This is a genomic window from Curtobacterium sp. MWU13-2055, assembly GCF_023242305.1.
In the GTDB taxonomy this organism is placed as follows: Bacteria; Actinomycetota; Actinomycetes; order Actinomycetales; family Microbacteriaceae; genus Curtobacterium.
This window is the reverse complement of the sequence record NZ_JALLIO010000001.1, coordinates 1-57671: the sequence shown is the minus strand read 5'-3', so window position 1 is coordinate 57671 and position 57671 is coordinate 1. Positions and strand designations below refer to the sequence as shown.

The 57671-nt window shown below is 70.6% G+C and carries 51 protein-coding genes and 1 other RNA gene (1 of these 52 running past the window's edge); 12 read left to right on the top strand and 40 right to left on the bottom strand.

Features of this window, described 5'->3' with window-relative positions:
- Positions 1-583: the 5' portion of an amidohydrolase family protein gene (locus M4960_RS00260; RefSeq protein ID WP_248703192.1), read on the bottom strand. Its footprint begins 728 nt before the window's first position; 583 of the gene's 1311 nt are visible here — the first part of the coding sequence; the start codon lies at positions 581-583; its stop codon lies beyond the left edge, outside the window.
- A 135-nt stretch (positions 584-718) separates the two neighbouring features.
- Here M4960_RS00260 and M4960_RS00255 point away from each other — a divergent pair, with 135 nt between their 5' ends.
- Positions 719-2116: an O-acetylhomoserine aminocarboxypropyltransferase/cysteine synthase family protein gene (locus M4960_RS00255; protein WP_111086437.1), complete on the top strand. Its 1398-nt coding sequence runs from the start codon at positions 719-721 to the stop codon at positions 2114-2116.
- Between the two features lie 3 nt (positions 2117-2119).
- Positions 2120-3424 carry an LLM class flavin-dependent oxidoreductase gene (locus M4960_RS00250; RefSeq protein ID WP_248703191.1) on the top strand — a complete coding sequence of 435 codons (1305 nt, stop codon included), beginning with the start codon at positions 2120-2122 and terminating at the stop codon, positions 3422-3424.
- Between the two features lie 36 nt (positions 3425-3460).
- Here M4960_RS00250 and M4960_RS00245 read toward each other — a convergent pair whose 3' ends face one another.
- The 8 genes from M4960_RS00245 to M4960_RS00210 form a co-directional block, all read right to left on the bottom strand.
- Positions 3461-5128 carry an APC family permease gene (locus tag M4960_RS00245; RefSeq protein ID WP_248703190.1) on the bottom strand — a complete coding sequence of 556 codons (1668 nt, stop codon included), beginning with the start codon at positions 5126-5128 and terminating at the stop codon, positions 3461-3463.
- Positions 5129-5257: 129 nt separating this feature from the next.
- A complete protein-coding gene (locus M4960_RS00240) occupies positions 5258-6073 on the bottom strand; it encodes a hypothetical protein (protein ID WP_248703189.1) in 816 nt (271 codons plus the stop codon).
- A 160-nt stretch (positions 6074-6233) separates the two neighbouring features.
- Positions 6234-6610, bottom strand: a transfer-messenger RNA (tmRNA) gene (gene ssrA / locus M4960_RS00235).
- Positions 6611-6711: 101 nt separating this feature from the next.
- On the bottom strand, positions 6712-7188 hold the full coding sequence (gene smpB / locus M4960_RS00230; protein ID WP_123294782.1) for an SsrA-binding protein SmpB: 477 nt from the start codon (positions 7186-7188) through the stop codon (positions 6712-6714).
- Between the two features lie 89 nt (positions 7189-7277).
- Positions 7278-8192 carry a permease-like cell division protein FtsX gene (gene ftsX / locus M4960_RS00225; protein ID WP_111086440.1) on the bottom strand — a complete coding sequence of 305 codons (915 nt, stop codon included), beginning with the start codon at positions 8190-8192 and terminating at the stop codon, positions 7278-7280.
- Positions 8189-8944, bottom strand: coding sequence for a cell division ATP-binding protein FtsE (gene ftsE / locus M4960_RS00220; protein WP_111086441.1), 756 nt, complete (start codon positions 8942-8944; stop codon positions 8189-8191). The genes ftsX and ftsE overlap by 4 nt, the downstream gene beginning before the upstream one ends.
- A 61-nt stretch (positions 8945-9005) precedes the next feature.
- Positions 9006-10115 carry a peptide chain release factor 2 gene (gene prfB / locus M4960_RS00215; RefSeq protein ID WP_111086442.1) on the bottom strand — a complete coding sequence of 370 codons (1110 nt, stop codon included), beginning with the start codon at positions 10113-10115 and terminating at the stop codon, positions 9006-9008.
- A gap of 60 nt (positions 10116-10175) precedes the next feature.
- Positions 10176-11357, bottom strand: a complete 1182-nt coding sequence (locus M4960_RS00210; RefSeq protein ID WP_248703188.1) for a cysteine desulfurase family protein — start codon at positions 11355-11357, stop codon at positions 10176-10178.
- Positions 11358-11416: 59 nt separating this feature from the next.
- Here M4960_RS00210 and M4960_RS00205 point away from each other — a divergent pair, with 59 nt between their 5' ends.
- The 3 genes from M4960_RS00205 to glgB all read left to right on the top strand — a co-directional run bounded on the left by M4960_RS00205 (position 11417) and on the right by glgB (position 18204).
- Positions 11417-13480, top strand: a complete 2064-nt coding sequence (locus M4960_RS00205) for a glycogen-debranching protein (RefSeq protein ID WP_248703187.1) — start codon at positions 11417-11419, stop codon at positions 13478-13480.
- Between the two features lie 171 nt (positions 13481-13651).
- On the top strand, positions 13652-15652 hold the full coding sequence (locus M4960_RS00200; RefSeq protein WP_248703186.1) for a maltotransferase domain-containing protein: 2001 nt from the start codon (positions 13652-13654) through the stop codon (positions 15650-15652).
- Positions 15649-18204, top strand: coding sequence for a 1,4-alpha-glucan branching protein GlgB (glgB, locus tag M4960_RS00195; protein WP_248703185.1), 2556 nt, complete (start codon positions 15649-15651; stop codon positions 18202-18204). Before M4960_RS00200 ends, glgB begins: the two co-directional genes overlap by 4 nt.
- Before the next feature lie 89 nt (positions 18205-18293).
- On the opposite strand, the gene M4960_RS00190 is transcribed toward glgB, so the two are convergent.
- Together M4960_RS00190 and M4960_RS00185 are read right to left on the bottom strand one after the other, a co-directional pair.
- The gene (locus M4960_RS00190) at positions 18294-19301 is read right to left on the bottom strand and encodes a tetratricopeptide repeat protein (protein ID WP_248703184.1); all 1008 of its coding nucleotides are present in this window, start codon (positions 19299-19301) and stop codon (positions 18294-18296) included.
- Positions 19298-21040, bottom strand: coding sequence for a hypothetical protein (locus M4960_RS00185; RefSeq protein WP_248703183.1), 1743 nt, complete (start codon positions 21038-21040; stop codon positions 19298-19300). The genes M4960_RS00190 and M4960_RS00185 overlap by 4 nt, the downstream gene beginning before the upstream one ends.
- A gap of 184 nt (positions 21041-21224) precedes the next feature.
- Here M4960_RS00185 and M4960_RS00180 point away from each other — a divergent pair, with 184 nt between their 5' ends.
- Positions 21225-23063: a hypothetical protein gene (locus M4960_RS00180; RefSeq protein ID WP_123294786.1), complete on the top strand. Its 1839-nt coding sequence runs from the start codon at positions 21225-21227 to the stop codon at positions 23061-23063.
- Positions 23064-23154: 91 nt separating this feature from the next.
- Here the strand turns inward: M4960_RS00180 and M4960_RS00175 are convergent, their stop codons facing one another.
- The 10 genes from M4960_RS00175 to M4960_RS00130 form a co-directional block, all read right to left on the bottom strand.
- Complete coding sequence (locus M4960_RS00175; protein WP_123294787.1) at positions 23155-23901, bottom strand: alpha/beta hydrolase; 747 nt, start codon at positions 23899-23901, stop codon at positions 23155-23157.
- The gene (locus M4960_RS00170; protein WP_235035894.1) at positions 23898-24200 is read right to left on the bottom strand and encodes a hypothetical protein; all 303 of its coding nucleotides are present in this window, start codon (positions 24198-24200) and stop codon (positions 23898-23900) included. Before M4960_RS00170 ends, M4960_RS00175 begins: the two co-directional genes overlap by 4 nt.
- 12 nt (positions 24201-24212) lie before the next feature.
- The gene (locus M4960_RS00165) at positions 24213-25190 is read right to left on the bottom strand and encodes a lytic transglycosylase domain-containing protein (RefSeq protein ID WP_248703182.1); all 978 of its coding nucleotides are present in this window, start codon (positions 25188-25190) and stop codon (positions 24213-24215) included.
- 60 nt (positions 25191-25250) lie between these two features.
- On the bottom strand, positions 25251-25799 hold the full coding sequence (locus M4960_RS00160) for a DivIVA domain-containing protein (RefSeq protein ID WP_111086090.1): 549 nt from the start codon (positions 25797-25799) through the stop codon (positions 25251-25253).
- A 90-nt stretch (positions 25800-25889) separates the two neighbouring features.
- On the bottom strand, positions 25890-26834 hold the full coding sequence (locus tag M4960_RS00155) for a phosphatidate cytidylyltransferase (protein WP_131919913.1): 945 nt from the start codon (positions 26832-26834) through the stop codon (positions 25890-25892).
- 65 nt (positions 26835-26899) lie between these two features.
- Complete coding sequence (gene frr / locus M4960_RS00150; RefSeq protein WP_111086089.1) at positions 26900-27454, bottom strand: ribosome recycling factor; 555 nt, start codon at positions 27452-27454, stop codon at positions 26900-26902.
- Positions 27455-27501: 47 nt separating this feature from the next.
- Entirely contained in the window at positions 27502-28221 is a 720-nt protein-coding gene (gene pyrH / locus M4960_RS00145) for a UMP kinase (RefSeq protein ID WP_111086088.1), read from the bottom strand.
- Positions 28222-28347: 126 nt separating this feature from the next.
- Positions 28348-29175 (bottom strand): translation elongation factor Ts, encoded by an 828-nt coding sequence (gene tsf / locus M4960_RS00140; RefSeq protein WP_111086087.1) that lies wholly within the window; start codon positions 29173-29175, stop codon positions 28348-28350.
- Positions 29176-29257: 82 nt separating this feature from the next.
- Positions 29258-30184, bottom strand: a complete 927-nt coding sequence (gene rpsB / locus M4960_RS00135; RefSeq protein ID WP_111086086.1) for a 30S ribosomal protein S2 — start codon at positions 30182-30184, stop codon at positions 29258-29260.
- Positions 30185-30496: 312 nt separating this feature from the next.
- On the bottom strand, positions 30497-31939 hold the full coding sequence (locus M4960_RS00130; protein ID WP_235035896.1) for a sugar porter family MFS transporter: 1443 nt from the start codon (positions 31937-31939) through the stop codon (positions 30497-30499).
- Positions 31940-32293: 354 nt separating this feature from the next.
- Here M4960_RS00130 and M4960_RS00125 point away from each other — a divergent pair, with 354 nt between their 5' ends.
- Positions 32294-32884: a M23 family metallopeptidase gene (locus M4960_RS00125; protein WP_248703181.1), complete on the top strand. Its 591-nt coding sequence runs from the start codon at positions 32294-32296 to the stop codon at positions 32882-32884.
- A 99-nt stretch (positions 32885-32983) separates the two neighbouring features.
- Here the strand turns inward: M4960_RS00125 and M4960_RS00120 are convergent, their stop codons facing one another.
- The 9 genes from M4960_RS00120 to rplS all read right to left on the bottom strand — a co-directional run bounded on the left by M4960_RS00120 (position 32984) and on the right by rplS (position 40221).
- Positions 32984-33922 (bottom strand): tyrosine recombinase XerC, encoded by a 939-nt coding sequence (locus M4960_RS00120; RefSeq protein ID WP_123294790.1) that lies wholly within the window; start codon positions 33920-33922, stop codon positions 32984-32986.
- Positions 33923-33947: 25 nt separating this feature from the next.
- Positions 33948-35195 carry a DNA-processing protein DprA gene (gene dprA / locus M4960_RS00115; RefSeq protein WP_248703180.1) on the bottom strand — a complete coding sequence of 416 codons (1248 nt, stop codon included), beginning with the start codon at positions 35193-35195 and terminating at the stop codon, positions 33948-33950.
- Entirely contained in the window at positions 35192-36715 is a 1524-nt protein-coding gene (locus M4960_RS00110) for a YifB family Mg chelatase-like AAA ATPase (protein ID WP_133937141.1), read from the bottom strand. The genes dprA and M4960_RS00110 overlap by 4 nt, the downstream gene beginning before the upstream one ends.
- A complete protein-coding gene (locus M4960_RS00105; RefSeq protein ID WP_123294793.1) occupies positions 36712-37101 on the bottom strand; it encodes a YraN family protein in 390 nt (129 codons plus the stop codon). The genes M4960_RS00110 and M4960_RS00105 overlap by 4 nt, the downstream gene beginning before the upstream one ends.
- Positions 37102-37253: 152 nt before the next feature.
- A complete protein-coding gene (locus M4960_RS00100; RefSeq protein WP_111086073.1) occupies positions 37254-37601 on the bottom strand; it encodes an Lsr2 family protein in 348 nt (115 codons plus the stop codon).
- Positions 37602-37706: 105 nt separating this feature from the next.
- On the bottom strand, positions 37707-38030 hold the full coding sequence (locus tag M4960_RS00095; RefSeq protein ID WP_111086072.1) for a DUF2469 family protein: 324 nt from the start codon (positions 38028-38030) through the stop codon (positions 37707-37709).
- Between the two features lie 262 nt (positions 38031-38292).
- Positions 38293-38991 (bottom strand): ribonuclease HII, encoded by a 699-nt coding sequence (locus M4960_RS00090; protein WP_123937691.1) that lies wholly within the window; start codon positions 38989-38991, stop codon positions 38293-38295.
- The gene (gene lepB, locus M4960_RS00085; protein WP_111086070.1) at positions 38988-39731 is read right to left on the bottom strand and encodes a signal peptidase I; all 744 of its coding nucleotides are present in this window, start codon (positions 39729-39731) and stop codon (positions 38988-38990) included. Before lepB ends, M4960_RS00090 begins: the two co-directional genes overlap by 4 nt.
- 133 nt (positions 39732-39864) lie before the next feature.
- Entirely contained in the window at positions 39865-40221 is a 357-nt protein-coding gene (gene rplS / locus M4960_RS00080) for a 50S ribosomal protein L19 (protein WP_123339832.1), read from the bottom strand.
- 167 nt (positions 40222-40388) lie between these two features.
- Here rplS and map point away from each other — a divergent pair, with 167 nt between their 5' ends.
- A complete protein-coding gene (gene map, locus M4960_RS00075) occupies positions 40389-41180 on the top strand; it encodes a type I methionyl aminopeptidase (RefSeq protein ID WP_248703179.1) in 792 nt (263 codons plus the stop codon).
- A 143-nt stretch (positions 41181-41323) separates the two neighbouring features.
- Here map and trmD read toward each other — a convergent pair whose 3' ends face one another.
- From trmD to aroA, 8 genes are all read right to left on the bottom strand, one after another.
- Positions 41324-42016 carry a tRNA (guanosine(37)-N1)-methyltransferase TrmD gene (gene trmD / locus M4960_RS00070; RefSeq protein WP_248703178.1) on the bottom strand — a complete coding sequence of 231 codons (693 nt, stop codon included), beginning with the start codon at positions 42014-42016 and terminating at the stop codon, positions 41324-41326.
- 5 nt (positions 42017-42021) lie between these two features.
- Positions 42022-42567, bottom strand: a complete 546-nt coding sequence (rimM, locus tag M4960_RS00065) for a ribosome maturation factor RimM (RefSeq protein ID WP_123294799.1) — start codon at positions 42565-42567, stop codon at positions 42022-42024.
- Positions 42568-42586: 19 nt separating this feature from the next.
- A complete protein-coding gene (locus M4960_RS00060) occupies positions 42587-42823 on the bottom strand; it encodes an RNA-binding protein (protein ID WP_111086067.1) in 237 nt (78 codons plus the stop codon).
- 3 nt (positions 42824-42826) lie between these two features.
- Positions 42827-43240 (bottom strand): 30S ribosomal protein S16, encoded by a 414-nt coding sequence (gene rpsP / locus M4960_RS00055; protein ID WP_111086066.1) that lies wholly within the window; start codon positions 43238-43240, stop codon positions 42827-42829.
- 164 nt (positions 43241-43404) lie between these two features.
- Entirely contained in the window at positions 43405-45525 is a 2121-nt protein-coding gene (locus tag M4960_RS00050; RefSeq protein WP_248703177.1) for an FAD-dependent oxidoreductase, read from the bottom strand.
- Between the two features lie 4 nt (positions 45526-45529).
- Positions 45530-46354: an SDR family oxidoreductase gene (locus tag M4960_RS00045; RefSeq protein WP_205462609.1), complete on the bottom strand. Its 825-nt coding sequence runs from the start codon at positions 46352-46354 to the stop codon at positions 45530-45532.
- An 83-nt stretch (positions 46355-46437) separates the two neighbouring features.
- The gene (locus M4960_RS00040; RefSeq protein WP_248703176.1) at positions 46438-47595 is read right to left on the bottom strand and encodes an acyl-CoA dehydrogenase family protein; all 1158 of its coding nucleotides are present in this window, start codon (positions 47593-47595) and stop codon (positions 46438-46440) included.
- Positions 47596-47603: 8 nt separating this feature from the next.
- Entirely contained in the window at positions 47604-50909 is a 3306-nt protein-coding gene (gene aroA, locus M4960_RS00035; RefSeq protein ID WP_248703175.1) for a 3-phosphoshikimate 1-carboxyvinyltransferase, read from the bottom strand.
- A gap of 119 nt (positions 50910-51028) precedes the next feature.
- Between aroA and M4960_RS00030 the strand changes: the two genes are divergently transcribed.
- Entirely contained in the window at positions 51029-52168 is a 1140-nt protein-coding gene (locus M4960_RS00030; RefSeq protein WP_200849175.1) for a glutamate--cysteine ligase, read from the top strand.
- A gap of 471 nt (positions 52169-52639) precedes the next feature.
- Here M4960_RS00030 and ffh read toward each other — a convergent pair whose 3' ends face one another.
- A complete protein-coding gene (gene ffh / locus M4960_RS00025) occupies positions 52640-54193 on the bottom strand; it encodes a signal recognition particle protein (protein WP_248703174.1) in 1554 nt (517 codons plus the stop codon).
- 70 nt (positions 54194-54263) lie between these two features.
- Between ffh and M4960_RS00020 the strand changes: the two genes are divergently transcribed.
- The gene (locus M4960_RS00020; protein ID WP_248703173.1) at positions 54264-55058 is read left to right on the top strand and encodes a nucleotidyltransferase domain-containing protein; all 795 of its coding nucleotides are present in this window, start codon (positions 54264-54266) and stop codon (positions 55056-55058) included.
- 53 nt (positions 55059-55111) lie between these two features.
- Here M4960_RS00020 and M4960_RS00015 read toward each other — a convergent pair whose 3' ends face one another.
- The gene (locus M4960_RS00015) at positions 55112-55762 is read right to left on the bottom strand and encodes a hypothetical protein (protein WP_248703172.1); all 651 of its coding nucleotides are present in this window, start codon (positions 55760-55762) and stop codon (positions 55112-55114) included.
- Between the two features lie 89 nt (positions 55763-55851).
- On the opposite strand from M4960_RS00015, the gene lipB reads away from it, so the two are divergent.
- Both lipB and lipA read left to right on the top strand, forming a co-directional pair.
- Positions 55852-56643, top strand: coding sequence for a lipoyl(octanoyl) transferase LipB (lipB, locus tag M4960_RS00010; protein WP_248703171.1), 792 nt, complete (start codon positions 55852-55854; stop codon positions 56641-56643).
- Complete coding sequence (lipA, locus tag M4960_RS00005; protein ID WP_111086058.1) at positions 56640-57623, top strand: lipoyl synthase; 984 nt, start codon at positions 56640-56642, stop codon at positions 57621-57623. The genes lipB and lipA overlap by 4 nt, the downstream gene beginning before the upstream one ends.
- Positions 57624-57671 lie beyond the last annotated feature (48 nt).

Here is a 57671-nt window from a genome sequence, read left to right as displayed (position 1 = left end):
GCAGCACGCCGTCCTGCGGGAAGGCGACGATCGACACCTCGACCGCACCGTCGAGCGCGTCGGCCGCCGCATGCACGGCCTCGATCCCCCGCAGCCCGACGCCGAGGTCGACGTCGACGTGTGTGCGGACCCGGGTGGTGCCGGTGCGCAGCCCCTCGCGCAGCACCCGCGTGGCGACGGGTTCGCTCGGGATCCCGAGGGCGTCACGCCGAGCCCGTTCGTGCGCGATGCGCCCCTGCGTGCCGGGCTCGCCGCCGTACGACTCCCACTCGTGCCCCCACCAGCTCTTGTCGACGTGGGCGTGCGTGTTGACGAGCCCCGGCAGCGCGAGCTGGCCGCGCCCGTCGACGACCCGAGCACCAGCACCGGCACCGGCACCGGCACCGGCACCGGCACCGGCACCGGCACCGGCACCGCCACTGGCACTGGCACTGGCACTGGCACTGGCACCGCCCGCGACGCCGTCGCCCGCTCCGGTCGCGGTGACCGAGACGATGCGGCCGTCCGCCACCCGGATGTCCGACCGTGCACCACCCCACGGACGGACATCGCGGATGATCAGGGTCGCTTCGTCGGTCGCCATGCTCCCATCGTGGCAGCCGCCAGGGCCCCGCCGCGACCCCACCGCACCCCGGTTCCGCGTAACGGAACGCCGCAATCGCCTGTCCACGCAGCGAAGGCTGCGAGGCTACCGCCAGACGACTCCCGGAGGTGTCCCATGGCGAACGACGATCACGGTTTCTCGACCGAACAGGTGCACGGCGGCTTCGTGCCCGACGCAGGGCACGGCGCACGGATCCCGGCCATCCACATGTCCTCCGGCTTCCTCTTCGACGACTTCGACCAGGCGCGCGACCGCTTCGCCGGCACCGAGGACGGCTACACCTACACCCGCCTCGGCAACCCGACGAACGCCGACGTCGAGCGCCGCGTCGCCCTGCTCGAGCGGGGCGTCGAGGCGATCCTCGTCGGCAGTGGCCAGGCAGCCGCCACCATCGCGTTCCTCGGGCTCCTGCAGGCGGGCGACCACGTCGTCGCCGCCCGCAGCATCTACGAGGGCACCAAGGGGCTGCTCGTGCAGAACCTCGGCCGCCTCGGCATCGAGGTCGACTTCGTCGCCGACCAGCGCGACCTCGACGAGTGGGCACGGCTCGTCCGCCCGAACACGAAGGCGTTCTTCGCCGAGACGATCCCGAACCCGAAGAACGACGTCCTCGACATCACCGGCGTCGCCGACACCGCGCACCGTGCCGGGGTCCCCTTGATCGTGGACAACACCCTGGCGACGCCGTACCTGGTCCGCCCGGTCGAGCACGGTGCCGACATCGTCATCCACTCGGCATCGAAGTTCCTGTCCGGCCACGGCGCGGGCCTCGGCGGCGTGGTCGTCGACGGCGGTACGTTCGACTGGTCCGCCTCCCCCGAGCGCTGGCAGCACCTCACCAGCCCGGAGCGGTCGCTCGGTGGCGACAGCTACGTCGAGCGCTACGGCAACCGGGCGTTCGTCGTCTTCGCGCGTGACGTCGTCGCCTCGCGCATCGGGCCCACCCCGTCGCCGTTCAACGCGTTCCTGATCCGCCAGGGCATCGAGACGCTGAGCCTGCGCGTGGAACGCCACAGCGCGAACGCGCTGGCGGTGGCGCAGTGGTTGGAAGCACAGCCGGAGGTGACGAGCGTCGACCACGCGGGTCTGGCCTCCAGTCCGTTCCACGACCTCGCCCAGCGCTACCTGCCGCGCGGAGCCGGCTCCGTCTTCGCGTTCACGCTGGCGGGCGGCGAAGCCGCCGCGCACACCTTCATCGACAGCGTCCAGCTGTTCAGCCGGATGACCCACCTGGGCGACGTCCGCTCGCTGATCCTGCACCCCGCGACGACGACGCACGCCGGCAAGACCGCCGCGGAGCGCGCCGACCAGGGCATCGACGACGGCCTGATCCGACTGTCGGTCGGCATCGAGGACGTCGCGGACCTGCTCCGCGACCTGGAACGCGGGTTCGCCGCGTTGCGTTCTGCAGACGGCAGAGTCGGTCTGGAGGCCCGTGGCGCGTCCGACGCGGAGCGCGCGTCCCTGGAACACTCGGTCCCGGGCACGCACGTGATCTCGGAGGAGCTCTAGACGATGGCACGACCGCAACACTTCGGGTACTTCTTCTCACGCGGGTTCGGCCCGCAGGCGTGGGGGCGCTCGGACTGGGACTGGGGCCACGACTGGACCAAGCCCGACCTGTACCAGCAGTCCGTCCGCACGCTCGAGCAGGCCGGCATGGACCTGGTGATCGCGGAGGACGCCATCTCGCTCGGCAACCCGTCGACGCTCGACCTGCGCATCCGCCAGGCGTACGGCGGCCCGAAGCACGACCCGTTGCTGCTCGCGCCGTACCTGTTCGCGGCGACCTCGCACATCGGCATCGCGCCGACCGTGAACGCCGGGTTCACGCCGCCGTACCTGGCTGCACGACAGTTCGCCACGCTGGCGCACCTGTCCTCCGAGCGGCTCGGCATCAACGTCGTGACCGACGTCGGCAGTGCCCGGCACGCCGGTCTGCCGCCGCTGCCGCACGACCAGGCGTACGACCGGGCCGAGGAGTGGATCACGCTGCTCCGCCGGCTCTGGGGGTCGTGGGGGTCCGGGTTCATCGGGAACCGATCGGACTGGAGTTTCGCCGACGGGGACGCGCTCGACGCCTTCCACCACGAGGGCGCGTACTTCACCGCCGACGGCCCGCTCAACGCGCTGCCCCTCGACTCGGACCCGGTGGTCGTCTCCCCCGGTGGCTCCGGTCGGGGCCTCGCGTTCGCCGGCACCCACTCGGACGTGCAACTCGCGCTCGCGCCGCTGTCGGCCGCCGCGGTGGCGGACTACCGCGGTCGCGTGATCGCCGCAGCGCAGGCCGCCGGACGCACGGCCGCCGACCTGCGCATCCTGTTCGTCCTCAAGCCCGAGATCGTCTCGTCGTCCGACGAGGCCGACCGGATCGTCGAGGCGTCCCGGCACCCGTCCGACGACGACCTGCGGACCGCGGCGATCGCGTGGTCGAGCGACTCCGAGACGGACCTGCTCGCGCTCGACCTCGACGCGCCCGTGCCGGACGGGACCTTCGGCGACCACGTCTCCGCCGGCACGATCCGCGGGCTGCTCGGCGACACCCCGGACGCTCCCCTGCGCGCGCTCCTGGAGCGCAAGGCCCGCAAGGGGCGGGTGTCCTCGCGCGAGGGCTTCGTCGGCACCGCCGACGAGTTCGCGGACTTCATCGAGGAGCTCGGGTCGGACGCGGACAACGACGGCATCATCTTCTCGGGCGACCTGCACCCGGCGCAGATCCACCGGATGTTCGGCGACCTGGTGCCGGTGCTCCGGCGCCGTGGGCTCCTGCGGCGGGAGTACGGCGCCGGGGGCATCCGGGCGAACCTGTTCGACTTCTAGTGGTGGACCGGCTCGACTAGTGGTGGACCGGCTCGACTAGTGGTGGACCGGCTCGACCACGCCTGATTCCTCGACGTCACGGACGTCGTCGGCCGTGCGGAGGATCTCCGCACGGTCCGAGGCGGAGTTGATCGCCCAGTAGTAGATCACCAGCGAGAACACCGCGACGACGACGATGTCGATCCACAACGGGAACACCGGGTGCTCCAGCGGACCGAAGTCGCTGAGGAACACGATGAGCCCCATGCCGATCAGGTAGGGCAGCAGCCACTGCGCCGCCTTCCAGTCCCAGCGCGGCCGGACGCTCGAGGCACCGCGGAACACGTTGTTCAGGATGATCACCACGGCACCGATGAGGATCGCGACGCCGAGCTTCCAGTCGGTGTCCCACCCGGTCCACAGGATGATGAGGTTCGCGACGATGAACGCGATCGGCGACAGCACCGCGGCGGCGGGCATCCGGTAGGGGCGCTCGATCTCCGGGATCCGCTTCCGGAACGCACCGAGCGCCAACGGGGCACCGGCGTACATCAGGACCGACGCGCTCGTGATGAGGCTCACCAGCCCCTGCCACGAGGGGAACGGTGCGAAGCACGCGCAACCGACGACGAACGCCGTGACGAGCCCGACCCACGGCACACCCTGCTTCGTCGTCCACTCGAACGCCTTCGGGAAGTACCCGTTGCGACTGAGTCCGTAGGAGATGCGGCTCGTCGCCGTCACGTAGATCAGCCCGGTCCCCGCGGGCGAGATGATCGCGTCGATGAAGATGACCACCGCCAGCCACGTGATGCCGGCGGCCATCGCGATGTCGGCGAACGGCCCCGTGTACTTCGTGAAGTCGGCGGTGGCCCAGGACCCCTGGATCGCATCCGACCGGAGCACCCCGAGGAACACGACCTGCAGCAGCAGGTAGATCACCAGCCCGATGAGCACCGAGCCGATGACGGCGCGCGGGATGTCCCGCCGCGGGTTCTTCGCTTCACCCGCGAGCTGGTCGGCCTGCTCGAAGCCCAGGAAGGCGAAGATGATGCCGGAGGTGGACACCGCCGCCAGGACCCCCTTGGCACCCTCGGGCATGAAGCCGTCAGCCGCCGTGAAGTTCGAGCCGTGGAACCCGCTGAACGCCAGCACGACGATGACCAGCAGCGGGATGGCGACCTTCCACCACGTCGCCGCCGAGTTCGTGTTCGCGAGGATCCGGACGCTGAGCAGGTTGATCACGGTGACCACCGCCATGAGGACGACGGCGACCGCGATGCCCGCGCCGGTGAGCAGCTGCTGCGTCTCCCCGTCCACCGTCGTCGTGTGCAGCCACGGGTGCGCGAACTGCCAGTGCTGCGCGTACTTGATCATCGCCTCGACCTCGATCGGGGCGACGGTCACGGACTGCAACCAGGAGAACCAGCCGAACGACGCGCCGGCGATGCCGCCGAACGCGATGTGCGGGAACCGTGCCGTCCCGCCCGCGATCGGGAACATGCCGCCGAGTTCGGCGTGCACGAGGGCGAGGACGAGGATCGCCACACCGCCGATGAGCCACGAGATGATCGCGGCCGGGCCGGCGGTCTTCAGGGCCTCCTGCGACCCGAAGAGCCAACCGGAGCCGATGATCGACCCCGTCGAGGCCCAGATGAGCCCGATGAAGCCCACGTTCCGCTTGAGGCCGGAGTCCGGCAACGCCGTCGTCGTCGTTGTAGCCACTGCTGCTCCCGTCGAGTGAGCGGGCCCCACGAACTGGGGTCGCGCTCATCGACTCTGGCACCGGGACAGCGGCTTGGTCGGATTCTTTAACATGCCGGAAACAATTGTGCTGTATAAGCACTCAGGCTGCTACTTCTTGGACTTCTTCTTCTTGCCGTCGTCCTTCTTGTCCGACTTCTTCTTGTCGGACTTCTTCTTGCCGTCGTCCTTCTTCTTGGACGGCTTCTTGGCGTCCTTCTTCTGCTTCTTGCCGTCGTCCTGCTTCTTGGACGGTTTCTCGTCCGACTTCTTCGGCTTCGCTCCCCCCGAGGGCAACGGGAGGACCGGGGTCAGCTCCGGCGACTCGACCCCGTCGATCGGCTCGACGACCACGGCGGAACCCGTGTCCAGCGCGACGTCGACCGCGTGTTCCTCGAGCACGGGCGCGAGCGCGTCCGTCACCCGCTCCACGGTGAGCACCGCGTCATCCTCGGCGAGCCGCAACAGCGCCTGCGCGGTCCGCACCCGGGTCGTGGTCTTGCGTGCCAGGACGTCGGCGCGCGCACCCTCGAGGAACGTGCGGAGCGTGCGCTCGACGACCGACCGTCCACGCGGTGCAGCGCGGTCCAGGCGGTCCAGCTCACCGGCGACCCCGGTCACGTCATCGGCGACGTGCTCGTGCCGCACCGACTCGATCAGCGCCGCGATCGCTGCTGCACCCCGTTCGACAGCAGCCGAACGCTGGTCGAGCACGACGAGCATCTCGACGACCGAGCCGTAGGTGACGGTCTCGAGGCGGACGGGTTCGGCACCCCGGCCGCGGACGACCAGGCGGGCGTCGGGCGTGGGCAGCCAGGCGGCGAGGGCAGCGACGGTCGCGACGGACCCCACGATCCGCTCGTAGTCGGCGAGCACCACTCGCTCCTGCTCGCGCAGACGGACTCGGATCGCGATCTCCTGCACCACGTGGGGGCCTTCCGTTCGGGGTCGGCGCGGGCGTTTCCCTGCGCCTCCTCCGGAGCGTAGTCCCCGGACGTGGCGAGACAGCGAACGCCCCGGCATCGTCCAGGGACGGTGACGGGGCGTTCGTGCAACACGTGGTGACAGCGGCTCGACGACCGGCGAATGGTGGAGATGGGGGGAATCGAACCCCCGTCCATCGCTGCAATTCGACGTCTTCTACGGGCGTATCCGGATAGTTCGTTCTGCTCGGCCCCGTCCTTTGCTACCGGCTTCTAGGACGACGGGCCCAGTCTCAGTGCAAGTCCCGCACGGCCCTGAGGCGCAACCGTGCAGCAAGTCCTCTGGATGACGCCGGGATCAGGTTAGGGGACGGTCACCTGGCCGACGGACTTCATGTGCTGGGCTGCTTACGCAGCGAGAGCGAAGTCAGTGCGCTTGGAATTGGCACTTGTTGTTTTCCACGGATCGTTCACGAGATAACCGTGGGTCCTCGGCCCGCTTCCCGTCGGCACACAGGCAATGTCGAAACCGATCATCCCCATGCGGGCCGGACGTGCGAGCCGCTGTCACGCTGTTGAGTTGTGTTGCGACTGCTCCGATCGGAGCAGTCCCTCAGTCTAGCTGACCGAGGTACGAGGCCGCTACTCGCCGACGCGGTTCTTCGTGCGCATGGCCCGCTCGGCCTCACGCTTGTCGGTCTTCTCCCGCATGGCCTGACGCTTGTCGAACTCGCGCTTGCCCTTGGCGACCGCGATCTCGATCTTGGCCCGACCGTCGTGGAAGTAGATCTGCAGCGGCACGAGGGTGTAGCCGCCCTGGGCCGTCTTGTGCGAGATCTTCACGATCTGCTGCTTGTGGAGGAGCAGCTTGCGCTTGCGCCGAGGTGCGTGGTTGTTCCACGTGCCCTCGGTGTACTCGGGGATGTGCACCGCATCGATCCAGGCTTCGCCCCGGTCGATGTAGGCGTACCCGTCGACCAACGAGGCACGTCCCATGCGCAGGGACTTCACCTCGGTGCCGGACAGGACCATGCCGGCCTCGTACGTGTCCTCGATGAGGTAGTCGTGTCGGGCGCGACGGTTCGTCGCGACGATCTTCTCACCGCGTTCCTTCGCCATGACGACTCCTCTCGTTCCGGGCACTGCGCTGCGCAGCCCTACAGACTACCCAACAGCAGGCGCCTCACGCACCTTCCCGGCGCGGCGGATCAGACCTTGAGGTAGCGGCGGATGGCGATCGACGCCGACACCGCGGCGAGCAACACCCCGATGACGATCACCGACGGCACCACGATGGCCGCATCCCCCATGCCGATGAACGCCGTGCCGGTGAAGCGCTCGGCCAGGAAGTTCCGGACGAAGAACCACACCACCGCGGTGATGGCGCCACCCGCCAGGACGGCTCCGATGGCGGCGGCGATCACCCCCTCGAGCACGAACGGCGTCTGGATGAACCGGTTCGACGCACCGACCAGCCGCATGATGCCGAGTTCTCGCCTGCGACTGAAGGCGGACAACCGGATCGTGGTCGCGATGAGGAGCACGGCGGCGACGAGCATCAGCGCCGCGATGCCGATCGCCGTGTACGACGACGCGTTGAGCAGGTTGAAGATCGGTTGCAGGTAGCCGCGTTGGTCGACGACGCTCTGCACACCGGCGACCTTCGACAGGCTCTCGACGAGGACGTCGGCCTGCGACGGGTTCTTCAGGTTCACCCAGAACGTCTCGTTCAGGTACTCGGGCTTGACGAACTCGGTCGCCGCGGAGTCCTTGAACTGCTCCTTGAAGCGGGTGAACGCCTGGTCCTGGTCCTCGTAGTACGTCTTCTCGATGTACGGCTTGAGGGTGGACGACTCGAGCTGGGCCTGGACCTGCTTCCGCTGGTCCTCGGTGGCCTTGGCACCCGTGCAGTTGCCGGTGGTGTCGGTGTCGGTGCACAGGTAGACGGCGACCTGCGCCCGGTCGTACCAGTACCCCTTCATCTGGTTGATCTGCATCTGGAGCAGGATCGCGGTCCCGACGAAGGTGAGCGAGATGAAGGTCACGAGGACGACGGAGACGACCATCGACGCGTTGCGCCGCAGGCCCGAGCCGACCTCGGACATGACGAGCCCGAGCCTCATCGGATGAGCCCCGGGATGGTCTGGATGCCGGTGGTGTTCGACACGGTGCCGCGCTGGATCGGGACCGCCTGGGTCTGGTAGCCGCCGGACTGCTCGTCACGGAGGACCGTGCCGTTCGACAGCTCGATGACCCGACGCTGCATCTGGTTCACGATGCTGGCGTCGTGGGTCGCCATGAGCACGGTGGTGCCTCCCTGGTTGATGCGTTCGAGGAGCGCCATGATGCCGGCGGACGTGGTGGGGTCCAGGTTGCCGGTGGGCTCGTCGGCCAGCAGGATCGCCGGCTTGTTGACGACGGCGCGGGCGATCGCCACGCGCTGCTGCTCACCACCGGAGAGCTCGTGCGGCATGCGGGTCGCCTTGCCCGCGAGTCCGACGAGCTTCAGCACGTCGGTGACGGCCTCGCTGATGAAGCCCTTGCTCTTGCCGATCACCTGCAGTGAGAACGCGACGTTGTCGAAGACATTCTTGTTGGGCAGGAGTCGGAAGTCCTGGAACACGACGCCGAGGTTGCGCCGGAAGTACGGGACCTTCCGCGACGCCAGGGACCCGAGGCGCTGCCCGAGCACGTGGATCTGGCCGCGGGAGGGCTTCTCCTCCTTGAGCACGAGGCGCAGGAAGCTGGACTTGCCGGAACCCGAGGCGCCCACGAGGAACACGAACTCGCCCTTGAGGATCTCGAGGGTGAGGTTGTCGAGCGCCGGACTCGGGTTGCCCGAGTAGACCTTGGTGACCTGGTCGAATTTGATCATGACCGGATCAGGGTAGGTCGCCCCGCTTGGAAAGCAAGCGAGGCGCGCGGCTCACGAACCCCTACGCGTCGACGGATTGCTTGCGCCAGCGGATGCCGGCGTTGATGAAGCCGTCCAGGTCGCCGTCGAACACGGCTGAGGGGTTGTTCACCTCGTGCTCGCTCCGCAGGTCCTTGACCATCTGGTACGGCGCCAGCACGTAGGACCGGATCTGGTCGCCCCAGCTCGCCGTGATGTTGCCGGCGAGCTCCTTCTTCTTCGCGTTCTCCTCTTCCTTCTTCAGGAGGAGCAGGCGCGACTGCAGCACGCGCATGGCGGCCGCACGGTTCTGGATCTGCGACTTCTCGTTCTGCATGGAGACGACGGTGCCGGTCGGGATGTGCGTCAGGCGCACCGCGGAGTCGGTCGTGTTGACGGACTGCCCGCCGGGGCCCGACGAACGGAAGACGTCGACGCGGATGTCGTTCTCGGGGATGTCGATGACCATCGTCTCCGGCATGAGCGGGATGACCTCGACCGCGGCGAACGAGGTCTGCCGCTTGCCCGCTGCGCCGAACGGCGACATGCGGACGAGTCGGTGGGTGCCGGCCTCGATCGACAGGGTGCCGAATGCGTGGGGGGCGTCGACCTCGAACGTGGCGGACTTGATGCCCGCTTCTTCGGCGTAGGACGTCTCCATCACGGTGGTCTTGAAGCCGTGCTGTTCGGCGTACCGCAGGTACATGCGCATGAGCATCTCGGCGAAGTCCGCGGCGTCGACGCCGCCGGCCCCGGCGCGGATGGTGATCACGGCGGGGCGGTCGTCGTACTCGCCGTCGAGGAGCGTCTGCACCTCGAGGTCGCCCATGGTCTTCTGGATCGCCTTGAGCTCGGCGACGGCTTCGTCGGCCGAGTCCTGGTCGTCGCCCTCGTTCGCCATCTCGACCAGCACCTCGAGGTCGTCGATGCGACGCTCGGTGTCGGTGATCTTCTTGAGCTCCGACTGCCGGTGCGAGAGCGCGCTCGTCACCTGCTGCGCGTGCTCGACGTCGTCCCAGAGGTCCTGGGCGCCCGCCTGCTCGCTGAGGTCGGCGATCTCACGCTGCAGGCGGTCGACGTCGACCACCGAGCGGATGTTGCCGAAGGTCTCTCGGAGGGCGGAGAGCTGCTCGGTGAAGTCCAGTTCGACCATGGTCACCGATCCTACCGGCGCGGCAGGCCGGTCGGCGTCGCACCCGCGCCGGCGGGCGCGCTACCGCCCCAGCAACGGCTCCCGCGACGCCATGCCCGCAGCCCCGGCCCGCGCCACCGCGTCGGGCAACGCCGCCAGGAAGGCGTCGACGTCCGCATCGGTCGAGGTGTGTCCGAGCGTGATCCGGAGCGCACCGCGGGCGTCCTGCTCCGACAGGCCCATCGCGAGCAGCACGTGCGACGCCTCGGGCACGCCGGCCTGGCACGCCGACCCGGTCGACACCGCGACCCCGGCCGCGTCGAGCAGGAACAGCAGCGAGTCGCCCTCGCAGCCCGGGAACGTGAAGTGCGCGTTGCCGGGCAGCCGGTCGTCGGGGTCGCCCATCAGCACGGCGGACGGCACGGCCGCACGGACTCCGGCGACGAGCCGGTCGCGCAGGGCGACGAGCGACGGGTGCGGCATCGGCTCGGCGGCGACCATCGTGGCCGCGACGCCGAACGATGCTGCAGCGGGGGCGTCCTGGGTGCCGCTCCGCACCTGCCGCTGCTGCCCGCCGCCGTGGATGAGGGGCTCGACGGTGGCCTTCCGCCCGAGCACCAGCGCACCGATGCCGACCGGTCCGCCGACCTTGTGCGCGGAGACGCTCAGGGCGTCGAGGCCGGACGCGGCGAACGACACCGGCACCTGGCCGTAGGCGGCGACGGCATCGCTGTGCACGGGCACGCCGGCGGCGTGCGCCAGCTCCACGATCCGTGACACGGGCTGGATGGTGCCCACCTCGTTGTTCGCCCAGAGGAACGTGACCAGGGCGACGTCGTCGGCGGAGGCGAGCCGTGCCTCCAGTCCGACGAGGTCGACGCGACCCTGCGCGTCCAACGGGACCACGTCGATGACGGCCCCCTCGTGCGTCTCCAACCAGGTCAGGGTGTCGACGGTGGCGTGGTGCTCGCCACCCGGGACGACGATCCGGGGGCGGGCACGGTCGCGTTGACGAGCCCAGAACAGGCCCTTCACGGCGAGGTTGATGCTCTCGGTGCCGCCGGAGGTGAACACGACCTCGACGGTGTCGGCGTCGAGCGACCGGGCGACGGCGGCGCGACCGTCCTCGAGCAGCATCTTCGCGCGCTGCCCGGCGCTGTGGATCGAGGACGGGTTGCCGACGGTTCCGAGCGCGGCGGTGAACGCGGCGAGCGCCTCCGGCAGGATCGGCGTCGTCGCGGCGTGGTCGAGGTAGACCGGCATCTGCACCCCCTGGAACGAGCGGTGTCCAGGATACGCGTCGGTCCTCGTACCCTTGTCGGGTGCACGAGACAGCGATCGACCACACCCCGGGGTTCGACCTCGGGGCCGACGTCCCGCGGTTCTCCCTGCGGTCCGCCACCGCCACGGCCGTCGTCGTGGTCGTCGAGCGAGCGGACGGGCAGCCGGTCCGGTACCCGCTCGAGCGGCTGCCGGCGACCGACCTGTGGACGGCCGAGACCCCCGGCATCGCCCCGGGTGACCGCTACCACCTGCTCGTCGACGGGCCCGTCGGACCGCGGAACGAGTTCGACCCGACACGCCCCCTGCTCGACCCGTACGCCCGCGGCATCGCACCGACAGGGCCCGGGACGCCCCGCTGGACGAGCGTCGTCGTGGACGACGCCTTCGACTGGGGCGGCGTCGTCAAGCCCACGGTCCCGCTCGACCGCGCCGTGGTCTACGAGGCGAACGTCCGCACCCTGACCGCCGCGAACCCGCACCTGCCGGAGCACCTGCGCGGCACGTACGCCGGGGTGGCGCACGAGAGCACCATCGCGCACCTGCACCGGATCGGTGTCACGACGCTCGAGCTCCTGCCGGTGCACGCGTTCGACACCGAGAACTGGTTGCGGGACGCCGGCCGCGAGAACGCCTGGGGCTACAACACGCTCGGGTTCTTCGCGCCGCACGCCGCGCACGCTTCCGCACCCGCACGGGCGGAGGGCGCGTCCGCGGTCCTGCGCGAGTTCAAGGGCATGGTCCGGCTGCTGCACGAGGCCGGCATCCAGGTGGTGCTCGACGTCGTCTACAACCACACGGCGGAAGAGGGCCTCGGCGGGCCCACCACCAGCCTGCGCGGCATCGACGGTGCGGAGCGGTACCGGTGGACCCAGGCCGCGCCGCCGTTCCGGGACACCTACTACGACACCACCGGCTGCGGGAACACCCTGGACACCTCGGTGGAGTCCACGGCGGACCTGATCGTCGACAGCCTGGTCTACTGGGCGCGCGAGGTGCAGGTCGACGGCTTCCGCTTCGACCTGATGGCCGCGCTCGCCCGCGACGCCCACCACGTCTTCGATCCGCAGCACCCCCTGCTCGAGCGGATCCGGAACCACCCCGACCTGCAGGACACCCTGGTCATCGCCGAACCGTGGGACGTCGGACCCGACGGTTGGAAGACCGGCTCGTTCGGCGCGGCCGGCGACCGGACCAGTGAGTGGAACGACGGCTTCCGCAACACGGTCCGCCAGTTCTGGCTGACGGACATCGCCGAGGAACGCCGCAACGGCATGCCCCGCACCGGCATCGGCGCGCTCGCCGGCGCCCTGACCGGCTCGCGCCACGTCTTCGGCGTCGACCGTGGTCCGCTCGCGAGCGTCAACTTCGTCACCGCCCACGACGGCTTCACGCTGCTCGACCTGGTGTCGTACGACGGCAAGCACAACGAGGCGAACGGCGAGGAGAACCGCGACGGTTCGAACGACAACCGCTCGTTCAACCACGGCATCGAGGGCGATACCGCCGACCGCGGCGTCCGGGCAGCGCGCGGCCGCTCGATGCGGAACCTCGCGGCGACGCTGCTGCTCTCCGCCGGGGTGCCGATGCTCACCGCGGGCGACGAGCGGAGCCGCACGCAGCACGGCAACAACAACGCGTACGTCGTGTCCGACGACCTCACCCCGGTGGACTGGTCCGACGACGAGGACGCCGAGTCGATGACCGAGGCCGTCGCCGCGCTCGCCCGGTTCCGGCAGGCGCACCCTGCACTCCGGCCGACGCGCTTCGGCGTCGAGGGGCAGGAGACCCCGGGTGCCTCGCGGATGTCCTGGTACGGGCCGGACGGGCACCCGATGACCATCGAGGGCTGGGACCAGCCGGTGCACCGCGTCCTGCAGTACTTCGCCGAGTCCACGCCCGAGCACGAGCCGTACGACCGCGTGCTGGTCGTGGTGCACGGCAGCGGGCGCACTCGTGACCTGACGCTGCCGGTGCGCGAGGACGTGCTCGGCTACCGCCTCGCGTGGTCGAGCGAGAAGCACCGTGACCACGAGCGGCTCCGCCCCGCCGGTCAGGTGTTCACCGCCTACGGCCCCGGCATCCACCTGTTCGAGCCGGCGTAGCGCGCGATCCGGCCCGCGCCCGGCACGTGACCAGTGGGCGGACGGGAGGCCCGTGGCGGCTCCGCCACGGGCCTCCCGTCCGGTTCCTCCACAGGCCCACGGCGCGCCCGACCGTCCACAGGGGGCGGATTCCGGGGAACGCGGAGGCGCTCGCCGGGTAGCGTCGGCTCCGTGGCCACCGCAGACCGACCCCGCCGACCGAAGATCGGGCGCATCCCGATCACCGAACTCGCCCCGAGGACGCCGAACGGGTTCCCCGGCAAGGCGTTCGACGGCGAGGTGATCACGTTCGGTGCGACCGTCTTCCGAGAAGGACACGGCATCATCGGCGCCGACCTCGTCCTCGAACGCCCGGACGGGGGCACCAGGACCGTCCCCCTGGCCCTCGGCGCGCCCGGGACCGACCGGTACGAGGCGACCGTCCAGGTCGACCACGTCGGCGTCTGGACCTGGCACGTCGAGTCCTACTCCGACGACTGGGCCACGTGGCTGCACGCTGCACGGCTGAAGATCGCGGCCGGGGTGGACACCGAGGCGACGCTCCTCGACGGCGCCCTGCTGCTCGACCGGCTCGCCGACGAGACCGACTCCCCCGCCGCCACCCGTGCGGCAGCCAAGGTGCGCGACACCGACCTCGACCCGGCCGAGCGCCTGGCCGCCGTCGACGACCCGCGCATCGTGGCCGAGGTCGAGGAAGCCCCGCTCACCTCGCTCCGGACGCACTCCCCGACGCAGCTGCTCGACGTCGAACGCACCCGCGCCGGCGTCGGCGCCTGGTACGAGTTCTTCCCCCGCAGCGAAGGCGCGAAGAAGAACCCGGACGGCTCGTGGAAGAGCGGCGACTTCCGGACCTCGGCCCGTCGTCTGCCCGCCGTCGCCCGGATGGGCTTCGATGTCGTCTACCTGCCGCCGATCCACCCGATCGGCACGACCGCGCGCAAGGGGCCGAACAACACGCTCACCCCGGGGCCGCACGACCCCGGCAGCCCCTGGGCGATCGGCTCCCCCGAGGGCGGGCACGACGCGATCCACCCCGACCTCGGGTCCGAGGACGACTTCCGCGACTTCGTCGAGACCGCCAAGAACACCGGCATGGAAGTGGCGCTCGACTTCGCGCTGCAGTGCTCCCCCGACCACCCCTGGGTCACCGAGCACCCGAACTGGTTCACGCAGCGCGCCGACGGCTCGATCGCCACGGCCGAGAACCCGCCGAAGCGGTACCAGGACATCTACCCGATCCAGTTCGACTCCGACCCCGAGGGCCTGGTCGCCGAGGTCCTGCGCGTCCTGCGGCACTGGATCGACTTCGGCATCCGGATCTTCCGGGTCGACAACCCGCACACCAAGCCGCTCTGGTTCTGGGAGCGCGTCATCCGCGAAGTCCGCGACGAGCACCCGGACACCGTGTTCCTGGCCGAGGCGTTCACCCGGCCGGCGATGATGCGCGCACTGGCAGAGGTCGGGTTCCAGCAGTCGTACTCGTACTTCACGTGGCGGAACACGAAGGAAGAGATCGAGTCCTACTTCGAGGAGCTGTCGCACGAGACGAGCGACTACCTGCGCCCGAACCTGTTCGTGAACACACCGGACATCCTCACCGAGTACCTGCAGTTCGGCGGTCGCGCCGGCTACAAGGTTCGTGCCGCGCTCGCTGCGACGGGCGCCCCGACGTGGGGCATGTACTCCGGGTACGAGCTGTTCGAGGACGTCGCCCGACCCGGCTCGGAAGAGAACATCGACAACGAGAAGTACGAGTACAAGCCGCGTGACTTCGCCCTGGCTGAGGCCGAGGGCGCGTCGCTCGCCCCGTACGTGACGATGCTCAACCGGCTCCGTGCCGCGCACCCCGCGCTCCGCCAGCTGCGGAACCTGCACGTGCACGCCGCCGACGACCCGGCGACCGTCGTGTACTCGAAGCACCTGTCCGGCGAGTTCATCCGCTCCGGGCACGCCGACACCGTGATCGTCGTCGCGAACGTCGACCCGCACTCGGCGCGTGAGACCACCGTGCACCTGGACCTCGCTGCGCTCGGCCTGCCGGCCGACAGCCGGTTCGACGTCCGTGACGTCGTGACCGGGCAGCGCTGGGTCTGGGGCTCGTCGAACTACGTCCGCCTGGACGCGTTCCAGGAACCCGTGCACCTGCTCGTCGTGGAAGGACTGCACCGATGACGAACGACCCGACCGCACCCCAGCCGACCCCGCCGTCGCGCCGCGGCCCCGCCGTACCGCCGGTACCGCCCCCGCCGCCGCCCGTGCCCGCGCGGACACCGTCCGACGCGAAGCCGGAGCCGCGCTACGAGCCGCGGGTCTCCGCCCCCGACGAGGACCTGCCAGGCGTGCCCGCTGCACCGCGCGAGGCGCCCGACCGCGGGGTCGCCGAGTCCGCCACGCTGGCGGGACACCCCGCCGACGCGACGCACCCGCGGGTACCGTCCGTCGACGCCGTCGCGTCCTCGGGCGCTCCGACCGGAGGCCCGTCCACCGTCGCGCCGTCGACCGCCCTTCCGACGCCGCCGGCTCCCGAGCCCGCCACCGCCGACAGCACGGGCCCGCGCCCGGCTCCGGTCGAGCAGTGGCTGCGCCAACAGGTCGCCGAGGGCCGCTGGTCGCAGCCCCACGACGTCCTCGGCCCGCACGCCGTCGACGGCGGCACGAGCGTGCGCGTGGTGCGCCACCTGGCGCAGGCGGTCCGGCTCGTCCGGCTCGACGGCGACGACGTCGAGCTGACCCACGAGGGCGACGGTCTCTGGGCCGGTGCCACCACCGAGGAGCTCGGGCGCTACCGGGTCGAGGCCGACTACGACTTCGACGAGTCATCGGAAGAGGACGACGCCACCTGGACGACCGACGACGCGTACCGGTTCGCCCCGACGCTCGGCGAGCTCGACCTGCACCTGTTCGGTGAGGGCCGCGACGAGCAGCTCTGGCACCACCTCGGCGCGCACGTCCGCACGATCGACGGCGTCGACGGCGTCGCGTTCTCCGTGTGGGCACCCCGAGCGACCGCCGTCCGCGTGATCGGCGACTTCGAGGGTTGGGAAGGCCGCACCACCGCGATGCGCCGCCTGAGCGACCTCGGCGTCTGGGAGCTGTTCTGGCCCGGAGCCGTCGCGGGGCAGCGGTACAAGTTCCAGATCCTCACCGACTCCGGCTGGGTCGAGCGCGCGGACCCGTTCGCCCGCGAGGCCGAGATCGCCCCGGCCACCGCCTCGGTCATCACCGAGTCGAGCTACACGTGGTCCGACGGCGACCGTGCCTGGATGGAACGCCGCGCGGAGACGACCACGCACGACCAGCCGATGAGCGTCTACGAGGTCCACCTCGGCTCGTGGCGCCCCGGGCTGTCGTACCGCGAGGTCGCCGACCAGCTCATCGGGCACGTGCAGTACACGGGCTTCACGCACGTGGAGTTCCTGCCGCTCGCCGAGCACCCGTTCGGCGGCTCGTGGGGCTACCAGGTCACCGGGTACTACGCCCCGACCGCACGCTACGGCTCCCCCGACGACCTGCGGTACCTGATCGACCGCCTGCACTCGGCCGGCGTCGGCGTGATCATGGACTGGGTCCCCGGACACTTCCCGAAGGACGAGTGGGCACTCGGACGCTTCGACGGCCACGCGCTGTTCGAGCACCCGGACCCCCGCCGCGGCGAGCAGCTCGACTGGGGCACCTACGTGTTCGACTTCGGGCAGCCGCAGGTCCGGAACTTCCTGGTCGCCAACGCCCTGTACTGGCTCGAGGAGTTCCACATCGACGGCCTGCGCGTCGACGCCGTCGCCTCGATCCTGTACCTCGACTACTCCCGCACCGACTGGCTGCCGAACATCCACGGCGGCCGCGAGAACCTGGACGCCGTCGCGTTCCTGCAGGAGACGAACGCCACCGCCTACAAGCGCTACCCGGGCATCGTCATGATCGCCGAGGAGAGCACCTCGTGGCCCGGCGTGACCCAGCCGACCAGCGCCGGTGGGCTCGGGTTCGGCCAGAAGTGGAACATGGGCTGGATGCACGACTCGCTCGAGTACGTGCAGCGCGACCCCGCGTACCGCAGCTACCACCACGACGAGATCACGTTCTCGCTCGTCTACGCCTTCAGTGAGCAGTTCACCCTGCCGATCAGCCACGACGAGGTCGTGCACGGCAAGGGTTCCCTCTACGGCAAGATGCCCGGCGACGAGTGGCAGAAGCTCGCGAACGTCCGGGCCTACCTGGCGTTCATGTGGGCGCACCCCGGCAAGCAGCTGCTCTTCATGGGGCAGGAGTTCGCCCAGCCCGCAGAGTGGTCCGAGGCGAAGGGGCTCGACTGGTGGCTCCTCGACCAGCCCGGGCACCGCGGTGTGCAGGACCTCGTCGCCGCCCTGAACCGGGTCTACAAGGACACGCCCGCGCTCTGGACGCACGACAGCACGGCCGACGGCTTCGAGTGGATCGAGGGCGGCGACGCACCCCACTCGACGCTCGGGTTCCTGCGCAAGGACGGCGACGACCGGCTGGCGGTGTTCGTGAACTTCTCGGGCGTGCCCGTGGAGCGTCGGTTCGGCCTGCCGAGCGCCGGCGAGTGGCACGAGGTGCTCAACACCGACGCCGCGGAGTACGGCGGCTCCGGTGTCGGCAACCTCGGAGTCGTCACCGCCGAGGACACCCCGTGGGCCGGCCGCCCCGCATCGGCGCACCTCGTGGTGCCGCCGCTCGGGGCCGTCTGGCTCAAGCTCGAGCGCTAGCTGTGGCCCGCGTCCTGGACGCGGCCGCAGACGGACGGGAGGCCCGGTGCCAGCTGGCACCGGGCCTCCCGTTCGTCGGTTGCGGACCGCTAGTACAGGGCGCTCGCCAGGCGACGGCGGGCCGCGACGACGCGCGGGTCGTCGGTCCCGATGAGCTCGAAGTACTCGACCAGGCGGACGCGCAGAGCCTCACGGTCCTCGCCGAACACCGTCGGCACCAGGTCGAGCAGGCGCCCGAAGGCGTCCTCGACGTGGCCACCGGAGATGTCGAGGTCGGCGACCGCGAGCTGCGCCTGGACGTCCTTCGGACCCGCACCGGCAGCGGCACGGATGTCGTCCGCGGTGTGGCCGTTCAACCGGTCCAGGAGCGACACCTGCGCGAGCCCCGCGACGGCCATCTGGTCGTGCGGGTCCTGCAGGATCGCGGTCTTGTACTCGGTGATCGCCGTGGCGTAGTCGCCCTGCTCGATCGCGTCGTACGCGGCCTGGTGGTGCGGCGGCAGCGCTTCCGGCTCCCGCTCGCCCTGCTCGGCGGTGTCCTCGGGCGCGGCAGCACCGTCCACGGTGACGCGACCGGAGACGCCGTTCTGCTCGGCTGCCTGGAGGACCTGCTCGTACACGTCGCGGACCTGCGCCTCGGGCAGCGCGCCGACGAAGAGCCCGAGCGGGCGCCCGCCGATCAGCGCGGCCACGGTCGGGATCGACTGCGCCTGGAACGCCTGCACGAGCTGCGGGTTCGTGTCGGCGTCCACCTTGGCGAGCAGCACGCGCCCGCCGTACTCGGCGGTGAGCTGCTCGAGGATCGGCGAGAGCTGCTTGCACGGCCCGCACCACTCGGCCCAGATGTCGACGATGACGGGCACAACGGACGACAGCTCCAGGACGTCCTGGAACGTGTCGTCGGTGACGTCGAGCACGAGCGACGGGACGGTCAGGTCGCCGCCGGTCTCGGTGCCCGGCGCTGCTGCACCGGTCGGGCTTCCCGCCTGCGCCGGAGCACCGGCGGGCGGCTGGGGCGGCCGCTGTGCGCGGTCGACGAGGGACGACAGGTCCACGGCTCCGCGGAGCCCGGACGGGGTCGGGGGGATGTTGCTCATTGCACCTCACTCGCTGCGGTCAGGCCCTGCGTGAACCCGAGCAGGACCACTTTGTCATCCGAGGCGACCGGCGGCACGTAGAAGAGCAGCTGGACGCCGTACGTGGCGCTGATGCCCTTCTTGCTCGTGTCGACCCCGGACAGTGCCTTGACGGCACCCTCGGTGTTGACCTCGGCGCCGGAGGCGGTCGGGGTCACCTTCTCGATCTCGTTGAGGTCGGCGGAGACGAGCGCGCCGGCGTCGTCGGTCGCGATCGCGACGGCGGAGTCCTCCGGGGCCTCGGACGAGTACTCGATCTTCGCCGTGTCCGGCAGGGACTTCGCCTTCTTGTCCTTGTACGCCTTGCCGATGGTGGTGCGGAGGCCGTCACCCTCGGTGGCGAACATGTCGGCGTACTCGCTCTTCGAGTCCTTGGACAGGATGTCGCCGTAGGCGGTCGCGACCTGGTCCGGGGCGATCGCGAGGAGCTTCGACTGCGGAGCCAGGAGCGCCGCTCCGATCGACGTCGGCGCGAGGCTCGGGATCTTGGCGTCGGCCTCGAGCGAGACGTCGTAGGCGACCTTGTACGGGTCGCGCGCAGTGTCCTGCACGAGCGTCAGGGCCTGCGGTGCCGACTTGGCGTCGCAGTCCTCGGCGACGATCACGAAGACCGTGCGCGGCCACGTGTCGGTCTGCTGGGGCAACGCGACGCACACCTGACCGGCCGAGATCGCCGGCGGCGCCTTGGCGTCGGAGTCCTTGCCGCGGATGGAGTAGTTCGCCAGGCGCAGGTCGAGCGCGGCACCGGTGAAGCGGGTCTTCGCCAGGTCACGGTCGCGGGCGCCGTCGGACTGCTTCGCCACCGTGGCGATCCGCTCGACGACCCGGGTGATCTGCTGCTTGGTCGCCGCCGTGGGCTCGGTGGTCTCCGCCGCGCCGGTCGCGCTGGCCGTGGGGGTCGGGGTCGCGAGCGAGGGGTCCCCGCCCTGCGGCCAGTAGTCGGAGGAGCAGCCGGCCAGGGCGAGCGTGCCGACGAGCACCACGGGGACCGCGATGAACGCGCGCGATCCGCGGCGGCCCCGGGTCGGGACCTGTGCGCCGGCGGCGGCGGCGCGACGCGAGGCCCGCACGCGCGGCGGTCGGGTGCCACCGCTGCGACGACGCGGCCCACGACCGCGGCGCTGGTGCAGGAACGCCAGGATCAACAGCACGATGCCGCCGAGTGCGAAGACGCCACCGGCGACCAGCAGGGGCCCGACGGACGGCGTCGCGGTGTCCTTCGGCCAGGTGACCGAGACGTCGCTCGGGGCCGCGGCGGTGCCGTCGCTGACGATGAGGACCGAGACGTCCTGCGGCAGGCGGACCGTGAACTGCCCGGAGCCGTCGTACTCCTGGTACCAGAGGTCACTGCCCTTCGGCGACGGGACGGACGCCTCGGAGCCGGTGGTCTTGCCCACCAGCTTCGCGCTCTCGGCGTCGAACCGGAGCGTGGTGTGCTCGGCGTCACCGACCCACGCGTCGACGTCGGCCGTCTTGCCGTACGCCGCGAAGACCTTGCCGGAGCCGGACACGTTGATGCGCTGGTAGCCGGGGTTCGCGTTGAGCGTCGAACCGGGGATCACGGTGACCGGAGCAGAGCTGGTGGTCGAGCTGTCCGCGACGAGCGAGGACGGCGGAGCGAACACGGTCCGCTGTCCGACCGCCAACGCGACGAGCAGCAGGCCGATGACGAAACTGACGATCGCCAGGACGAATCGCACGAACACTCTCCCTACCGCGCCGGGGTGGGGATGTCGGCGCGCGAATCAGCGACTCAGGATAGCGAGCATGGCTGAGCAGCGCATCCATCCGGGCTGTCGTCGGACTCAGACGACCCCGTCGGGCCACCACTACAATCGACCGCGGGCCGGATCGGGCCCTCCGCCGAGCACCCAGGAGCGACACGTGGCGAACGACGAGGCAGAGTTCGGGACCGAGCTGCGCGGGTACCGCCGCGACGACGTCGACCGCTCACTGAACGACCTGCGCCGTGAGCTCATCAAGTCGAACACCGACCGTGCCGACGCCGCGAAGGAGATCCGTCTCCTGCAGTCCCGCGTCTCCGAGCTCCAGGGCGAACTCGACGAGGCCGGCACCCCCACCTACAGCGGCCTGGGCACGCGACTCGAGTCGACCCTGCGCGTGGCGGAGGAGCAGTCCACCCGTCTCATCAGCCAGGCGGACATCGACGCACAGCGCCTGCGGGCGTCGAGCCGGGCCGAGTCCGACCGCACCGTGCGCGAGGCACAGGAAGAGGCCCGCGACACCCTCGAGGACGCGCGCACCCGCTCCACCAACGAACTCACCCGTGCTCGTGCCGAGGCCGCCGACACCGTCGAGCGTGCCCGTGCCGAAGCCGGCCTGCTGACCCAGGACGCCCGCAACGAGGCCGCGGCCATCCGGGGTGCCGCGGTGACCGAGGCCGCCGAGGTCCGCTCCGTCGCCATCCGTGAGACGAACGCCCTGCGCGCCCAGGTCGAGCACGAGGTCGCCGAGCTGCGCGAGATCGCCCAGCGCGAGTCGGCCGACTCCCGCACCGCCGCGGCCGACCTCGACCGCGAGACCGAGCACCGCCGCTCGGTGTTCGAGGCCGACCACGCCCGCCGGGTCGAGGACCTCGACCACGAGGAGTCCACCCGCCGTCAGGCACTCGAGCGCGAGGTCGCCGAGGGGCGTGCTGCGTGGCACCGCGAGCGCGACGAGCAGCAGCAGGCGCACGCCCTGGCGATCGAGACCGGCCGCGCCGAGCTGCAGGCCGAGGTCGACCGACGTCGCGCCGAGATCGACGGCGAGTTCGCCGACCGCCGCCGTGTCGTGGACGAGGAACTCGCCGCAACCCGTGCCGAGTGGGACCGGGAGCTCGCCTCCGCTCGCACCGCCCTGGCACAGGAGGCCGAAGCGTCGCGTGCGCAGCTGCGCGTCGACGAGGAACAGACGCGCGTCGAGAACGAGCGCCTCGTGCAGGAGACCGCCGACCGCATCGCACGCGAGCTCGAGGAGCACGACACCCGCATCGAGCGGGAGCGCGCCGAGGCCGACGCCGCTGCCGAACGCGCGGACCGCGAGCACGAGAACGCGCTCGCCGCCCGCCGCGAACGCGAGCACGCCGAGGTCGACACCGAGATCGCCGACCGCCGCTCCGCCGAGCTCGACACGCTCGAGTCCGAGCGCACCGCCCTCCGTCAGGAGATCGACACCGCCCGCGCCGACCTGGCGAAGGAACGTGACGAGGCCCGTGCCGAGGTCGCCCGCGAGCGTGACGAGGCCCGCACGACGCTCGAGTCCGAGCTCGCCTCACGCCGGGACGACGCCGAGCAGGACTACCTGCAGAAGCACCACGAGACCGTCACCGAGACGCAGAAGTACCTCGACGAGGCGAACCTGCAGCTCGCCGAGGCCACGCGCCGTGCCACCGAGGCCCGCGAGCGAGCCGAGCGGCTCCAGCAGGAAGCCGACGACCTCGAGCGCACCAGCACCGCCGACGCGCAGGAGCACGCCCGCACCATCGTCGCCGATGCCCAGGACCGCGTGCACCGGATGGTCTCCGATGCCGAGGAGCGCACGGCTGCCATCACCGCCGAGGCGGAGGACCGACTGTCGGCGATCCGCACCGAGCGCGAGGCCGTGGCTGGCTACCTGGAGAACCTGCGCGGCGTGCTCACGCACGCGACCGGCCTGCTCGGGACCGCACCCGGTACCGCGCCCGGAGCGGCCGACGACGCAGTGGACGCGACCGAACGCTGACGCGAGCCGACCAGGAGGCGCGGGTCGCGCCTCCTGGTCGGCCCACCGCACCGAGGTGGGCACGCACCGTGCGTCGGACCGGCGAGTGCCGTCAGACCGGCCAGTGGGTCGGCAGCGGCGCGCTGCCCGGCACGACGAGGTCGGCGACGGCGTCGAGGACGATCCGGACGTAGCGCTCCCCCACCCACAGGTGCTTCGCGCCCTCGATCGGGACGACCCGGACGTTCGGGGCGACGGCGAACCGGGCGATCGCTTCGTCGGGCTGCAGGAAGTCGTCGTGCTCGGGCACCAGGGCCACCACCGGGACGTCCACGGCTGCCCAGCGCGCGAGCTCGTCCTCCGTGGTGCGGTGCAGCGGCGGCGAGAGCAGGACCACGCCCGCCACGGTGCCGGCCTCGACGTGTTCCAGCGCGTGCTTGAGGATCACCTCGGTGCCGAAGGACCACCCGACCAACCACGGCGTCGGCAGACCACGGTCGACCACCTCGGCGACGGCGGCTCGCAGGTCGAAGCCCTCGGAGACGCCCTCGCCGAACACACCCTCGGACGTGCCGCGTGGTGACGTCACCGACCGGAAGTTGAAGCGCAGGACCGCGATGTCCGCCAGGGCCGGCAGACGCGCGGCGGCCTTCTTGAGGACGTGCGAATCCATGAAGCCGTGCGCGGTCGGCAGTGGGTGCAGCGTCACGACGGTGCCCCGTGCCGGGCGCGACTCCGGTTCGGCGAGCTCCCCGACCAGGGTGAGGTGGTCGTCGGTGACGAGCTCGACGTCGGTGCGGCGAGCGGGCAGCTGCGTGGCGGAGCGGATCTCGCCGTCGGGCTCGGTGTGCTCGCTCATGCGATGCTCCAGCAGTGGTTGTGCCAGTGACGGCGTGATGCCAGGTCGGCAGCGTCGCCGAGGACCCCGTCGGAACGCCAGACCACCACGTGTGCGGTGCCGGGCAGGACCGTACCGCCGCACCCGGGGCAGACGTACTCCTTCTGCGCCGAGGCCGCGGAGACGGGCTGGACGAGGTACTCCCGCCCGCGGCGCACCTCGGTGCGCTTCCACGAGCTCATCAGCCGGTCGAGGCCGGTGTCCTCGTCAGGCTCGACGTCGCGACCACGGGGACGCCGCGGCCGGTTGCTGCGCGGCACCCCAACTGCCGATCAGTACCAGTTGTTCGCCTGGCTGTGGCCCCAGGCGCCGCAGGGCGTGCCGTAGACACCGGCGATGTAGTTGAGACCCCACGTGATCTGCGTCGCGGGGTTCGTCTGCCAGTCGGCACCGGCGGTCGCCATCTTGCTGCCAGGGAGTGCCTGCGGGATGCCGTACGCACCGCTGGGGTTGTAGGCGTTCACCCGCCAGCCGGACTCCTTGTTCCACAGCGAGACGAGGCAGTTGTACTGATCGGTGCCCCAGCCCCGGGCCGTGACGAGCTGCAGGGCGATCGCCTGTGCGCTGCCCGCGTCGGGCGTCGCGGCGACGGCGGCCAGCGTGTTCGCGGCGGAGACGGTCTCGGTCTCGGTCGCGGCGGCGTCGGTCGTCTCGTCGGTGGTGGCGTCGTCGGCTTCTTCCTCGACGACGGGCTTGACGACCTTGGGCGCCGGCACGGTCACGCCGTAGCCGTCACGGTCGGCAGCGGCGTCGCCGTAGGTGCCGTGCGCGGTGTACTGCTGCGGGGCCTGCGGCGTCTTCACGAGCACCGGGGTGTCGACCGCGGCCTGCGCGACGTCGGCCTGGAGCGGGTTGAAGAGCGACGCCCCGACGAAGAGGAAGACCCCGACGAACGAGAACGCCGGAACCGAGGAACGCTTCCGTGCGAAGGCGTTGACCGCGGCGGCTGCGCCACGGCTCGGCTGCTGCGCCGTCGCGGTGCGCTGCTTCGCGGCACGCGGGTCCACCCGGGCCGCGGGGGCCTCGTGCGCGAACGCGACGATGCGTTCGTCGGACACGCGGTTCGCTGCGACGGACTTCGGCGTCGCGACGGGACCGGTCTCCGGCAGGACCTGCGGGTTCGCCGGGAGCACCGAGGTGTCCGCCGTACGGGTTCGGTTCAGTGCCGCGCGGCGCTCACCCGAAGCCTGGAGGCTGAGGTGCTCGCGGGGATCGCGGTCGGAGCTGTGGTCTGCCGTGTGCCTGCCCATGAGTAGGACCAGGGTAACGGAACGATCACGGAAAGCGAAGCACCTGGGTGCAGCGCGTCGTCAGCGGACGGCGAGCATGACCTCGACGACGGCGTCGAGCAGCGCGTCCACCTGGCCCTCGCGGTAGCCGCCGTGCTTCGGGCGGAACACGATCGACCGCACCTCGGTGAGGCTCAGCGGCTTGCCCTCGCGGAAGTAGCCACCGAGGCGGGCCGCGAACGCGTCGACGTCCTTCGGGTGGTAGCCGGTGCCGAGCACGCTCACCCGGTTGAACCGCTGTCCGTCCGGGCGCTCGAGGCGGGCCACGACGTCGGAGGCCTTCGTGCGGGCCTCGGCGTACCAGGCCTTCTGTCCGGCGTCGCCGATCTCCCGCTCGCGCTCCCGGGCCGCGAAGGCGTCCTCGAGGCGCTCCAGCGCTGCGTCGACGTGCGAGGTGGAGTAGCCGCCCTTGCGCATCGAGAACGCGGTGGCGCGGATCTTCGCAGCCTCGATGCCGGGGGCGCTGTCGTCGGCGGAGTACGCGCGACGGGCGTCCTCGAGGAAACGCTCGACTTCGTCGACGTCGTATCCGAGGGCGGAGCGGGCTGCGGTCGGGAAGGTGGTGGCCACGGCGTCATTCTGCCAGTCCCGACCCGTGGCACAACCTGGACGCGCTGAGGGCAGCGCTCAGGGTGGGCCGACGAGGTCGATCGAGGTCGGTCAGTGGTTGACGATCAGGTACAGCACGTAGGCGACGGCAGCCGACGGCAGGATGCTGTCGATGCGGTCGAGCAGTCCGCCGTGCCCGGGCAGGAAGGACGAGATGTCCTTGATGCCGAGGTCGCGCTTGATCATCGACTCGGTGAGGTCACCCAGGGTCGCGGACCCGGAGATCAGCACGCCGAGCACGACGCCGGTCCACCACGGCAGGCCGAGCATGAGCCAGGCGACCAGGATGCCGACGATGATGCTCGCGGCGACCGAGCCAGCGAAGCCCTCCCAGGTCTTCTTCGGGCTGATCCGCGGCGCCATCGGGTGCTTGCCGAGGTTCAACCCGGTGGCGTACGCACCGGTGTCGACGGCGACGACGACCAGGATGAAGCCGATCACCCACAGGTTGCCCTCTGACTGCGCGGAGAGCAGGACGACACAGGCGCCGAGCAGCGAGATGTACGCCTGCACGAACAGGCCGTTCGTGACGTCGCGGAACACGTCGCCGGCCGACGGCTTCTGCCGCGAGAGCGCGACCTCGACCAGACGCCAGAGGCTGATCAGGACGATGCCACCGAGCAGCGTGAAGAGTGCCGCGACCTGCCCGAGCAGGAACGCCGCCGGCACGATCGCGATCGCGACGGCGACGCTCGGGATCCGCGGGACGTCCCGGCCGGCGAAGCGCATGGCGCTCGTGAGCTCGTAGACGCCCACGCCGAGCAGGAACGCCGCCACGACCATGAACGACGGCGGCCAGATGAGGAGCGTGCCGAGCATGACGACGGCGAACGCGAGCGCGATGCCGATCGCCGCCGGCAGGTTGCGCCCGGTGCGCGCCGTCAGGGCCTCGTTGCGCGCACCGAAGTCGGCCTTGCGCTGCCGGAGCTGCGCCTCGAAGTCGGTGCGGGCCGCTCGGGCACGCGCATCGAAGTCCTGGCGGAGCCCCTTCTTCACGGGCCCGGTGTGGTCGGGTCCGTGCTCTGCTGTGGGGCGTTCACCGCCCTGGTCCGGGCGGCGCATCAGACCTCGAGGAGTTCGGCTTCCTTCTTCTTCAGCGACTCGTCGATCTGGTCGACGTGCTTCTTCGTCAGGGCCTCGAGGTCCTTGTCGCCGCGCGAGATCTCGTCGTCCGAGATCTCACCCTTGAGCGCGTCGAGGTCGTCCTTGGCCTTGCGGCGGATGTTCCGGATGACGACCTTGTGGTCCTCGCCCTTCGTCCGCACGAGCTTGACGAACTCCTTGCGGCGGTCCTTGGTGAGCTCCGGGATCGTCACGCGGACGATGTCGCCGTCGTTCGTCGGGCTGGCGCCGAGGTTCGGGAACGTCGCGATGGCGCGCTCGATCTCCTTGAGCGCCGTCTTGTCGTACGGCGTCACGATGAGCGTGCGGGCCTCGGGCGTCTGCAGCGACGCGAGCTGCGCGAGCGGCGTCGGCGTGCCGTAGTACTCGACCGGGATCTTCTGGAAGAGCGCCGCGTTGATGCGGCCGGTGCGGACGGTCGAGAAGTCGTCCTTGGCGACCTCGACAGCCTTCGCCATCTTCTCGGTGGCTTCGGTCAGGACATCACTGATCACGGTGTTACTCCTTCGGTACTGGCGTCGAGTCTAGTCAGCGGTGCGGGTCAGTTGCTGACCACGGTGCCGATGCGCTCGCCACGGATGGCGGCCTGGACGTTGCCGTCGCCCTCCATGCCGAAGACGTGCATCGGCATGCCGTTGTCCATGCAGAGCGAGAACGCGGTGGCGTCGACGACCTTCAGACCCTTCAGGAGCGCGTCCTGGTAGGTCACGTGGTGCAGCTTCTCGGCCGTGGCGTCCTTCTTCGGGTCCGCCGTGTACACGCCGTCGACACCGTTCTTGGCGACGAGGACCTCGTCGGCCTTGATCTCGAGTGCTCGCTGCGCGGCCACCGTGTCGGTCGAGAAGTACGGCAGACCGGCGCCGGCGCCGAAGATGACGACGCGGCCCTTCTCGAGGTGCCGCTCGGCGCGCCGCGGGATGTACGGCTCGGCGACCTGGGTCATCGCGATGGCCGACTGCACGCGTGTCGCGGCCCCGGCCTGCTCGAGGAAGTCCTGCAGCGCCAGCGCGTTCATCACGGTGCCGAGCATGCCCATGTAGTCGGCACGGCCGCGGTCCATCCCGCGCTGCGAGAGCTCGGCGCCGCGGAAGAAGTTGCCCCCGCCGACGACGATCGCGATCTCGACCTCGCGCGCGGCGACGGCGATCTCCTTGGCGATGGCCCCGATCACGTCGGGGTTCACGCCGAGCGATCCGGCCCCGAAGGCCTCTCCCGACAGCTTCAGCAGTACGCGGCGTCGTCCGGTCTTCTCGTCGGTCATCTGATCGCACCCTTCGTCGTGGTCTCGTGGAAATGTACTCGCGGATGTGTCGCGTGTGTGTCGCGCCCGGAGGCGCGAAAAACGGGGCCAGGAACCTGGTTGGTTCCTGACCCCGTCACGGGTTCGTTACGCGCCGACCTTGACGCGGGCGAAGCCCTGGATCGTGATGCCGGCGTTCTCGGCGGCCTTCGCGACGGAGATCTTGTTGTCCTTCGCGTAGTCCTGGTCGAGGAGCGACACCTGCTTGATGTAGGCGTTCACCCGACCCTCGACGATCTTCGGGAGCGCAGCCTCGGGCTTGCCCTCCTCGCGCGTGATCGCCTCGACGGTCGCACGCTCCTTGGCGATCTCGTCGGCCGGGACCTCGTCGCGGGTCAGGTACGTCGGGTTCGCGAACGCGACGTGCTGGGCGATCGAGCGGGCCTCGGCAGCGTTGTCACCCTCGTACGCGATGACGACGGCGATCTGCGGCGGCAGGTCCTGGCTGGTCTTGTGCAGGTAGATCTCGAAGGCCGAGCCCTCGACACGGCGGACCGTGCGGACCTCGAGCTTCTCGCCCAGTGCGGCGGCCGACTCGTTGACGACCTCGAGGACGGTCTTGCCGTCGACGGGGGCGGCGTTCGCGGCGGCGACGTCAGCTGCACCGGCGGCCGCGACGGCCCCGAGCACCTTGTCGGCCAGCGTCGTGAACTTCTCGTTCTTCGCGACGAAGTCGGTCTCGCTCGCGAGCTCGACGACCGTGGCGGCGCCGTTCTCGGAGCTCGCGACGACGACGCCCTCGGAGGTGGCACGGTCGTCGCGCTTGGCGACGGCCTTCGCACCCTTGATGCGGAGCAGCTCGACGGCCTTGTCGTAGTCGCCGTCGGCCTCGACGAGCGCGTTCTTCGCGTCCATCATGCCGGCGCCGAGGTCCTCGCGGAGCTTCTTCACGTCAGCAGCGGTGAAGTTTGCCATTGACTGTCCTTTCTGGACGGTACGTGTGTGGAGAGTGGTGACGCAGGCGCCGGACCCGATCGGGTCCGGCGCCTGCGACAGGTCACTCGGCGGGGGTGGTCTCCGCGGCTGCCTCGGCCTCGGCCGTCGGCTCCGCGTTCTTCGCGTCGTCGGCGATCGGCTCGCCGATCTCCTTCGCGGCGACCTGCGCGTCAGCGTTGTTCTCCTCGACGGTCGCACCCTCGGGAGCGGCGTCGGCGGACGGCGTCGCGGCGTCGCCACCGAGGAGCTCCTGCTCCCACTCGGCGAGGGGCTCTGCGGCCTCTTCGTCGTCGCCACCGTTGTGGCGGGTCTTCAGGCCCTCGGCCGCGGCGTCGGCGACGATGCGGGTGAGGAGACCGACGGAGCGGATCGCGTCGTCGTTGCCCGGGATCGGGTACGTGATCTCGTCGGGGTCGCAGTTGGTGTCGAGGATGCCGATGATCGGGATACCGAGCTTCTGCGCCTCGTCGACGGCGAGGTGCTCCTTCTTGGTGTCGACGATCCAGAGCGCGCTCGGGGTCCGCGTGAGGTTGCGGATACCACCGAGGGTCTTGTGGAGCTTGTCCAGCTCGCGCTTCTTGATGAGGAGCTCCTTCTTGGTGAAGCCCTTCGTCGTGTCGTCGAAGTCGATCTCCTCGAGCTCCTTCATGCGCGCGAGGCGCTTGGAGACCGTCTGGAAGTTCGTGAGCAGACCGCCGAGCCAACGCTGGTTGACGTACGGCTGGCCGACGCGGGTCGCCTGCTCGGCGATGGAGCCCTGGGCCTGCTTCTTGGTGCCCACGAAGAGGATCGTGCCACCGTGCGCGACCGTCTCCTTGACGAAGTCGTACGCGCGGTCGATGAAGGCCAGCGACTGCTGCAGGTCGATGATGTGGATGCCCGAGCGCTCGGCGAGGATGAAGCGCTTCACCTTCGGGTTCCACCGACGGGTCTGGTGTCCGAAGTGGACGCCGCTGTCGAGCAGCTGGCGGATGGTGACGACGGCCATGTGCCGTCCTCCTTCTGTGTTCTCGGAGCGCAGCTGTGCTGTGCCCCTGTTGCGGTTGTGTCGAGCACGACCGGAGGTCGTGATCCCTGGCGTCCTGGCACGCGACCGCCCGCTCGTGAGAGCGGGACCGGTGGTCGGGTGCCGGGTCGGAGACGGCGAACCGTTGACGACCCTGTGGACACGCGAAGTCAGCGCGCATCAGCGCACTGCTGGAGAAATGCTAGCAGACAGGAGGCCCGGATCACGCGCGCCGACCGGCTGAAGTGATCCGGGCCTCCTGTCCGGTGTTCTGGGTGTCTCAGACGCGACTGATCACGCCTTCGCGTTCACCGTGTCGCCCTCGGCGGAGATGCCCATCTCCTCGAGCGAGCGACCCTTGGTCTCCGGGATCTTCGCGATGACGAAGAAGAACGAGATCAGCGCGAACAGCGCGTAGATGCCGTACGTGACCGTCAGGTTGAAGCCGGACAGCACCGGGAAGGTGATCGTGACGATGAAGTTCGCGACCCAGTTGGCAGCCGAGCCGATGCCGAGCGCCGTGGCGCGGATGCGGTTCGGGAACATCTCGCCGAGCAGCACCCACATGAGCGGACCCCACGTCGCACCGAACGACACGACGAACAGGTTCGCGAAGATGAGCGCGATGACGCCCCACGCGCCGGGCAGGCTCGGGTTGCCGTCCACGATCGTCGACTGCGAGAACGCGATCGCGACCATCGCCAGCGACACGAACATGCCGGCGGAACCGGTGACGAGCAGCGGCTTCCGACCGACCTTGTCGACCAGGAAGATCGCGATGAACGTGACCGCGACGTTGACCACCGACGTGATCGTGGAGATGAGGAAGGAGTCGCTCTCCTTGAACCCGACCGCCTGCCAGAGCGTCGTCGAGTAGTAGAAGATCACGTTGATGCCGACGAACTGCTGCAGCACGGCCAGGATGATGCCGACCCAGACGATGGGCTGCAGGCCGAAGCGGTTGCCCCGGATGGAGCCCTTCTTCTCGTTGGCTTCCTTCTTGATGCCGTCCTGGATCTCCTCCAGGCTCGTGTTCACCGTGTCGCGCGGGACGATCTTCGTCATGACCGCGCGGGCGTCCTCCGTCCGCCCCTTGGCGAGCAGGTAGCGCGGCGACTCCGGCAGCGTGATCGCCAGGATGCCGTAGACCACCGACGGGATCACGCCGACCAGGAACATCCAGCGCCAGGCCGGCAGACCGAAGACCTCGGCGGACGCGCTGCCTGCCGTGACGGCGAAGAACTGGTCGGAGAGCAGCGCGGCGAAGATACCGAGCGTGATGGCGAGCTGCTGGAATGAGGCCAGGCGCCCGCGGATCGCCTTCGGCGAGACCTCGGAGATGTACGCCGGCGCGATCACCGAGGCCGTACCGATGCCGAGGCCGCCGACGAGACGCCACAGGACGAAGTCCCACGTGGCGAACGCGAAGCCGGAGCCGATCGAGCTCACCAGGAACAGCACCGCGGCCCAGAACATCACCCGGGTGCGACCCCAGCGGTCAGCGAGTCGACCGGCGAAGTAGGCGCCGAACGCACAGCCGATGAGGGCGGACGCGACGGCGAAGCCGCTCGCCGCCTCGGACAGGCCGAACTCGCCCTTGATGGCCTCGACGGCGCCGTTGATGACCGACGAGTCGAAGCCGAAGAGGAAACCGCCCACCGCTGCTGCGATGGCGAACGCGGTGACCTTCCCCTTGAACGCACGGTCCTCGCCGTGCCCGGTGGCTGTGTTGGACACGATGCTCCTGGGTTCTGCCGGCCGTGCTGCTGTGGGCACGGTGCCCCGGCGGTCGGCTCGTTCGCCGTCCGTGCGGCGTTGCGTGGTCCGGAGCGGCCCCGACTGTACTCCTCGTGGTGGATGTGGTCATAACCGGGTGTGCTCGGTGCGCGGGGCGGGGCGGTCGGGTCGGGTCGGGTCGGGTCGGGGAGGGTGTCGCCTCGACTCGGAACGACACCGTCGATGTGGTGCGACATCGAGGACGTCGTTCGTTGCGGTCGCTTCGTCCCTCCACAGGCCGGGAGGCCCGCCCCACCCTCCACGGACCGCCTCACCTCGGTCGTGTGGCCGGTCCGTGGCGGACAGAGTGACGGCATGCTCCTGTTCCCCGGCTCCGGCACTCGGCTCCCTCCGGTCGCCGCGATGGTGGTGGTGATCGGGATGCTCGGGGCGCTCTGGACGGCCACCGCGTCGTTGCCCGGACCCGTGCCCGCGCCGGAGGACCTGCGCGACCACCGGGATCGCTCGGCGGCGACTCGTGCTGCCGAGCCGTGGGTCTGGCCGACCGACACGCGGGTGGTCGAGCGCGGGTGGGAGCCGCCGTCCGACGACTACGCCGCCGGTCACCGCGGGATCGACGTGCCGGCGCCGCTCGGCACGAGTGCGGCGGCGGTCGACGACGGCACGGTGGCGTTCGCCGGACCCGTTGGCGGCAGGAGCGTCGTGACGGTCGATCACGGCGGCGGGCTCGTCAGCACCCTCGACTCGGTGCAGCCGCTCGTCGCTGCCGGGGACGACGTCCGACAGGGTGATCCGGTCGGCCGGGTGTCCGTGGGGCACTGCCCGGCCTCGGCACCGTGTCTGCACCTCGGCGCGCGGGTCGACGGCCGCTACGTGGACCCGACGTCGTACCTTCCCGCGGCCGAGTGGCCCGTCCTGTTGCCGGAGTCCGCCTGGCCGGGGTGAGCGTCGGCGACGAGCGGTGGGCGACGGGCGACGTCCACGTGCGACGGCCCGGTGGCTGGACGGGTGTGTGGCCGAACGTCAGGCGCGGCGGTCGCGCCGTCAGGCGCGCGGGTGGGCCGTCCGGTAGACCTCGCGCAGCCGTGCCGAGGACACGTGCGTGTAGATCTGCGTCGTCCCGAGGCTCGCGTGCCCGAGCAGTTCCTGAACCGCCCGCAGGTCCGCTCCCCCGTCGAGCAGGTGCGTCGCCGCGGTGTGCCGGAAGGTGTGCGGTCCGCTCGGCCCTTCGCCGGGAAGGTCCCCGAGCAGCCGAGCCACCACGCGGTACGCACTCCGCACCCCGAGCCGACCACCCTGGTCGCCGAGGAACAGTGCCGTGCTCGGTACGTCGGCCCGCGCCGCGAGGGTCGGACGCCCCCGCGACGTCCACGCCTCGAGTGCGTCACGGGCCGGGAGGCCGAACGGCACGACCCGCTCCTTCCCGCCCTTCCCGAGCACGCGGACCGTGAGCCGCCCGCGATCGACGTCGGCGACGTCGATGCCGACGAGCTCGCTCACCCGGATCGCCGCGGCGTACAGCAGCTCCACGAGCGCCAGGTCCCGCAGCGCACCGGGATCGTCGGTCGCTGCACGGGCCGCGAGGCCGTCGAGCAACCCACGGACCTGGTCGGCCGACACCACCCGCGGCAGGTGTGAGCCGCCCTTCGGTGCACGGAGCCGCACGCCGGCGTCCGTCGCGGTCACCCCGGTCTCGCTCGCCCACCGGGTGAACGCCCGCACCGACGACGACCGGCGGGCGATCGTGGACCGTGCGAGCCCCCGCTGGTCGGCTTCCCACAACCAGTCGCGGAGGAGTTCGAGGTCGACCCCGTCGATGCCGACGACGTCGCGTCGCGCGGCGAACTCGACGAACTGCTCGAGGTCGTTCGCGTACGCGCGGAGCGTCTGCTCGCTGAGCCCCCTGGCGTGTCGAGCGTGCCCGAGGAACGAGTCGACCGCTGCCACGAGTCGCTCTTCCTTCTGCTCTGCTCGGTCCGCCACGTCGTCAGCGTACGGCTGGCCGACGTCATGCGCGGCCCCACCCGCCGCTGCTGTGCGCCACGAGCCCCTGCAACTGCGCGAGCGCGAGGGCGTCCGCCACCGCAGCTCCGGACAGCCCGGACCGTCGAGCGATCTCGGCCTCTGGCAGGGCACGACGGCCGAGCGCGTCGAGGACCCGGACGACCTCGGGATCGCGCTGGACCGACACGAGGGGTTCGTCCGCCGCCGCGGTCGCAGCGGATGGGGGCACGGGACGCATCGCGGCGACCGGGTCCCCCGGGTGCACGACGAGCTGCGCCCGGCCCTGCGCCACGAGCCGGTGGCACCCGACCGACGCCGAGGACGCGAACGCTCCCGGGACGGCGAACACCGGGCGACCGAGCTGCCCGGCGTGGTGCGCGGTGTTGAGCGCACCGGACCGCGCACCGGCCTCCACGACGACCGCAGCATCGGCGAGGGCGGCGATCAACCGGTTCCGGGCCAGGAAGCGCCACCGGGTCGGGCGGGTCCCCGGCGCCGACTCCGCCACCAGGGCGCCCTGCCGAGCGACGTTGTGGAGCAGCTGGACGTTGCCGGCGGGGTAGAGCTGATCGATCCCCCCGGCCAGGACCGCGATCGTCGGGACCCCTGCGGCGATCGCCACCCGGTGTGCGACCGCGTCGATCCCGTAGGCGCCGCCGCTGACGATCGTGCAGCCGGCGTCCGCGGCGGACGAGGTGATCTCGGCGGCTGCTTCGGCCCCGGCGATGGTGTTCGCCCGCGACCCGACCACGGCCAGGGCGGGTGCCCCGTCGCCGACACCCGCCGTGGCGCTGCGCGTCCAGAGCACGAGTGGTGCGTGGGGGCCGAGGTCGTCGATCGCCGTCGGCCACCCAGCGGACCCGGGCACGAGCAGTCGTGCCCCGACGGCTTCGGCCGAGGCGACGACGTCGGCCACGTCGGACCGGACCAAGCGCGGTCGCCACCGGTCGATGGCCGTGTGCAGGACACCGGCGAACGCATCGGGATCCTCCGCACCGGGTACGCCGGCCTCCACACACCCGTCGAGCAGATCCTCGAACGCACCGTCGGCTGCCAGCAGGACCGAGCCGAGGGCGCGCTCCGACCCGAGGGCCGCCATGAGCTCACCGGCGACGGAGTCCCCCGGCTCCACGATCACGGACCACGCGACCCGAGCGGCGGTCTGGACCGGGTCCGACGCCCCGTCAGTCCCGAGGACCCGACGGATCCCGGCGAGCAGTTCGCTGCCGTGGCCGGGCCCCACGCCGCTCACAGTGCGCTCCGCAGGGCAAGAGCACCCCGGACGTGTGCTCTGCTCGGACGGTCGACCGCTTCGAGGTCGGCGAGGGTCCACGCGAGCCGCATCACCCGGTCCCATCCCCGCATGGTCAGGGTGCCGAGGTCGAGCGCCCGGTCGAGCTCGGTGGTCGAACCGGGTTCGATCCGACCGTCCGCCCGCAGCCAGGCTCCGGTGACCTCGGCGTTCTTCGTCCACCCGGTGTCCCGGAGGCGTTCCGCCATCCGAGCGCGGGCCGCGGCGACGCCGGCGCGGGCCTCGGCCGTCGTCGGCGTGCTCCCGTCGGTACCACGCATCTTCCCGGTCGTCACCCGGGGCACGAGCACCCGGATGTCCATCCGGTCGAGCAGCGGTCCGGACATCCGCCCGAGGTAGCGCCGGACCGCACTCGGCGGACACTCACACGGTTGGCCGTGCGCTCCGCCGGCGTTGCCGCACGGACAGGGATTGGCAGCGAGCACGACCTGGCACCGCGCGGGGAACTCGGCGGCGCCCGCAGCCCGGTGGATGGTGATCCGACCGGACTCGAGCGGCTGGCGGAGCGCGTCGAGCACCGCACGGGGGAACTCCGGTGCTTCGTCGAGGAACAGGATGCCGCCGGTCGCCCGCGACACTGCTCCGGGTCGCAGCACACCGGAGCCGCCGCCGATCAGGGAGATCGCCGACGCGGAGTGGTGCGGGGCCTCCCACGGGGGCTTCGTGCTCCACGACGCCGGCCCGAGTCCGGCGACGGACCGGACGGCGGCGACCTCGAGCGCGGTCGCGTCGTCGAGGTCGGGCAGGAGCCCGGGCAGGCGCTCCGCGAGCATCGTCTTGCCGGCACCGGGTGGACCGAGCAGGAGCGCATGGTGCCCACCGGCCGCCGCGGCGACGACGGCGCGCACCCCGATCGGGTTCCCGACGACATCCGCCAGTTCGGCCACCGGGCGTTGGACCGAGGGCACCGGCACCGGCAGCACCGCGTCGACCTCGACCGGCGGCAGCAGCGCGCCGGCGTCGATCGCAGCCGCACGGAGTGAGTCGACCCCGGTGGTGCGCACGCCGTCGACCACGCGGGCCTCGGGCAGGTTGCCGATCGGCAGCACGACTCGGTCGGCCCCGGCGTCGCGGGCGGCGAGCAACATCGGGATGACTCCGGCGACCGGTCGGACCCGACCGTCCAGACCGAGCTCCCCGATGTAGACGATCCGTTCACTGACGTCGGGTGCGAGTCCGGCGCCGGCGAGCACGGCCATCGCGATCGCCAGGTCGAACCCGGAACCCCGTTTCGGGATCGCCGCGGGCGTGAGGTTCACCGTGATCCGGCGAGCCGGCAACGGACACCCGGCGTTCGCAGCGGCGGCACGGACTCGCTCGCGCGCCTCGCCGAGCGAAGTGTCCGGCAGTCCGATGATGCTGAAGGCGGGCAGCTGGCTGGTCAGGTGGGCCTCGACCTCGATCCGGCGCCCGGTCACGCCGAGCAGCGCAACGGCCGCAGCACGGCCTATGCCCGTCACAGCACACCCGCCACGTGTTGGACGGCCGTCCGGGGACCGTCGACGTGGACCGCGACCACGTCGATGCGGATCGCGCGTGCCGACACCTCCGGATGGGCGTCGAACCACTCGGCCACGAGTCGTCGCATCCGGGTGAGCTTCGTCGCCGTGATCGCCTCGAACGGATGCCCCGTCGTCGTACCGGATCGCGTCTTCACCTCGATGAACGCGAGTGTGCAGGAATCCCACGCGACGATGTCGATCTCGCCCCGGGCGCACCGCCAATTCCGCTCGAGGACCCGGAAACCCCGTTCGTGCAACCACGCCACGGCCTGGTCCTCGCCGAACCGCCCCAGGCGGCCGTTCCGGAGTGTTCGTCCGGGGCGATCGTGCAGCTTCTGTTCCATGTCATTGCCTCCACGGCAACGATCGCGGGAACGGCAGCGCGGATGGCCGCCGATGGAGACTCTGTGGAATCAGACGACGACGATCGCCCTTGGGGAGGAATGACGAAGGACCCGGGTGATCGCGATCATCCGGGCCCTTCGTCGACAGCGGCTCAGTGTGCGGCCGCGTATGCTTCCTGCACCTGGGTCGAGATACGACCACGGGTCGAGACCTCGTAGCCGTTCTCCTTCGCCCACTCGCGGATCTTGCCGAGCTCTTCGGAGTTGCCACGCTTCGGGGCCGACTTCGGCGCCGTGCTGCCGGTGCGACGACCGGAGACCTTGCGCGCTGCGGCGATGTAGTCGGAGATCGCTTCGCGGAACTTGTCGACGTTGTCGTTCGTCAGGTCGATCTCGTACGACGAGCCGTCGAAACCGAATTCGACCGTGCGACCTTCACCGGTGGTGATGGGGGAATCGTCGAGGTCGTCGACGAGCTGGACGGTGACCTTCTGTGCCATGCGCGGCTCCTGTTCATTGGACGGGAAATCCCGACCAGAATAGCGCGTGGAATTCCGGCACGTCACCGATCACCGGCGATTCTCCGAATGCACCGGAATTGACGATCACTCGTCGAGTGCGAGTTCCTTCGGCAGTTCGAGTTCTCGCGATGTCAGTTCTTCGACATTCACGTCCTTGAACGTGAGGACGCGGACGCCCTTGACGAACCGGTCGGAACGGTAGACGTCCCACACCCAGACGTCGTTCATCGTCAGTTCGAAGTAGAAATCGTGTTCGGTGTCCCGGCGCACGAGTTCGACCTCGTTCGCCAGGTAGAAACGCCGCTCGGTCTCGACCACGTAGCGGAACTGCGACACGACGTCGCGGTACTCGCGGTACAGGGCCAGCTCAACCTCGCGGTCGTAGTCGTCGAATTCGTCCTCATCCATTGCGCCCACAGTCTACGGCGGCAGCCGCACCAGTGCGCGACAGCAGCTCGAGGGATGCACCCGGTGACGGAAGTGCGAGCAAGCTCGGCGTCCGCTCCCGATCCGAGCCCACCGAGGTTCCACAACACGCCGTGTGCGCTCCGCCGAGGTTCCGCTGCGGCACCGTGCATGCGCCGAGATGCCGAGATTTCGGAACCTCACGAGCCGCCGCCGGGGCAGGGCTCGCGGGCCGCAGCCACGGCAGGCGGGCGACCGCAGCGCGTCAGCTGACGAGCGCGTCGAAGCCCTCGAGTGACACGCTCGACGCCTGGTGCAACCACGACTTCCGGTGCAGTGCGTGCGCCCCGACCGCGCGGATGGCGTCGTAGTGCGCGGTCGAGCCGTAGCCCTTGTTCGACGCCCAGGCGTAGTGCGGTGCCTCGTCGTGGGCTGCGATCATCAGGGCATCCCGCGCGACCTTCGCCACGATCGACGCCGCCGCGACCGAGGCGCAGTCCCGGTCGGCCTTGACCTGCACGACGACCTCGAGCGGGTCCGTCGTCGGACGGAGCGAAGCGGGGACGGCACGGGTCAGCCAGTCGAAGGACCCGTCCAGCACGACCACGGCACCGTCGAGCGACAGGCCACCGGCGACCAGCGACTCGAGCGCCTGCGCCCCTGCGGCTCCGAGCGCCGGGACGATCCCCTGCCGGTCGACGTACTCGGCGGACGCCATGCCGACGGCGGTGCGCGCCCATCGGGTGACGACGGGGACCAGGTCCGTCCGGCGGGTGGCGGACAGCAGCTTCGAGTCGGCCAGACCCTGCGGGACCCGCCCGACGTCGATCGTCACGGCCGCGACGCCCACGCCGACGGGGCCTGCGATCGCACCGCGTCCGACCTCGTCCATCCCGATGACCGTGACACGGCCTTCGGCCAGCAGCCGCTTCTCGACGCGGAGGGAGGGGCGGACGGGGGTCACTGGTCGCGCTCCTCCACCCCGGCGAACACCTCGGGGTGGTCGTCGAGCCACGTCCAGCGGCTCGTCGGCCAGGAGATCACGAAGGCGCGTCCGGTCACGTCGGACAACGGCACGAACCCCTTCGACGGCGTGTCCCCGTTGTAGCGGGAGTCCTTGGAGTCGTTGCGGTTGTCGCCCATCACCCAGATGGTGCCCTTCGGCACGGTGACGGAGAAGTCGGTCGCCGACGCGGGAGCGCCGGCCGGCAGCTTGAGGTACGGCTCCTTGATCGGGACGCCGTTCACGGACATCTGCCCGAGGTCGTTGCAGCAGGAGACCTTGTCCCCTGGCAGACCGATCACACGCTTGATGAGGTGGTCGTCGCTGTCGCCCGTCCCGAGGCCGATCTGCGTGAGGACCCAGTCGATCGCCTTCGCGGGCTGAGTGTCCGGCGTGACGCTCGGCACCTCGGACCCGGCGAGCCATCCACCCGGGTCCTTGAACACCACGACGTCGCCGCGTTTCAGTGCCACGACACCCGGGACGAGTTCGTTGACGATCACGCGGTCGTTGATCTGCAGCGTGTTCTCCATCGACGCCGACGGGATGTAGAACGAGCGGATCAGGAACGTCTTGACCAAGAACGACACGAGCAGCGCCGCGATGAAGATGATGACGAGGTCGCGGAGGAATGTGAGGATCCCGTTGCGCTGCTTCTCGGGCCGGGGCCTGCGCCCGGATTCCTCAGTCGTGTCCGTCATTTCCGCTCTCGTTCACACCGTGCCCGCCCGGGTTCAGCGGGCGCAAAGGGAAAGCCCCCCGTCGATGCACAACCGTACATCGGCGAGGGGCCAGCAGCGGCGTCCGGCTCGCGGACGCTCACTGTGAAGGCGATCAGGCGTCGCGCTTCTCCTTGATCTTGCGGCGGGCCGCCTTGCCGCGCAGTTCGCGCAGGTAGTAGAGCTTCGCGCGACGGACGTCACCCTTGGTGACGATCTCGATGTGGTCGATGATCGGCGAGTGCACCGGGAACCAGCGCTCGACGCCGACCTGGAAGCTCACCTTGCGGACCTTGAAGGTCTCGCCGATGCCGTGGCCCTGGCGGCCGATGACGACACCCTGGAAGACCTGGATACGCGAGCGCGTGCCTTCGACGATGTTCACGTGCACCTTGATGGTGTCACCGGCGCGGAAGTCCGGGACGTCGGTCCGCAGCGATGCTGCGTCGACGTTGTCGAGGAGCTGGCTCATGGCTGTTCTACTCTCTGCGGACGCACACGGGTCGCCGCGGATCGATGTCTGATGAAGTGGTGGTGCGTGCCCGGTGTCGGCGACTCCCCCGTGGCAGAGTCCAGCCAGGGCACAGCGATCCATACTGCCACACAGAACGCCGGGGGCAAAACAGCGAGGATGGACCCATGATCGAACTGCGCACCCCCACGGAACTCGACGGACTGCGCGTCGCCGGTCGGTTCGTGGCCGACGTCCTCGACGAACTGCTCGCCACGGTCGACGTCGGCGTGAACCTGCTCGAGCTCGACCGCGTCGCCGCGCGGATGATCGCCGACCGGGGCGCCGAGAGCTGCTACGTCGACTACCACCCCTCGTTCGGCAAGTCGCCGTTCGGCAAGAACCTGTGCACCTCGGTGAACGACGCGGCGCTGCACGGTCTGCCGTTCGACCACGTGCTGCAGGACGGCGACCTCCTCAGCCTCGACTTCGCCGCGAGCGTCGACGGCTGGGTGGCGGACTCCGCCGTGTCGGTGCAGGTCGGGACGCCCCGCGACGAGGACCAGACGCTCATTGCCACCGTCGAGCGCGCCCTGGCCGCCGGCATCGCGCAGGCTGCTCCGGGCAACAAGCTCGGTGACGTCTCGCACGCGATCGGACACGTGGCGAAGGAGGCGGGCTACAGCGTCAACCTGCAGTTCGGCGGGCACGGTGTCGGTCACACGATGCACGGCGACCCGCACGTGCCGAACGACGGGCGACCCGGTCGCGGTCTGAAGCTCCGGCCGGGCCTGGTGGTCGCGATCGAGCCGTGGCTCATGCAGGGCACCGACGAGCTGTACCAGGACGACGACGGCTGGACGCTCCGGAGCGTCGACGGCTCACGTGCTGCGCACGTCGAGCACACGGTGGCGGTCACCGAGGCCGGACCCGAGGTCCTGACCCTGCGTCGCGCCCAGCGCGCCGACCCGACCAGCTGACGGACTGGAGGCGCGGTGCGGTCCCGCCCCGCGCCTCCCGTCCGACACGGCGGAGCCGGGTTTCGTGCTCAGCGACAGTTCACGGGGAACGCACCGCGAGAACTGTCGCTCAGCGCGAAAACCGACCGGCAGGCCGCAGCCCGTCAGGCAGGCGGCAGCAGGTCCGGCCGGACCCGCCGCGTCCGCTCCACCTGCTGCTCGTGCCGCCACGCAGCGACCTTGCCGTGGTGGCCGCTGAGCAGCACCTCGGGCACGTCGTGGTCACGCCACACGGCGGGCTTCGTGTACGAGGGGTACTCAAGCAGGCCGTCCTCGTGGGACTCCTCGACCAGGGACTCGGGGTTGCCGACGACGCCGGGGACGAGTCGCCCGACGGCCTCGATCATGGCCATCGCAGCGACCTCGCCGCCGTTCAGCACGTAGTCGCCGAGCGAGAGCTCGACCACCGAGCAGCGTGACGCCGCCCACTCGAAGACGCGGGCGTCGATGCCCTCGTACCGCCCGCAGGCGAACACGAGGTGGTCGGACGTCGACGCGAGCGAGCGCGCGATGGACTGCTTGAACGGCGTTCCGGCGGGCGTCGGGACCACGAGGGTCGACGAGCCGTCCGGCCGCAGCAGGGCGTCCAGCGCCTGCGCCCACGGTTCCGGCTTCATCACCATGCCGGCGCCACCGCCGTACGGGGTGTCGTCGACGGTGCGGTGCCGGTCGGTCGTCCAGGAGCGCAGGTCGTGCACGTGCAGGTCGAGCAGCCCACCGGAGCGAGCCTTGCCGAGCAGGGACACGTCCAGCACGGAGAAGAACTCCGGGAAGATCGTGACGATGTCGATCCGCACGGCAGCTAGTCCGTGACCGTCTCGGGCCGGGAGGTGTCCTCGGGGTCCTCGAACAGACCCTGCGGCGGCGTGACCGTGACGGTGCCGGACGCGATGTCGACCGCGGGCACGATCGCCGCGACGAACGGTACGAGGACCTCGCCGCGCGACGGGGTGTCGATCGCGAGCAGGTCCTGCGCCGGCATGTGGTCGACCCGGGCGACGGTGCCGACCTCGACGCCGTCGCGCAGCACCTTCAGCCCGACCAGCTGGTGGTCGTACCAGGCGTCGTCCTCGCCGGTCTCGGCGTCGGCGTCCTGCTCGACCCAGAGGATGATCCGGGCGAGCGACTCGGCGCCGGTGCGGTCGTCGATCCCCGCGAAGAACGCGACGGGGTGACCGTTGTACCAGCGGAGCTCGTCCAGCTCGAGGGTCTTGCCCGACCACGGTGAGTCGTCGGGGACCTGGAGCGTGAACGTGGCACCGGGGGTGAACCGACGATCCGGGTCGTCGGTGTAGAGCTCGAGCTTGATGCCGCCCTTGAGCCCGTGTGCCTTCGTGATTCGACCCACCCGGAGCTGGGTCGTCTCCCTAGGAATCGGTGTCGACCACGTCGACCCGCACACGCTTGCCGTCGGCCAGCGCCGAGACGAGGGTGCGGAGTGCCTTGGCGGTCCGCCCGGCACGACCGATCACGCGGCCGAGGTCCTCGGGGTGCACGCGCACCTCGAGGACCTCGCCCCGCGGGGAGGTGGAGCTGGCGACGCGCACGTCGTCAGGGTGATCGACGATCCCCTTGACGAGGTGCGTCAGCGCGGATTCGAGCAAGGACTACGCCTCGGTCGTCTCGTCGGCGGTCTCGGCGTCGTCGGTCTTGGCGGCGGGAGCCGTCTTCTCCGACTTCGGCTTGAGGACGGCCTTCTTCGAGGAGTCGACCTGGAAGGCCTGCTTCGGCTCGGCGACCTTGACCTTGGACGCGGTGTCCTTCTCGCCCTTGAACTTGGCCCAGTCGCCGGTCAGCTTGAGGAGGGCAGCGACCTGCTCGGTCGGCTGCGCGCCGACGCCGAGCCAGTAGAGCGCACGCTCGGACTCGATCTTGATGACCGAGGGCTCCTCGGTCGGGTGGTACTGACCGATCTCCTCGAGGACACGACCATCGCGCTTGGTGCGCGAGTCGGCGACGACGATGCGGTAGTAGGGCGCACGGATCTTACCGAGACGCTTCAGACGGATCTTGACAGCCACAATTGCTCCTGTTTGCTTACGTTGTGGTTGAACTGGAACCGCGGGCGTGGGGGCACACACGGTGAAAGCTCGAGAGAGATCGCTCACAGCTGGATAGAGGGTCGAGCTGCGGCGATTCGACCGTTCATTCTTACAGATTCCGGGCCGTGATGCGAGCCGACGCGCTACGGCGCGAGTCGCCGGACCGCTTCGAGGGCCTCGGACGTCGCGCGGACCGCGTCCACGCTCCGTGCGTCGCGTGCGCCGCCGACGACGGCGAACGGCACACCGGCGGCCTGGAGGCCCGTCACGAGTCCGTCAGGCGCGTCACCCTCGGTGTCGATCGCGCGTTCCTGCCCGGCGCAGACCACGACGGTGTCCGCCGGGATCGCACGCTCCTCGCCGTGCTCGTCGCGGATCCAGAGGGCACCGGGCTCGATGCGCAGGTACTCCTGCACGCCGCCGACCATGCGCACCCCCGCGTCACGGAGGCGACCGATGGCGACCCAGCGCGAGGTGATCCCGACGCCCTGCCCGAACTTGCCCGACCGGCGGAGCACGGTGACGTCGGAGCCCGGCCGGATCGTGCGCGACGCCGCGGGCAGCCGCTGGGGGACGTCGCCGACGAGCTCCTCGGAGACGTCGAGGTCCCAGCGCGCGGCGAACTCGGTGGCGCGGACCGACTCGTCCGGCGACTCGGTCAGGAACGCTGCGGTGTCGACGCCGATGCCGCCGCCGCCGATGATCGCGACGGTGCCGGCGGGCACGCCCTCGCGCAGTGCCCGCTCGTACGACAGGACGTGCGGCAGGTGTGCACCGGGGAGGTCGACGTCGCGCGGGACCACCCCGGCGGCGAGCACCACGGCGTCACTGTCGGCCAGGTCCGTGGGCGTGGCCGGGCGGCCGAGGTGCACCGTGGCTCCTCGCTCGTCGAGCTCGGCGCGGGCAGCCCGCACGGTGGCGGCGTAGTCCTCCTTGCCGGGCACGAGCGCGGCGAGGCCGAACTGGCCGCCGAGCCGGTCGGCGGCTTCCCACACGGTGACGCGGTGGCCGCGCCGGGCGGCGTCGACGGCTGCGGCGAGACCGGCCGGTCCCCCGCCGACGACGTCGACGCGCTTCGGGTCGGTGGTCGGACGCGCCGGGAACGCGACCTCGCGGGCGGCGCGCGGGTTCACCAGGCAGGACACCGGCGCGCCGATGATCGAGCGGTCGAGGCAGGCCTGGTTGCAGCCGATGCAGGTGTTCACCAGCGCGAACCGGCCCGCGAGCGACCGGTTCACGAGCGCGGGGTCGGCGAGGAACGGTCGGGCGAGCGCGACGGCGTCGATGGTCCCGTCGGCGAGGACCGTCTCACCGTCGCGCAGGTCGGTCATCCGGTTCGACGCGATCACCCGGACGTCGGGGTACGACGAGGCGCGCACGACCCCGGCGATGCGCGCGGCGTAGGCGAGCCAGGCACCGTGCGGCACGGCGGCCTGCACGGTCGGGGTGCGGGACTCGTGCCAGCCGATCCCCACCGAGATGCCGTCGAGCCCGAGCGGCAGCAGGTCGTGCACCAGGGCGTCGACGTCGTCCTCCGTCGACGACCCGGGCATCAGGTCGGCGCCGGAGAGCCGGATCGTCACGGCCAGGTCGGGCACCGCCGCACGGACGGCCTCGACGACGGCCACCGTGAAGCGCCGTCGACGCTCCGGCGAACCGCCCCACTCGTCGTCACGCAGGTTCGTCAGCGGCGACTGGAACTGGTTGATGAGGTAGCCCTCGGACGCCATGATCTCGACGCCGTCGAACCCGATGTCCCGCGCGGACCGGGCCGCGGCGGCGAAGTCCTCGATGGTGCGCTCGATCTCGGCCGGTGTCAGCTCGGTCGGCACCACGCCGCGGGCGGCCGCCCAGGGCAGGGCCGACGGTGCCACCACGCGCTGGGGCTCCCCGTGCCGGTCGACCATCCCCGCGGCGAGCGCGTACCGCCCGGCGTGGAACAGCTGCGCGAGGATCGTGGAGCCCTCCTCGTGTACGGCGTCGACCGCGGCGCGGAACCGCTCGTCCGCTCCCCCGACACCGAACACGGCGAAGTCGGGGCCGCCACGGGCCTCGTCGTTCACCGCGATGCCGCCGGTGATGATGCAGGCGGCGCCGCCGGCGGCACGTTCGCGGTAGAACGCCGCCATGCCGTCCCCACCGTCGTCGTGCACTTCGAGTCCGGTGTGCATCGACCCCATGACCACCCGGTTGGGCAGGGTCAGGGGGCCGAGTGTCCACGGCGAGGAGACGACGGCGAGCTCGGGCATGGCGACGGTGCTCATGCCCCTACTCTGCCGGAGGGAGCACCGCGTCGCGCAGCGGCGACGTCGTGTCCGCCCAGAACGGCGGGGCGATCACGGTCAGGCCGCCGTCGACCGACAGCACCTGCCCGGTGATGTAGCCGGCCTTGTCGGAGAGCAGGAAGTCCACCGCGTCGGCCATGTCGTCGGCGGTGCCGGGGCGCTGCAGCGGGAGCTTCTCGAACACCGAGTCGATCGGCGCCTGGCCGGGGACCTTCGTGTAGAAGTACTCGAGCGAGTCGGTGTCGATCAGGCCACCGTTGACCGCGTTCACCGTGATCTGGCGCGGACCGAACTCGACCGCCATGTACTTCATGTACGACTCGCTCATGGCCTTCGCGGCGCCGAGCGCGGCGTAGGTCGGGAACGCGCGGAGCGATCCGTACGAGGTCACGACGACGATGCGCCCACCGCGGTCCATCAGCTCGGCGGCACGCTGCGCCCCGAGCACGAACGAGCGGGCGTTGGTGGCGTAGCTGCGGTCCAGGTGGTGCAGCTTCAGTTCCTTGACCGGCTTGAACGCGCTGGCGGCGGCGTTCGCGACGAAGTGGTCGAGGCGGCCGTAGGTGTCCCGCACCAGGTCGAACAGGGCGTCGATCGACTCCGGCTGCTCGATGTCGACCTGCGCGGTGATCCCGTCGCCGCCGGCGGCCTTGACGTCGGCCAGGGATTCCTCGGCCAGGTCGGCGTTGCCCTTGTACGTGACCACGACGGTCACGCCGCGCTGGCCGAGCTTCTGCGCGAGCAGGCGGCCGATGCCGCGCGAAGCGCCCGTGATCAGTGCGATGGGTGCGTTGGTGTTGTCGGTCACTGCGGTCCTCTACGTGCGTGGGGAAGGACGGGAGGCCCGTGGCGGGCCCGCCACGGGCCTCCCGTCCGGTGGGTGGTTGCTGTCTAGAACCCGGCCTTGCCGGTGACGACGGCGCGGCCGACGACCAGCTTCTGGATCTCGTTGGTGCCCTCTTCGAAGCGCTGCGCGCGCGCGTCGCGGTAGACGCGTTCGATCGCGTTGCGCTTCCAGTAGCCCTGGCCGCCGTGCACCTGCAGGGCCTTGTCGGTGACGCGGGCGAGCATGTCGACCGCGACCATCTTCGAGGCGCTGGACAGCGTGCCGGCGTCGGGGCGGTCGTCTTCGTAGGCTCGGGCGGCCTCGAGCACCAGGGCGCGGGCGGCAGCGATGTCGGCGTAGTTCTCGGCCAGGTAGAACTGGATCGCCTGGCGGCTGGAGAGCTGCTTGCCGAAGGTCTCCCGCTTGTTCGCGTACTCGACGGCGAGCTCGTTCGCGCGCTCGGCCAGGCCGACGGCGCTCATCGCGACGGACACGCGACTCGGCAGCAGGAAGCCGCCGAGCGCGACCTCGAGCCCCTGGCCCTCGGCGCCGAGCAGCGCACTGGCCGGCACGGGCACGTCGGTGAACCGCAGGATCGCGTGGTCGGTGCCGCGGATGCCCATGGTGTCGGAGTCGTCGATCACCTCGGCACCCGGCAGCCCCGTGTTCGGCATGAGGAACGCGACCGTGCCGTCCTGGCCGCTGGTGCCCTCGAGGCGGGCGGCGATGAGCCAGTAGTCGGCCTGCACGCCGAACGTGATGAGGTGCTTCTCACCGTTCATGACGTACGTGTCGCCCTCGCGGCGGACGGTGGTGCGGATGTCCGCGCCGGTGCCGGCCGTGGCCTCGGTCAGGGTGAACGCGACGAGCTTGTCGCCCGCGACGCTCGGCTTGACGACCTGCTCGATCTGCTCCGGCGTCGCGTAGGGGGCCATCGCGCGCCAGGTGCCGTTGATGACGTGCACGAGCATCCGGATCGACGCGTGCGAACGCGAGACGATCTCCATGATCTCGAGGTAGCGCGAGAACGGGATCGCCCGTCCGCCGAGCTCGGTCGGGGCGGCGAGGCTGAGCCACCCGTTGTCCTTGAGCTCCTGGAACAGCTCCGGGGCGACCCGGCCGGTGCGCTCGATCTCGTCCGCCCACTCCTCACCGCGGCCGCGGACCCACTCGGTGACCTCGGCCTTGAGCTGCTGGAAGGCGGATTCGGTGGCGGTTTCCATGACCAGCGTCATCGTGTCTCGTTCTCCTTCGTGGTGCTCGCGGCGACGAGCGCGGCTGCCTGCTCACGCAGGACGTTCTTCTGGACCTTGCCGACGGCGTTGCGCGGCAGTTCGTCGATGGACTCGAGCCGCTCTGGCCAGTAGTACTTGCTCACGCCCGCCTTGTCGAGCGCCTGCTGCATCGCCGCGAAGTCGAGCCGCTCCACGCCGGCGGCCGGCACGACGAACGCGCACGCACGCTCACCGAGTCGGGCGTCCGGCATCGCGACGATCGCCACGTCGGTGACCAGGGGGTGCTGGTACAGCAGGTTCTCGATCTCGACGACCGGGATCTTCTCGCCACCGCGGTTGATGACGTCCTTGATCCGGCCGGTGATCGACAGGAAGCCGTTCGCGTCGACCTTCGCCAGGTCGCCGGTCTTGTACCAGCCGTCCTCGGTGAAGACGTCGTCGGTCAGGTCCTGGCGGTCGAGGTACCCGTCGAACATCGTCGGCGAGTGCAGCTCGAAGTTGCCCTCGGTGTCGGCGGGGAACTCGTGGCCCTCGTCGTCGACGATCCGGATCCGGATGCCCGGCAGCGCGCGACCGTCGTGCCCGTACGCTGCCGCCGGGTCGTCGATCGGGCTGGACAGGGCGCCGAGGCAGGTCTCACTCGTACCGAACGCGCCGAGGATGGCCGTGCCGAGCACCGTCGCGGCCCGCTGGGCGAGGGCCCGGGGCACCGCGGCACCGGTCGGCACGAAGATCCGCAGCGACTCGGGCTGGGCGGCACCGGCTTCGACCAGGTCGACGAGGTCGGTCAGGAACGGGGTCGCACACTGCACGAACGACGCCTTCGCGACGCCGAACGCCTGCTCGAGCGCGACGGTGCCGTCCCACACCGGCTGGATGACCTGCGGCGCACCGAGCCGGAACGCCAGCAGCATGCCGTACAGGAACCCGGTCTGGTGCGCGAGCGGCGACGGGATGTAGATCCGGTCCGCGCTCGTCAAGCCCGACTGCGCGACGTGCATGGCCGTGGCCAGACCGAGGGTGCGGTGCGGGTGCTGCACGCCCTTCGGCTCCCCCGTCGTGCCGCTCGTGAACAGTAGCTGGCAGACGTCGTCGGGGCCCGGCGCGCGCGAGGTGATCTCGTCGACGTCCACGTGCACGGCGTCGAGGGCGTTGTCGAAGTAGCGCCAGTGCCAGTCGCTCGTGGCCACCCGGTCCAGGGCGTCGGCCGGCAGCGGCGGCTGGTTCGTCGGGGCGTCGACCTGGCCGCGCGCCTCGGACCGGAGCACGATCACGTGCTCGACCGACAGCCGACGCTGCTGTGCCTTCGCCTCGTCGATGACGTCGAGGAGCTCGAGCGCGGGCCGGCGCTTGCGGAACACGTTCGGCAGGAACACCACACGGGCGCGGGACCGGGCGAGCGTCATCGTCGTCTCGCGCGGACCGAACACCGGCATGATCGGCGTCGCGACCGCCCCGATCTGGATCGCCCCGAGGGTGATGGAGACGAACTCGCGCCAGTTCGGCAACTGCATGGCGACCGACTCGCCCCTGCGGACCCCGAGCTCGAGCAGGAGCGCGGAGACCTTGTCGGCCTCGTCCTGCAGTTCCCGCCACGTGGTGTTCACGGGTGCTGCGCCGCCGACCTCGATGACCGCGAGGCCGTCGGGATCGGTCGTCGCGAGCGTGCGGACCTTCTGGCTCAGCACGAGGGGGTCGGCGTCGACACCGGCGAGCGCGAGCGGCTCCGGGGTCGTGGGCGCGTCCGGGTGCTGTTCGCCGTCGGCGCGATCGCCGACGGTGCGCTCGCCATCGGCGCGCCCGCCATCGGCGCGCTCGCCGACGGTGCGCTCGCCGACGGTGCGCTCGCCATCGGCGCGCTCGCCATCGGTGCGCTCGCCGAGGTCGGTGCGCTCGTCTGCGATCGCGGCGGCCTCGGCCGCGTCGGCCCGGTCGTCGCGGGCGATCTGCGCGGCGAGGGCGTCGCCGACCTCCATTTCGAGGCCGACGGAGTTCATCGCCTCGAGGAACGTCGGGTACGAGATCCGGTAGGCCCGCGGGTAGGTCAGCCCCGAGGTACCGCGCGCCTTCGAGGCGGCGACGGCGAGTGACATCAGGACCCGGTGGTCGTTGAACGACGACATCTGCGCGCCGTGGAGTCCCTCGGCCCCGACCCCGGTGACGCGGAGTTCGTCGGCACCCTGCTCGGCCCGGCCACCCATGCGGTTGAGCTGCAGCATCGCCGCGACGCGATCGGACTCCTTCAACCGGATGTGGGCGACGTTCCAGAGCCGGGTGGTGCCCTCGGCGAAGGTGGCCATTGTCGACAGGACCGGCAGCAGGTCGGGGATCGGCTGGCAGTCGATGTCGAGCGGTCGCAGCGGGGAGCCGTCGTGTTCGATGCGCACGAACCCGGTCTCCTCGTCGATCCGCATCGGGACGCCCATCGCCGTCGCGAGGTCGAGGAACTCGCTCTCCGGGTGGTCGGTCTCGGCGGTGGTGAAGGCCGTCATGCCGCGCAGGAGCAGGTTCGACTCGCGGATGCCGGCCGCGGCGATGCCGAACGCGGCGGAGCCGATGTCCGGCGGGATGACGTAGTCGTGCGGGGTGGCCTGCTGGTTCGCCGGGATCCGGTACTCGAGCCAGTCGTCGGAGACCTCGACCGACAGGCCGAACTCCCGCATCATCCGGACGGTCAGTTCGACGTAGGGCTGCTCGTTGAGCCGGTCGCCGGTGATGTGGATCCGGGTCTCCTGCTCGGCGAACGGGGCCACGAGGAGCAGGCCGGAGACCCACTGCGACAGGGTTCCTGCGATCGTGACGTCGCCGCCGCGGGGGCGCTTCGGCTGGACGGTCACGGGCGGGCAGTCGTTCGTCGCCTCGAGCTCGATGCCCATCTGGGTCAGCGAGGTCAGCAGCGCCTTGATGGGCCGGCGCTGGAAGTACTTCATGCCCACGAGCGTCATCGGCTTGTCGGCGAGCGACGCCAGACCGGTCATGAAGTAGAGCGTGGTGCCGGAGGACCCCATGTTCAGGATGCCGTCGGCGCCACGGGACCCGTGGTCGACGACGTCGGTGGCCTCGTACCGGCCGCCGAGCCCGGTGACGTGGTACTCGTCCCCGCGACGCTTCACGTCGACGCCGAGGGCGCGGAGCGTGCCGACGGTCCACTCGACCTGGCGGGTGGCGCTGATGCCGGAGACGATGCTCGTCCCCTTCGCCAGCGACGCGAGCACCAGCGCGCGGTGCGCGTGGTACTTCGAGACGGGGACGTCGAGTTCCCCGACGAGGGGTGCGGACGTGCCGCGCACGACCAACTGCATGCGTACCTCTTCCTGCTCTGTACATATCAACGGTACGCCCGGTGTGGAACTACTGTGAATCGGATCCGCACGACCAGAAGCCGCCGTCGTTGTGCGTGTCCGACAACCTTCCGGGCAGGATGTACAGCATGGACATCCGCTTCACCGAGTCCCCTCCGTCGACCATCGGCGTCGAGTGGGAGCTCCCGCTGGTCGATCTGTCGACCGGCGACCTCGCGCCCCGTGCCCCTGCCGTCATCGCGGCCGTGCACGAACGACTCGGCGACCGTGAGCGGGTGACCGAGGAACTCCTGACGAACACCGTCGAGGTCGTCTCCAGCGTGCACTCACGGGTCCGCGACGCCACGAGCGAGCTGTCCGGCATCATCGGCGAGGTCATCGACGCCGCCGAACCGCTCGACGCCCAGGTCATGTGCTCCGGCACGCATCCGTTCGCCGTCTGGGACCAGCAGGAGATCACCCCGGACAGCGAGCACTACACGACCCTGATCGACCGGACGCGCTGGTGGGGTCGGCAGATGCTCATCTGGGGCGTCCACGTGCACGTCGGCATCGACGACCGCGACAAGGCCCTGCCGATCCTCGGCGCGATGCTCGCGTACGTCCCGCACCTGCAGGCCTTCACCGCATCGAGCCCGTTCTGGGCCGGCATCGACACCGGGTACGCCTCGAACCGGGCCCTCATGTTCCAGCAGCTGCCGACCGGTGGCCTGCCGCCCGCACTCGGTGCCTGGGCGAACTTCGAAGAGGTCGTGAGCGACCTCACGCACACCGGCGTCATCGACAGCGTGAAGGACCTGCGGTGGGACATCCGCCCGTCGCCGAAGTGGGGCACGCTCGAGAACCGCGTGTCCGACGGCATCTCGACCCTGCACGAGGTCGGCGCCGTGACCGCGCTCGTGCAGTGCCTGGTCACCGCGATGTCCGACCGGCTCGACGCCGGCGAGACCCTGCCGACGATGCAGCCGTGGTTCATCCGCGAGAACAAGTGGCGCGCCGCCCGCTACGGCATGGAGGCCGAGATCATCACGAACGCCGCCGGCGACGAGCGGCTCGTGACCGACGAGGTGCACGACCTGGTGCAGCGGCTCGACCCGGTGGCCGAGCGGCTCGGCTGCCAGCAGGAGTTGCACCACCTCGACACGATGATCGCGAACGGGGCCTCGTACCAGCGGCAGCTCCGGGTCGCGCAGGAGCACGGCGGTGACCTGCGCGAGGTCGTCCGGCACCTGGTGACGGAGTTCCGCGAGTCGCTCTGACCCCGGGCCGTTCCGCGGAGCTGGTCGAATCGGGCGTACCGGGTCGTTTTTCCGACCAGGTACGCCCGATTCCGCTTTCCATCGCGCCCGTTCTGGGAAGGAGCGGCGCGAGCCCGCCCCGCGCCTCGAGACCGCGCCCACCGACCTGGTCGCTCCGGGCACACCTGGTCGATCCGGGCATACCTGGTCGTTTCTTTCGACCAGGTACGCCCGATTCCGCTTTCCATCGCGACCGTTCTGGGAAGGAACGTCACGAGCCCGCCCCGCGCCTCCCGTCCGCGCCCACCGACCTGGTCGCTCCGGGCACACCTGGTCGATCCGGGCATACCTGGTCGTTTCTTTCGACCAGGTACGCCCGATTCCGCTTTCCATCGCGCCCGTTCTGGGAAGGAACGTCGCGACGTGACCCCTGACGGACGGGAGGCCCGGTGCCAGCTGGCACCGGGCCTCCCGTCCGTCAGGGGGTCGCGACTAGCGACCCAGGAACTTCTGCAGGCTCGCGAGCTCTTCCTCGGTCGGCGCCTTGCCGCCCTTGGCGGCACCGCCGAGGCCGAGGCCGGAGCCCTTCGGTGCCTGCTGCGGAGCGGCAGCCGTACCTGCGGCGATCGCCGCACGCTTGGCCGGGTTGCCGACCTTCGACTTCTTCTTGCCGCCCTGCTGCTGCTTCTTGCCGCCGTGCATGCCCGGGATCGGCCCCATGCCCGGCATCTGCGGCACGCCACCACGGGCGACGGTCTTCATCAGCTTCGCGGCCTGCTCGAACCGGTTCACGAGGGCGTTGACCTCGGTGACCGTGGAGCCGGCACCCTTGGCGATGCGGAGTCGGCGCGAGCCGTTGAGGAGCTTCGGGAGTTCGCGCTCCTTCGGCGTCATCGACTGGATGATCGCCTCGGTGCGCACGATCTCGCGTTCGTCGAAGTTGTCGAGTGCCTCGCGCATGCCCTTGGCGCCCGGGAGCATGCCGAGCATGCCCTTGATCGAGCCGGCCTTGCGGAGCTGCTGCATCTGCTGCAGGAAGTCGTTCAGCGTGAACGAGTCGGACGCGATCTTCTCGGCGACCGCGCGGGCTTCGTCCTCGTCGAAGGCGGACTGGGCCTGCTCGATGAGCGACATGATGTCGCCGAGGTCGAGGATGCGGCTCGCCATGCGGTCCGGGTGGAACGGCTCGAAGTCGTCGAGCCCCTCACCCGTGGAGGCGAACATGATCGGGCGGCCGGTGACACTGGCCACCGAAAGTGCCGCACCACCGCGGGCGTCGCCGTCGAGCTTCGACAGCACGACACCGGTGAAGTCGACGCCTTCCTGGAACGCGCGGGCAGTGACGACGGCGTCCTGACCGATCATCGCGTCGATGACGAACAGGACCTCGTCGGGGTCGACGGCCTTGCGGATGTTCGCGGCCTGCTTCATCAGCTCGGCATCGACACCGAGACGACCGGCGGTGTCCACGATGACGGTGTCGTACTGCTGGTCGACCGCGGCCTTGATGGCGTTCTTGGCGACCTTGACCGGGTCACCGACGCCGTTGCCGGGCTCCGGAGCGAAGACGTGGACGCCGGCCTGCTCGCCGACGACCTGCAGCTGCTGCACGGCGTTCGGACGTTGGAGGTCCGCCGCGACGAGCATCGGGGTGTGGCCGTCCTTCTTGAGCCACTTGCCGAGCTTGCCGGCGAGGGTGGTCTTACCGGCACCCTGCAGACCCGCGAGCATGATGACCGTCGGCGGCTTCTTCGCGAACTCGAGGCGACGCTGCTGCCCGCCCAGGATGCCGACGAGTTCCTCGTTGACGATCTGGACGACCTGCTGCGCCGGGTTCAGCGCGCGGTTGACCTCGTCGGAGAGGGCACGCTCGCGCACGGAAGCGGTGAACGCCTTGACGACCTCGAGCGCGACGTCGGCGTCGAGGAGCGCCCGCCGGATCTCGCGGACGGTGCCGTCGACGTCGGACGGAGTCAGCCGACCCTTGCTCCGCAGATTGCGGAAGGTCTCGGTCAGCCGATCGGAGAGTGAACCGAATTGCGCCATGATCCATCGATTCTACTGGTTCACGAGCAGGTTCCCTGATCAGGTGTCCGACGCTCGGTATCGTCGAGGCATGCGCGCCGTCCCCGAGGACCTCGACCCAGCGGTGGTCGCCGAGATCGATGGGCGGCTCGCGCGCCTGCAGTCCGACCTCGGTGTGACGATCCCGTGGGCGATCGAGAGCGGCAGTCGCGCCTGGGGCTTCCCGTCGCCCGACAGCGACTACGACTGCCGGTTCCTGTACGTGCGACGGCGCGACGACTACCTGTCGCTCTGGCCCAGCCGCGACGTCATCGAGACACCGCTGGACAAGGTGTTCGACGTCAACGGGTGGGACCTCGCGAAGACGGTCCGCCTCGCCGTGAACGGGAACGCGACGGTCGGCGAGTGGCTGCGCTCACCGATCGTGTACGCGGGTGACGTGGCCTTCCGCGACCGGCTCCTGGCGTTCGTCGCGAGCGTGGCCGACCGCGGGCGCATCGGCCGGCACTACCTGCACGTCGCCGCGCGGCAGTACGAGCGCGAGATCACGCTGAAGCGGTTCTTCTACGTGCTCCGGACCGCGGCCTCGCTCCGGTGGCTGCGGGACCACCCGGAGAGCGCCATGCCACCGATGGACCTGCCGACGCTGCTCGCCGAGTCGACGGTCGAGCGTGCGGTGACGGAGGCGACGACGGAACTCATCGCGGTGAAGGCACGCACGCGCGAGCTCGGCACCGGTACCCCGCCCGAGGTCCTCGTCCGCTTCGTCGACGCGGAACTCGACCTGGCGCGGCCGTTCGACGACCTGCCGCCCGAGAACACCTCGGTCGAGGCGCACGCCCGAGCGGATGCGTACTTCCTCGGCGAGCTCGACCGCCTGCGCTGACGACGACCGGACAGCGCTGGGCGGGCGGGTGGCGCGGTGCCGCGCAGAACGGCTCAGCGGAGCACGACCCCCTCGGTGAGCTCGACCGGGGCGTCCAGCCCGACGTCGAGGACCACCGGCGCGGTCGACGGCAGGCGGTCAGCGGTCGGGAACCACCGCCGCTCCGGCGACACCAGGATGACGAGACCGTCGACGTCGCCGACCGCGGCGAAGCCCTCGCCTGCTGGGTTGGCGTAGGGCTCGAGTCCGGCGCGGCGCAGTGTCCCGACGGCACCGAGGACGTCGGGCACGGCGATGCCGACCTCGCTGACGGACAGGAGCGGAACAGCGGACGCGGGTGCGGCCGCGGCGAGGTCCCGCCGCTCGATCAGCTCGAGCAGCTGCTGGTCCGGACCGTCGAAGTACACCGATCGCGAGTTCCAGTTCGGCGGGCCCTCGAACTCGTCACGGCCGTCGGCGTCGACCAGCACCGTCGCGATGCCGGCGATCCACTCGGCAGCCGCGGCGAACGTGCCCGTCGGGATCGTGATCGCGAGGTGCAGCGCACCGGTCATCCCCGGCAGCTCCCGGAACAGGAGCCGCGTCGACCCCACCACGACTTCGACCACTCCGTCGACGCGGTCGACCGGGCAGCCGAGCCGTTCCCAGAACCGGGCGGTGTCGTCGAGCGAGCGGGTGGCGAGCTGTGCCTGGCGGATGTCCATGTCCGCCATCCGAAGCCCTCAACCACGGTTCAGGTCAAGGTCGTCCGCGTTGTTGTACTCCGTCCAGAAACCGTCGTAGGCTCGCTCGCATGCCGGAACTCGAGATCGTGCGGCCTGCCGGGCTGCTCGACTACGCCGAGGGACTCGCGCTGCAGCGGGACCTCCACGCCGACGTCGTCGCCGGCCGCTCCCCCGGGGCCCTCGTGCTGTGCGAGCACCCGTCCGTGTACACCGCCGGCCGACGCACCGAGCCGTCCGACCTGCCGACGAACGGAGCCCCCGTGGTCGACGTGGACCGCGGCGGACGCATCACCTGGCACGGCCCTGGGCAGCTCGTGGCCTACCCGATCGTCCGACTGGCCGTTCCGATCGACGTCGTGGCGTGGGTGCGTGACCTCGAGCAGGTCATCATCGACGCTGCGGCGACCGTCGGGGTGGAAGCGCGGCGCATCGACGGCCGGAGCGGCGCGTGGACGTCCGGGTCGGCGCCGACGACCACGGCCGGACCAACGCCCGGGTCCGCGCCGACGACCGGCACGCCGCCCGCCAAGGTCGGCGCCATCGGGCTGCACGTCGCCGAGGGCGTGACGACCCACGGCATCGCGATCAACTGCGACAACGCACTCGACGCCTACGCCGCGATCGTGCCGTGTGGCATCGCCGACGCCGGGGTGACGACGCTGAGCGCCGCCGCCGGGCGTCCCGTCACGGTCGCCGACCTCGCCGACGTCGTGGTCGACCGCATCCGTGCCGCCGAGCACGGCATGCGGACCGGCCAGCGGATCGGCAGCGCCGCCCAGAGCACCACGACGGCCCGCATCACGACCGCCGACACCACGTCCCCCAGCACCGCGCCCGCACGACAGGAGACCCTCGTATGACCCTCGCCCCCGAAGGCCGCCGGATGCTCCGCGTCGAGGCCCGCAACGCCGAGACCCCGATCGAGACGAAGCCCGGGTGGATCAAGACCCGTGCCACCCAGGGCCCGGAGTTCCGCGAGCTGTCCGCCCTGGTCAAGGACAAGCAGCTGCACACCGTCTGCCAGGAGGCCGGCTGCCCGAACATCTTCGAGTGCTGGGAGGACCGCGAGGCCACGTTCCTGATCGGGGGCTCGCAGTGCACCCGCCGGTGCGACTTCTGCCAGATCGACACCGGCAAGCCCGAGCCGCTCGACCGCGACGAGCCCCGCCGGGTCGCCGACTCGGTCGTGTCGATGGGCCTGAAGTACGCCACGGTGACCGGAGTCGCCCGCGACGACCTGCCCGACGGCGGGTCCTGGCTCTACGCCGAGACCATCCGCCAGATCCACGAGCACTCCCCCGGCACCGGCGTCGAGATCCTCGTGCCGGACTTCAACGGCCGCCCGGACCAGCTCGGCCAGGTGTTCGACGCCCGCCCCGAGGTCTTCGCCCACAACGTCGAGACCGTGCCGCGGATCTTCAAGCGGATCCGACCGGCGTTCACGTTCGAGCGCTCCCTCGACGTCATCACGCAGGGCCGCGACGCCGGGCTCGTCACGAAGTCGAACCTGATCCTCGGCATGGGCGAGGAGCGCATCGAGATCGAGGACGCCCTGCAACGCCTGTTCGACGCCGGCACGGACATCATCACCTTGACGCAGTACCTCCGCCCGTCGCCGCGGCACCTGCCGGTGGCGCGCTGGGTCAAGCCGGAGGAGTTCGTCGCGCTGCGTGAGGTCGCCGAGGAGATGGGCTTCGCCGGGGTCCTCGCCGGCCCGCTCGTCCGGTCGTCGTACCGCGCCGGACGCCTGTGGGCACGCGCCACGGTCGCGCGCGGCGGCTCGGTTCCCGAGCACCTGTCGCACCTGCTCGACGCGGCGCCGGGTCGCCAGGCCGTCTGAAGCCGGCCACCGGTCCGCGAAAGCGACAGATACCCGCCGACAGTTCGC

Bases quoted from the DNA above. Each gene is read 5' to 3' on its own strand.
- M4960_RS00255 (WP_111086437.1), top strand. From the start codon at position 719: ATGGCGAACGACGATCACGGTTTCTCGACCGAACAGGTGCACGGCGGC.
- M4960_RS00250 (WP_248703191.1), top strand. From the start codon at position 2,120: ATGGCACGACCGCAACACTTCGGGTACTTCTTCTCACGCGGGTTCGGC.
- smpB (WP_123294782.1), bottom strand. From the start codon at position 7,188: ATGGCGAAGGAACGCGGTGAGAAGATCGTCGCGACGAACCGTCGCGCC.
- ftsX (WP_111086440.1), bottom strand. From the start codon at position 8,192: ATGAGGCTCGGGCTCGTCATGTCCGAGGTCGGCTCGGGCCTGCGGCGC.
- ftsE (WP_111086441.1), bottom strand. From the start codon at position 8,944: ATGATCAAATTCGACCAGGTCACCAAGGTCTACTCGGGCAACCCGAGT.
- prfB (WP_111086442.1), bottom strand. From the start codon at position 10,115: ATGGTCGAACTGGACTTCACCGAGCAGCTCTCCGCCCTCCGAGAGACC.
- M4960_RS00210 (WP_248703188.1), bottom strand. From the start codon at position 11,357: ATGCCGGTCTACCTCGACCACGCCGCGACGACGCCGATCCTGCCGGAG.
- glgB (WP_248703185.1), top strand. From the start codon at position 15,649: ATGACGAACGACCCGACCGCACCCCAGCCGACCCCGCCGTCGCGCCGC.
- M4960_RS00190 (WP_248703184.1), bottom strand. From the start codon at position 19,301: ATGAGCAACATCCCCCCGACCCCGTCCGGGCTCCGCGGAGCCGTGGAC.
- M4960_RS00175 (WP_123294787.1), bottom strand. From the start codon at position 23,901: ATGAGCGAGCACACCGAGCCCGACGGCGAGATCCGCTCCGCCACGCAG.
- M4960_RS00165 (WP_248703182.1), bottom strand. From the start codon at position 25,190: ATGGGCAGGCACACGGCAGACCACAGCTCCGACCGCGATCCCCGCGAG.
- pyrH (WP_111086088.1), bottom strand. From the start codon at position 28,221: ATGACCGACGAGAAGACCGGACGACGCCGCGTACTGCTGAAGCTGTCG.
- tsf (WP_111086087.1), bottom strand. From the start codon at position 29,175: ATGGCAAACTTCACCGCTGCTGACGTGAAGAAGCTCCGCGAGGACCTC.
- rpsB (WP_111086086.1), bottom strand. From the start codon at position 30,184: ATGGCCGTCGTCACCATCCGCCAGCTGCTCGACAGCGGCGTCCACTTC.
- M4960_RS00125 (WP_248703181.1), top strand. From the start codon at position 32,294: ATGCTCCTGTTCCCCGGCTCCGGCACTCGGCTCCCTCCGGTCGCCGCG.
- M4960_RS00105 (WP_123294793.1), bottom strand. From the start codon at position 37,101: ATGGAACAGAAGCTGCACGATCGCCCCGGACGAACACTCCGGAACGGC.
- M4960_RS00100 (WP_111086073.1), bottom strand. From the start codon at position 37,601: ATGGCACAGAAGGTCACCGTCCAGCTCGTCGACGACCTCGACGATTCC.
- M4960_RS00095 (WP_111086072.1), bottom strand. From the start codon at position 38,030: ATGGATGAGGACGAATTCGACGACTACGACCGCGAGGTTGAGCTGGCC.
- lepB (WP_111086070.1), bottom strand. From the start codon at position 39,731: ATGACGGACACGACTGAGGAATCCGGGCGCAGGCCCCGGCCCGAGAAG.
- rplS (WP_123339832.1), bottom strand. From the start codon at position 40,221: ATGAGCCAGCTCCTCGACAACGTCGACGCAGCATCGCTGCGGACCGAC.
- map (WP_248703179.1), top strand. From the start codon at position 40,389: ATGATCGAACTGCGCACCCCCACGGAACTCGACGGACTGCGCGTCGCC.
- M4960_RS00050 (WP_248703177.1), bottom strand. From the start codon at position 45,525: ATGAGCACCGTCGCCATGCCCGAGCTCGCCGTCGTCTCCTCGCCGTGG.
- M4960_RS00040 (WP_248703176.1), bottom strand. From the start codon at position 47,595: ATGGAAACCGCCACCGAATCCGCCTTCCAGCAGCTCAAGGCCGAGGTC.
- aroA (WP_248703175.1), bottom strand. From the start codon at position 50,909: ATGCAGTTGGTCGTGCGCGGCACGTCCGCACCCCTCGTCGGGGAACTC.
- M4960_RS00030 (WP_200849175.1), top strand. From the start codon at position 51,029: ATGTACAGCATGGACATCCGCTTCACCGAGTCCCCTCCGTCGACCATC.
- ffh (WP_248703174.1), bottom strand. From the start codon at position 54,193: ATGGCGCAATTCGGTTCACTCTCCGATCGGCTGACCGAGACCTTCCGC.
- M4960_RS00020 (WP_248703173.1), top strand. From the start codon at position 54,264: ATGCGCGCCGTCCCCGAGGACCTCGACCCAGCGGTGGTCGCCGAGATC.
- M4960_RS00015 (WP_248703172.1), bottom strand. From the start codon at position 55,762: ATGGACATCCGCCAGGCACAGCTCGCCACCCGCTCGCTCGACGACACC.
- lipB (WP_248703171.1), top strand. From the start codon at position 55,852: ATGCCGGAACTCGAGATCGTGCGGCCTGCCGGGCTGCTCGACTACGCC.
- lipA (WP_111086058.1), top strand. From the start codon at position 56,640: ATGACCCTCGCCCCCGAAGGCCGCCGGATGCTCCGCGTCGAGGCCCGC.